A 57,671-nucleotide genomic window follows, 5' to 3' on the forward strand; every position below is an offset into this window, starting at 1 on the left:
TACCCTCGGCCGCTCGACCCAGTAGTCAAATTTGAGGAATGCGTTGTCGCAGTCTCCGCCGCAGTCGCCGTCCCCCTCCCTGGCCACGCCTCTGGCCCCGTCCCCGACTTCGTCTCCGTCTCTGTCCTCGCCGCTCCGCGCCGATGAACTCGCCCGCTGTGCGACCCTCTTCCTGCCCGCCGATCCGCCCCGCGCGGGCCGGATCGCCTTCTGGTCCCCGGACACGGCCCCGGAGACGGGCGCGGTCCCGGACACGGGCGCGGTCCCGGACGGCGTCCACGCCGAACTGACCGTCGTCGACGACGACGTCCGGGAGCGGACCGTCCCCGCGCTCCTGCTCTCCGTACGGGACGCGCTGCCCGTCCTCGCCGGCGCCCGTTTCGACGAGGGTGCTTCGGCGTCGGCGGCCTTCTGGGGCGCGGCCTCGCTCTTCTCGCTCGACCTCGTCGCACGGGGGCTGCTCCTGCCCGGCCTCACCGCCACCGACCTCGACGCGTGGCGGGTCGGTCCGCTCGGCCCCGAGGAGCTGGGCGCGCTGCGCGACCTCGCCGCCTGTATGCCGCCGTCCGCCCACGCCGTACCGCTGACGGCGGCGACCGAGGTGGAGGACGACACACTGCTGCTGCCCGAACCGGAAGAGCTGCTGCGGGCGTTCGCCGACGCCGTCGCCGACACCCTGCCCCGCACCCCGGCCGCCCCGCTGGCCGCCGGCGGGCCCGCCTTCGCGGCCGACGAGCACCAGGAGCCCCAGGCGCTGGCGCACCAGCGGGCCTGGGCGGCGGACGTGGCCGCCGGACACGACGCGGGCGTACGGCTCTCCCTGCGCATCGAGCTGGTCGAACCGGCGGGACCGGCCGAGCTGACCGAGCTGGGCGACCTGACCGAGCTGGGCGACCTGACTGAGGGGGCGGGGGCCCCGGAGGGGCACGGCGCGGGAGCCGGGCCCTCCTTCCGTGCCGTGCTCCAGATGCACGGCGTGGCCGATCCGGCGCTCGTCGCGGACGCGGCCGAGGTGTGGGCCGGCACGACCGCGGCGGGTGCCGCCTTCGGGACCCGGGCCCGGATGGACGCGCTGCTCGCGCTGCGGCGGGCGGCGCGCGCGTGGCCGGCGCTCTCCCCGCTGCTCGCGGCGGCCGTTCCCGACGCCGTCGACCTCCACGACGAGGAGGTGGCCGAGCTCCTCGGCCCGGCCGCCCGCTCCCTCGCCGCCACCGGTGTACGGGTCCACTGGCCGCGCGAGCTCGCCCAACGGCTCTCCACCCGGGCGGTGATCGGGCCGCCCGACGGGGACGACCTCGGGGACGCGAACCGGGACGGGAACCAGGACGGGGACGGCGGCCGGGGCGGAAGCGGCTCCGGAGGCCGGGGCGACGCCCTGCCGTCCTTCCTCTCCGCCGACTCGCTGCTCGCCTTCCACTGGCGTTTCGCGATCGGCGACCAGGAGCTGACGCGTGCCGAGCTCGACCTCCTCGCCGAGGCCGGACGTCCTCTCGTACGGCTGCGCGACCAATGGGTCCTCGTCGACCCCGAGGAGGTACGGCGCGCCCGGGTCCGGCAGGACCGCAAGCTGACCCCGGTCGACGCGCTCGGCGCCGTGCTCACCGGCACCACCGAGGTCGACGGACAGCGGGTCGAGGTCCAGGCGACCGGCTGGATGGAACGGCTGCGGGCCCGGCTCGCCGACCCCGAAGGCGGCGGCGAGCGGGAGATCGCGCAGCCGGCCGCGCTGGCCGCGACCCTGCGCGACTACCAGTTGCGCGGCCTCGGCTGGCTGCACCGGATGACCTCGCTCGGGCTCGGCGGCTGCCTCGCCGACGACATGGGCCTGGGCAAGACCATCACCCTGATCGCGCTGCATCTGCACCGGCAGTCGGACCCGGCGACCGCCGGTCCGACGCTGGTGGTCTGCCCCACCTCGCTGATGGGCAACTGGCAGCGCGAGATCGAGAAGTTCGCGCCCGGCACGCCCGTACGGCGCTTCCACGGCGCGGCGCGGACCCTGGAGGGACTCGCCGACGACGGCTTCGTCCTCACCACGTACGGCACGATGCGGCTCGACGCGCCCCGGCTCGCCGGCCGGCCCTGGGGGCTGGTCGTCGCGGACGAGGCACAGCACGTCAAGAACCCGTACTCGGCGACCGCACGCGCGCTGCGCACGATCGGCGGCAAGGCGCGGGTGGCACTGTCCGGGACGCCCGTCGAGAACAACCTCTCCGAGCTGTGGGCGATCCTCGACTGGACGACGCCGGGCCTGCTCGGTGGGCTCGGCGCGTTCCGCGCGCGGTACGCCTCCGCCGTCGAGGGCGGCGCCGATCCGGGCGCGGCGACGCGACTCGCCGCGCTCGTGAGGCCGTTCATGCTGCGGCGGCGCAAGTCGGACCCGGGCATCGCGCCCGAGCTGCCGCCGAAGACCGAGACCGACCACGCCGTGGCGCTCACGAAGGAGCAGGCGGGCCTGTACGAGGCGGTGGTGCGGGAGACCCTCTCCGCCATCGCCGAGGCGGACGGAATGGAGCGGCGCGGCCTGGTGGTGAAGCTGCTCACCGGGCTCAAGCAGATCTGCAACCACCCCGCCCAGTACCTGAAGGAGGACCGGCCCCGGATCGACGGACGCTCGGGCAAGCTGGAACTGCTCGACGAGCTCCTCGACACCATCCTCGCGGAGGAGGCGAGCGTGCTCGTCTTCACCCAGTACGTGTCCATGGCGCGGCTGTTGGAGGAGCATCTGGCGGCGCGCGGGGTGCCGACCCAGTTCCTGCACGGCGGCACGCCGGTCGCCGAACGGGAGGCGATGGTCACCCGATTCCAGGCCGGTGAGGTGCCGGTCTTCCTGCTGTCCTTGAAGGCGGCCGGGACCGGGCTCAACCTGACCCGGGCGGGGCACGTGGTGCACTACGACCGCTGGTGGAACCCGGCCGTCGAGGCGCAGGCCACGGACCGCGCGTACCGGATCGGGCAGACCCAGCCGGTGCAGGTCCACCGGCTGATCGCCGAGGGCACGATCGAGGACCGGATCGCGGACATGCTGGAGCGCAAGCGGGCGCTCGCGGACTCGGTGCTGGGCTCGGGCGAGGCGGCGCTGACCGAGCTGACCGACGCCGAGCTGGCGGAACTGGTGCGGCTGCGCGGGGAGGACGGACGATGAGGGGAGACGGTGTGGCCGACGGCGGCGGTGTGCGCGGCGGGGACGGTATGCGCAGCGGGGACGGTATGCGCGGCGGGGACGGTATGCGCGGCGGGGACGGTATGCGCGGCGGGGACGAGCGGACCTTCGCGGCGCTGCCGCCGGTACGGGGTGGGGCCTTCGCCCGGACCTGGTGGGGCCGGGCGTGGCTGAAGGCTCTGGAGGACACGGCGCTCGACGCGCAGCAGCTGAAGGCGGGGCGGCGACACGCGCGGGCCGGGGCGGTCGGCGCGGTGTCGGTGCGGCCCGGCCGGGTCACTGCGGTGGTGCAGGACCGGGACGGCACGGCGTACCGCGGTGACGTGCTGTTCCAGGAGCTGTCCGGAGAGGAGTGGGACCGCCTCGTCGACCTCGCGGTGGACAGCGCCGGGCACATCGCGGCCCTCCTGGACCGGGAGATGCCGCCGCACCTGGTCGAGGACGCGGCGGCGGTCGGGCTCGAACTGCTGCCGGGCATCGGCGACCTGGAGCCGGAGTGCGACTGCGAGGCGTGGGACCACTGCCCTCACACGGCGGCCCTGTGCTATCAGGTGGCTCGGCTGCTCGACGAGGACCCGTTCGTGCTGCTGCTTCTCCGGGGGCGGGGCGAGCGTGCGCTGATCGAGGCGCTGCAGGAGCGGAGCGCGGCGCGTGCGACGGCCGAGGAGGAGGCGCGCGGGTCGCGGTCGGGTGGGTCGGGCCGACCGAGCGTGTCGGGTGCGAGCGGTGCAACGGCCGGGACCGGTGTGTCGGGCGTGTCGGCGTACGAGGCCTTCGCGGCGCGGGACATCCTGCCGCCCCTGCCCGCGCCGCCGGTCCCGCCCACCGCCCCGGGCGAGCCGCCGTCCCTCGACACGGAGGTCCCGCCGGAGCCGGGGATCGACCCGGAGGCCCTCGAGTTCCTCGTGGCGGACGCGGCGGCCCGGGCGCGGCGTCTGCTGTCCGGGGCGGCGCCCCTCGGCGCGCCGGCCCTGACGGCGGCTCAGGACGCGGTACGGCTCGCCGCCGGCTCCCCCGCGCCGTGGATCGCGGCGCGCCTCGCCGAGGGCTCGGGCCGCGACCGGCCCGCGCTCGACCGCGCGGTCCGCGCCTGGCGGTTCGGCGGCGCGGCCGGTCTCGCGGTCCTGGAGGAGGAGTGGGTGCCCGGCCCCGAGGCCCTGCGCCGCGCCGAGACCCGACTGGCCGAGTCCTGGGACGACTCCGACCGCCCCGCCCTCCACTCCTCCGGCCCCGCCCGCTGGACGGTCACCGGCACGACCACCCAACTCCGCCTCGGCCCGGACGGCCGCTGGTGGCCCTACCGGAAGGCCCAGGACGGCGCCTGGACCCCGGCGGGCCCACCGGAACAGGACCCCGCGGCGGCACTGTCGGGGGCGGAGGGACCGTAGGGCCGGGGTCGGCTCCGAGACCGGGGGGTGGGCGGCGGATTCAGGTGCGCGGCCGGCGGGCCGGCGGCCCGTCGCCGACGCGGCAAGCCCGGCGCGCGCGGTGAGGGACGACGGCCCGGCCCGAACCGGCCGGGGGGGCGACGGGAACGGATCCGCGCCCTCGACCGCCCGCCTGGCGGCCGCCCGGCCCGAACCGGCCGGGGACGGCGGGCCCACGGACCGTCGCCGACGCGGCAAGCACAGCGTGCACGGCGGCGGGACGACGGCCCGGCCCGAACCGGCCGGGGGAGGGCGGGCCCGCGGCCCGTCGCCGCCTGCGGCAAGCACAGCGTGCGCGGCGGCGCATGGCGGCCCGTCGCCGCCTGCGGCGAGCACGGCCTGCGCGGCGGCGCATGGCGGCCCGGCCCGAACCGGCCGCGGGACAGCGCGAACGGATCCGCGTCCGGCCGCCGGCGGCCCGGCCCGGCCCGGACCCCGGGGCGGGCGGCACGCCGCCCGGCCCTCCCCCGCAGCCCACCACCGGGTCAGCCGCGCCCCGCGGAGAGCTGAAGGGAGTCGGTCAGCCACATGTGCGTCGCACCGATCGTGACCGGGGCGGCGCCGGCCTCGACGACGAGTCGCCAGTAGCGGCGCATGCGCGGGTCGCGGTCGGCGGCCACCCAGGAGAGCAGGCGGCCGCGGAAGCGCGGTGTGTCGCGGGTGCGGCGGGCCGAGGCGTGGGCGGCGACGAAGCGGTCGAGTGCGGGGCCGGCGCGGGGCGGCTCGCCCGCCCGGACCAGTGGCTCGGCCAGGGCACATGCCTCGCCGATCCCGGCCAGCAACTCTCCCTCGTCGGCGATCAGTTCGGCATTGGTCCGCGCCATCGCGAGCAGCAGGCGGGTGAGATCCCGGTCACCGGCCAGGGCGAACAGCTCGGCGAAGGCGACCACCTGCGACGGCGTCGGGTCGGCGGTGGGTTCGGGCACGGCGATCGCCACGAACGCGTCGAACATCTCCGCGGACACGGGGGCGACGATCGTGCGCCGCCAGAAGCCGATCAGCGCCTCGCGGGCGGCGGCCCCGTTCTCCACCGCGGCCAGGAGGCCCAGCCTCGCGGCCCGGTCCGCCGGTGCGGCCTCCTCGACCGCGCGCAGGCAGGCCCGGCGCCAGGCCAGCTCCGCGAGCCGTACGTCGAGCGAGGCCCGTTCGGCCGCGACGACCTCGGCCAGGGAGCGTTCGCCGACGAGCACCTGACGGACGGCGGTCAGGCCGAGCCCGAGCCCGCGCAGTCGTCTGACCAGCTCCAGCCGTTCGACGGCCGCCCGGTCGAACCTGCGGTGTCCGCCGGTGCTGCGCACCGAGTCGACGATGCCCTCGTCGCAGTAGAAGCGAATGGTCCGCACCGGGACGCCGGTCAGCCGCGCGAGCTCACCGATTCCGAACGTCTCGTCGAGCCAGGGCACTTGAACCTCCACCGGGCTGGAGTTCCTACCGTACCGGCGTCACCGTGAGAGGAGCTTTCGAGATGACGTCGACACTGGACACCGCACGGCTCGGGGACGGTCTGCGGGAACAGACCGCGGGTCTCGCCCGCGCCGTCGCCGGCCGGGCGCCGGACACCCCGGTCCCCACCTGCCCCGCGTGGCCGTTGCGGACGCTGGTGGGGCATGTCGGTCAGGAGCACCGCTGGGCGGCCGCGCTCGTGCGCGAGCGGCGCCGACTGGCCGTCCCCGACCCGCGAGAGGCCCGGCCCGGCGGCCCGGACGAGTGGGACGGGTGGCTGCGCGAGGGCGCGGAGGAGTTGATCCGCGCGGTACGGGAGACGGGTCCCGGGACCGGGGTCGAGACCTTCTTCGGGCCTCGGCCGGCGGTCTTCTGGCTGCGCAGGATGCTGAGCGAGACCGGAGTCCACCACTACGACGCGGCCCTCGCGACGGACAGCCCCTTCGACATCGCCGAGGACCTGGCGGCCGAGGGGATCGGCGAGACCCTCGGGCTGCTCGCGGCGCCGGCCCTGCGGGCCGTCAGACCGGAGGTCGCCGAACTGCGCGGCCGCGGGGAGCGGATCGGGTTGCGGCCATCGTCGGCCCGGGCTGGGTGATCACCCGGGCGCCCGAGGGACCGCGGTGGGAGCGCGGGCCGGTCGATGCCGACGTGGTGGTGTCGGGGACGGTGGCCGACCTCATGCTGGTCGTGTCCCGCCGTATGCCGCCGGGCGACGGGCGGGTGGTGGTGACGGGTGACGACGCGCTGCTGCACCACTGGCTGGCGCACACGGCGCTCTGACGTCGAGGTCCGACGGCCCTCGCCGCGGCGGGTGCCCCGGCCGCCGTCTCCCGCCTGTCACCGCAGGGGCGCCGTCAGCTTCCGGCCCGAGTCGGAGGGAGCGGCGAGGCTGCAGGCGACGGTGTCGGCGCCGAGGAGGTAGCTGGTCCGGTAGGGGTACTGGACGAAGGTGGCCCAGCGGGTGCCGAGCGGCTGCTGGGCGGCCTCGGCGCGCAGGGGCGCCCGGCACAGCGCGGCCGCCGCGTCCCGTACGGCGCGGTCGTCGGCGTAGGCACCGGTGAGGCGGAGCCGCGCCACGAGCTCGGCGTCGTGCGGCGTGTCGCAGGCGCGGCGGGCGACGGTGCCGGGCGCGGCGCGGTCGATGTCGAAGCAGTCGCCGACGCGCAGCGCGTCGTAGGCCGTGCGCGGGGCGGAGGTCGCGGCCGGGCGGCCGGTGGTCGGGCGGGGCCGGGGGCTCGCACCGGAGGTGCCGCGTCTGCTGTCGGCGGCCGTGGGCGAGCCCGCGGCGGGCGGGGTCGTACGGACCCGGTCCGTACGCGGCGGATCGGGGCGCTTCGTGGGGGGCGAGGGCAGTGGCGAGGCGCTCTCGCCCTGGGCGGAGGGCCGCTGGCCCGGCGTGCCGTTGACCGTACCGTCCGCCGCGCCGTTCGCCGTGCCTTCCGTACCCCCGCGCCCCGACGGCGTGTCGGTGCCGACCACGATCGGTGCGGACGGCACGGACGGTATGGCGCGCGGGTCGCGGTCGTCCGTGCCGCCACGTGCGGTGACGGCGACGACCAGGACTACGGTCGCGGTGAGGATCGCGGCGAGCGCCGCGACCGGCAGCGCGACGACGCCCGGCCGTCTCGGTGGCCGGGCGTCGCGGGACGGGGATTCCGTCGGCGGGTGGAGCATGCTCATCAGGGTCGCCCGCGCTCGCCCGTGTGGCGAGCGGTACCGGTCGGTTGGGGCCCGCTCGTACAGAACCGTGACAATATCGCGGCTCGCGCGAGACCCTCGGACGGCCGCACGGGCCTACAGGCCCAGCTGGCGCTCGGCCGCGTCGACGGTCTGCGCGAGGAGGACGGCGATGGTCATCGGGCCGACGCCGCCGGGGACGGGGGTGATGAGGGAGGCGCGCTCGGCGGCGCTCTCGAAGTCGACGTCGCCGACGTTGCCGGGGTTGTAGCCGGCGTCGATGACGACGGCGCCGGGCTTGATGTCCTCGCCCTTGATGAAGCGGGGCTTGCCGACGGCCGCGACCAGGACGTCGGCCTCGCGGACGGCGGCGGAGAGGTCGGTGGTGCGGGAGTGGCAGTAGGTGACGGTCGCGTCGCGGCCGAGGAGCAGCAGACCGGCCGGCTTGCCGAGGATGGCGCTGCGGCCGACGACCACGGCCCGCTTGCCGCTGAGCTCGACGTCGTACGCGTCGAGCAGGCGCATGATGCCGCCGGGGGTGCAGGAGACGAAGCCGGGCAGGCCGAAGCCCATGGCGGCGAAGGAGGCCATGGTGACGCCGTCGACGTCCTTCTCCGGCGCGATGGCCTCGAAGGCGGCGCGCTCGTCGATGTGCGGTCCGACCGGGTGCTGGAGCAGGATGCCGTGGACCTCGGGGTCCTGGGACAGCGCGGTGATCGCCGCGACGAGCTCCTCGGTGGTCGTCTCGGCGGGCAGCTCCACGTGCCGGGAGCGGATCCCGGCCTTGGCGCAGCGGTTCTGCTTCATCTTCACGTACGTGACGGAGGCCGGGTCCGCGCCGACGAGGACGGTCGCGAGGCAGGGGGTGGTGCCGGTGCGGCGGGTGATCTCGGCGGCGCGCGCGGCGGTCTCCTCGACCGTGCGGCGGGCGAGCGCGGTGCCGTCCATGAGGCGGGCGGTGCTGGTGGACATGGGCCACTCCTGGGCGTCGTCGAGAACGAGGGATCGCCCAGGCGCACGGCTGCGACACGGCCGCGCGGGGTGCGCGCGTCCGCCGGGCCGCTCCCCGGTGGTGATCCACCTCAAGCGCCAGTCACGGCCCGGGCTCCACTCTACGTGACGGTCCCACGCGAGGAGGGCGCCCGGGTACCGCTCGCGGGTGGCCCGATCAGCGGTGGGTTACTCCCCTTACTCCGCCTGAACCACCCGCGTTGCCGCCTCACCCGCCCACGGCGAGAGTCCATGGTGAAGAAACACCCGCTCTCACCAGGAGGTACGCATGCGCACGCGCATCATCAGCACTGCCGCTCTGGCCCTCGGCCTCGCTCTCGGTGGCGCCGGAACGGCACTCGCCGATCCCGTGCCGGGCGCGGACGCGGTCGGTGCCGCGGTCAACTCCCCCGGCGTCCTCAGTGGAAATGTGATCCAGGTCCCCGTCGACCTGGACGCCAACGTCTGCGGCAACACCATCAACGTCATCGGTCTGCTGAACCCCGCGTATGGGGTCACCTGCGTGAACGCCACGCCGTAGTCGGCGAGCACCGCCCCCGGCGCACCGGGCCCCTCACCCACCGACGGGTGAGGGGTCCGGCGCCTGTGGGCGGGTCCCCCGGCCGGCCGCCCTTCCTTCCTGACGACGGGTGAGGGCGGGTAATTCCGGGCGGGAGGAGAGGCCGACTGTTAAGGTGTCAACGACGTTGACCGTGTATCGAGGAGTCATAGACGTGGTGGGTGACGACGACATCTCCGGGTGAGATCCGGATCTGACGGCCACCGGACGCGCCGAGGAGCGCACCGCCGGAGTGGCCCGTTCGTCGTACCCCTTTTCCGTACGTCTCCCCGGGGCGGAGCTCTGTCCGCTCCCGGCCTTCTCTCGAGGTCACTTCCATGTCCCACGGCACCATCGTCTGCTCCGACCTGTCGTTCGCCTGGCCCGACGACACCCCCGTCTTCCACGAGCTGTCCTTCACCCTGACCGACGGCAGCACGGGTCTGGTCGCCCCCAACGGTTCCGGCAAGAGCACCCTGCTGAAGCTGATCGCGGGCGAACTGCGGCCCGGCGCCGGGTCGGTGTCCGTCAGCGGCACGCTCGGTCATCTGCCGCAGAGCCTGCCCCTGACCGGTGACCTCACCGTCGCGGAGGTGCTCGGCGTGGACGCGGTCATCCGCGCTCTGGACGCCGTCGAGTCGGGTGACGTGAGCGAGGAGCACTTCACCACCATCGGCGACGACTGGGACATCGAGGAGCGCACCCGCGCCCAGCTCGACCGTCTCGGTCTGGCCGGTCTCGCCCTCGACCGCTGCCTGAGCACCCTCAGCGGCGGCCAGGTCGTCTCGCTCGGCCTCGCCGCCCAACTGCTCAGGCGCCCCGATGTCCTGCTGCTCGACGAGCCGACCAACAACCTCGACCGGGACGCGCGGCACAGGCTGTACGACGTGCTGGCGGACTTCCCGGGTCTGCTGCTGGTGGTCGCCCACGACCGTGCCCTGCTCGACCGCATGGACGGCATCGCCGAGCTCGGCACCAGCCGACTGCGCTTCTACGGCGGGAACTTCACCGCCTACGAGGAGGCGGTGCGGGCCGAGCGGGAGGTCGCCGAGAAGAACGTGCGCAACGCGGAGCAGGAGCTGAAGCGGGAGAAGCGGGAACTGCAGCAGGCCCGCGAACGCGCCGAGCGCCGTGCGAGCAACGCCGCCCGCAACCTCAAGAGCGCCGGGCTCCCGCGCATCTTCGCCGGCACCATGAAGCGTGGCGCGCAGGAGTCGGCGGGCCGGGCCGGGCAGATGCACGCGTCGCGGGTCGGCGAGGCGAAGGCGCGTCTCGACGAGGCCGGGCGCGCGCTGCGCGAGGAACAGCGCCTCAGCCTGGACCTGCCCGACACCCAGGTGCCCGCCGGACGCAACCTCTTCCTCGGCGAGGGCATGCAGGTCCGGCACGACGGCGGGGACGTGTTCGCCGAGGGCGGCGTCGACCTCTCCGTACGCGGTCCCGAGCGCATCGCGCTCATCGGGCCCAACGGCGCCGGCAAGACCACGCTCATGCGGCTGATCACGGGTGCGCTCGCCCCCGACGGTGGAGCGATCAAGCGCGGCGAGGGTCGCGTCGCCTATCTCTCCCAGCGGCTCGACCTGCTGGACCTGGACCGCACGGTCGCGGAGAACTTCGCGGCGTTCGCGCCCGAGCGGCCCGAGGCGGAGCGGATGAACCTGCTCGCGCGCTTCCTGTTCCGCGGGTCCCGGGCGCACCTTCCCGTCGGCGTGCTCTCCGGCGGCGAGCGGCTGCGGGCCACCCTCGCCTGCGTCCTGTGCGCTGAACCGGCCCCGCAGCTGCTGCTGCTCGACGAGCCGAGCAACAATCTCGACCTGGTGAGCGTGGGCCAGCTGGAGAGCGCGCTCGACTCCTACCGGGGTGCGTTCCTGGTGGTCAGCCACGACGAGCGGTTCCTCGCCGAGATCGGGGTGAACCGCTGGCTGCGCCTGGCGGACGGCACGCTGGAGGAGACGGGTGGCCCCGGGCTGTAGCCGCCGGTGTGCGCATCGGCCCGCGTCCGAGGCCCTGTGCCCGGCGGGCGTACGACCACGACTCTCGGTGGACGGTTCTCCCCATGTCGCAATCCGCTCTGCTCGCCCGTGATCTCGTCCGTGACCTGGGCGGCCGCCGCGTCCTCGACGGCGTGTCCCTGACCGTGTCTCCCGGCCGGCGCGTCGGTCTGATCGGGGAGAACGGCGCCGGCAAGTCCACCCTGCTGCGGGTGCTCGCCGGGCTTGACGAACCGGACGCCGGAAGCGTCTCGCGTCCGGCCGGCCTCGGCTTCCTGCACCAGGAGATGTCGTTCGCCACCGGGTCCACCCTCGCCGATGTGCTGGACGACGCGCTGCGCGAGGCCCGCGAGGACCTCGCGCGGCTCGAACGGCTCGGTGAGGAGCTGGCCCGCCTCGCGGAGGACGACCCCCGCCACGCCGACCTTTCGGAGGCGTACGGCAGACATCTGGAGGAGGCCCAGGACCGCGAGTCCTGGGACGCCGACCGCCGGGCCGCCCTCGTGCTGGACGGACTGGGCCTTGGCACGCTCGGCCACGACCGCACGCTCGGCTCGCTGTCCGGCGGGCAGCGCGGCAGGCTGGCTCTGGCGGCGCTGCTCGTACGGCGGCCGCCGGCGCTGCTGCTCGACGAGCCGACGAACCACCTCGACGACGGCGCCGCCGTCTTCCTGGAGGAGCAGCTGCGCGGGCTGCCCGGGCCGGTGGTCCTGGCAAGCCATGACCGTGCCTTCCTCGACGCCGTGTGCACGGATCTGATCGACCTCGATCCGGCGGTGGACGGACCCGTGCGATACGGCGGTGGCTACAGCGCCTATGTGAGCGAGAAGCGTGCCGAGCGGGAACGCTGGGAGCGCCGGTACGCGGAGGAGCAGGAGGAACGGGAGGAGTTGAGGCACGCGGCGGGGGTGACGGCGCGCCGGGTCGCGCCGGACCGGGGGCCGCGCGACAACGAGAAGATGGGCTACGGCCACCGGGCGGGCCGTGTCCAGAGCCAGGTCTCCCGTCGGGTGCGCAACGCGAGCCGGCGTCTCGCGGAACTGGAGCGCACCCGGGTCGCCGAGCCGCCTGTGCCGCTGCGGTTCGCGGCGCCGCGGCCGGTCGCGACCTCGGCGGAGGGCCGGGAGCCCTTGGTGTCCCTGAGCGGGGTACGGGTTCCCGGGCGGCTGGCGCTCGGGACGCTGGAGGTGTCGGCGACCGAGCGGCTCCTTGTCACCGGCGGCAACGGGGCGGGAAAGTCGACCCTCCTCGCGGTGCTCGCCGGGCACCTCGCGGCCGAGGGTGAGGTGCGCCGGCGGCCTGGGCTGCGGGTGGGGATGCTCGCGCAGGACACCGTGTTCGAGCGGCCCGACCGCACGGTCCGGGAGACGTACGAGCGGGAGCTGGGGGCGGAGCGGGCCGAGACGGTGCCGCTGGTCCGTCTCGGTCTGCTGGCCGAGGCGGAGCTGGACCGGCCGGTGGGGCAGCTGTCGGTGGGGCAGCGCCGGAGGCTGGCGCTCGCGCTGCTGATGGCACGGCCGCCCGGACTGCTGCTGCTCGACGAGCCGACGAACCACCTCTCGCCACGGCTGTGCGACGAGTTGGAGGGTGCGCTGGGCAGCGGTCCGGGCGCGGTCGTGGTCGCCAGTCACGACCGCTGGCTGCGCCGCCGCTGGGAGGGGCGGGAGCTGCGGTTGACGGCGGAGGCGGGCACGGGCATGGGCATGGGATAGCGCCGAGCCTGGGCCTGGGCCTGGGCCTGGGCCTGGGCCTGGGCCTGGGCCTGGGCCTGGGCCTGGCAGTCTTGCACCGCACGAGAGTCACCTGTCAAGATGGTGATGTGAATCTTGACCATGTCTTCGTGTGCGGGCACCCGGCGCTCGACTTCGCGGCCACGCTGCGCGCCCGGCGTTCGACCCGGTTCGAGATGTTCGTGGCGCCGGACCGGCTCAACGCCTGGTATCTGGAGTCCGGGCTCGTGGACACGATCACGCCCGCCGAGGAGGGTGACGTCCGGGAGGCGATCGCGCTGCGCGAGGCGCTCTACCGACTCGTCACCGACCGCCGCCTCGGAGAGGACTTCGACCGGGAGGCGCTGGCGGTGCTCAACGCCGCCGCCCGTCAGGCCCCGGCGACGCCGCAGCTGACCCGGGCGGGGCGGCACACCGACGCGACGCCCGGTCAGGCATTGGCGACTCTGGCGCGGCTGGGCGTCGAACTGCTCAGCGGCCCCGACGTCCCGCTGCTCAAGGAGTGCGGCAACCCCGAGTGCACGCGCGTCTACATCGACCGCTCGCGGGGCATGCGGCGCCAGTGGTGCGGCATGGAGTCCTGCGGCAACAAGATCAAGGCGGCCGCCTACCGCGCCCGCAAGAGGACGACGTCGGTCGCCGCCGGGAACTGACCCGGCGGCGAACCGCCTACAGCCCCAGCTCCAGGGCGAGGCACGAGCCGAACTTCCATGCCCCTTCGGGGTCGTACGAGGAGGCGGCCGCGTTCGGCGCGCCCTCCGTGACTTCGGTCATGTCCTCGAATCGGATGCGCTCGGGGAGGTTGCCGTAGCGGGCCTGCCGTGCCGCCGCCTCGACCGTGGTGTCCGCCGTTGACGCTCGTACCTTTTCCACGTCCGTTCTCCTTTTCCTCTTCCCAGCGTTTCTTCAGAGACGGTCTGCGTCGACGACGGCCTGCGCGAAGGCGGTCGGCGCCTCCTGCGGGAGGTTGTGGCCGACGTTCTCGACGGTGCGGTGCTCGTACGGGCCCGTGAAGCGGTCGCGGTAGGCGGAGCCGTCACCCGGCGGGGTGAAGGGGTCCAGGGCCGGGTCGAGGGTGATCGTCGGGACGCCGATGGCGGGCCGGGCGGCGAGCAGGGCCTCGTAGCGGTCGTAGCGACGCTCGCCCTCGACGAGGCCGATGCGCCAGCGGTAGTTGAAGAGGACGACGGCCGCGTAGTCGGGGTTCTCGAAGGCCCGGGCGGTACGCCGGAAGGTGGCCTCGTCGAAGTCCCAGGTGGGCGAGACGAGGGTCCACACATAGCGGCAGAGGGCGATGCGCTCGTCGACGTCCTCCATGGCCTTCCTGCCGCGCTCCGTGGCGAAGTACCACTGGTACCACCAGAGGCGCTCGACGGCCGGGGCCGCGGGCTCCCGCTGGGCCTTGCGGTCGGTGATGAGGTAACCGCCGGTCGACACGAGCGCCTTGACCCGCTCGGGCCACAGGGCGGCGATGATGCCGGCGGTGCGCGAGCCCCAGTCGAAGCCGGCGAGCACCGCCTTGTCGATGCCCAGGGCGTCCATCAGGGCGAGGATGTCGAGGGCGACGGCGGACTGTTCGGCGGTGCGCGGGGTGCGGTGCGACAGGAAGCGTGTGCTGCCGTGGCCGCGCAGATACGGGACGATCACGCGGTAGCCCCGGTCGGCGAGGAGCGGGGCGACGTCGACGTAGCTGTGGATGTCGTAGGGCCAGCCGTGCAGGCACAGGACGACCGGGCCGCGGGCGGGCCCGATCTCGGCGTAACCGACATCGAGCACACCGGCCTTGACCTGCCGCAGCCTGCGGAAGCCCTGGTGGGCGCCCGGGGAGACGGTGGGCACCGTGGGGACGGGTGCGCCGCCCCGGGTCCGCGCGGCGGCGTCTTCGCCGACGGCGGACCCGACCGACTGCAGGCCGGTCAGCGAGACGGCGGCCGCGCCGGTGCTCAGGCCGAATGCCTTGGTGAACGTACGCCTGTCGATCACGAGGAACCCCTTCGCTCATGCCTGCGATGACCCACCCGATTCCCCCATGGGGAACTCCCGCTCCCCCTTGACCCCTCGGACACGAGGTCGCGCCGGCGGCCGGAGCATGACTCACCCTCACACGCCATGCGTCACCTGTCAAACCGGTGACGCTCGCGGCATCCCCCCTCCACCCGGGGCCTTGACCGCGCGGTTCGGACTCCTCATGATGTCGTCACCGCCTCAACCGGTGACGACGTGGAGTCGTCCCGAACGGAGGCGATCCGAAGTCTTCGACCCAGATGGGGAGTACGAGCCATGGCAGTCACCTACACCGCTCATGTCGACGTCGACGGAGAGGGCCGCAACGGCGGTCGCGTGCGCTCCTCGGACGGCCTCCTGGAGACCGGGCTCGCCATCCCCAAGGAGTTCGGCGGCACGGGCGACGCGACCAACCCGGAGCAGCTGCTGGCCGCCGGCTGGGCCGCCTGCTTCCTCGGCGCCCTGAGGCGTGCCGCCGCCGTCCGCCGGATCCGGCTCACCAGCACCGCCATCACCGCCGAGATCACCCTCACCCACGGCGACGACGGCGAGTTCTCGCTCTCCGCGGTGCTCAGCCCCGTCCTCGGCGGCGTGGATCAGGCGACGGCCGAGGAGCTCGCGCACGCCGCGCACCGGATCTGCCCGTATTCCAAGGCCACGCGGGACAACATCCCCGTCTCCCTCAACGCCTCGGCGGCCGCCGCCTGACGTCCCGCTCCGCACAAGCGCCTCACGACGAGCGGAAGTCGGCTCCGGGTCGAGCGCCCGCCGGTCAGCCCAGGACCGAGGGCGGCAGGGCGCGGACGGCCTGGAGGGCCGCGTACAGCTCCGCCGTGCCGACCGGGTCGGTGACGTCGCGTCCGGTGATCTGGCGGATGCGGCGGAGCCGCTGGCGCACGGTGTTGGGGTGGCAGTGCAGGGACCGCGCGGCGTCCTCCACGGAACCCGAGGCCGCGTACCAGGCGGTCAGCGTGCCGATCAGCGCGCCGCGCCGGTCGGCCGGCAGGTCGAGGAGCGAGCCGAGGACGGAGCGTGCCATCCGGGCGGCGACGTCCGGGGAGTGGACCACGAGCCCGGCCAGCGGGCCGTCGTCGAAGCCCGTGACCGGCGGGCCGTCCGGATCGGCGGTGGCCAGGGCGAGCCGGGCCAGCCGCAGGCCGGTGGCGCACTCGGAGAGGGCGGAGAAGGCCGGGCTCACCCCGTAACGAAGCGTGGCCGAGCGTCGGAGGACGGACAGCAGCCGTTCCAGGGTGCCCTGGTCGCGGACCGAGACCAGGCCGGTCAGCAGGCCGGCGGTGCGGCTCCAGGCGGAGGCGATGCCGTGGGCGGCGAGCCGGTTGCCGATCTCGGGCGCCGGTCCGGGCGGCGGTTCGGCGACCAGCACCACGAACAGGCCGTCGTACGGCAGGCGCAGGGTGTCCGCCGCCCGCCACCGTGCCTCCGTCGTGCTGGCGGTGCCGTCGAGCAGTGCGGCGAGGGCCGGGGAGCCCTCCGGGTCGCCGGCGGCCCGCCGCGCGTGCTGGTAGGCGGTGGTGATCTCGTTGGCGCCCGTCTCGATGAGCCCGAGCAGGCGGGCCGCGCCGTCGGACAGGGCCTCGAGACCGCCGTGGCCGGCGTTGCGGGCCTCGGCGGTGAGCTCCTCCAGCAGCAGCCGTCCGCCCGCGTGGTAGGCGGCGATCACGGCGGTCAGCGGAACGCCCTGGCCGGCCCTGCGGAGCGCGGTGGAGGTGGCCGGGGCGGCGCCGTGACGGCCGGTCAGGGAGCCAAGGGTGAAGGTCAGATGGGCGCGGCAGGAGCCGCGCAGTTCCTCGACGGGGACCAGCCGTCGGTAGGCGACGGTGCCGGCGGGGGCGAGGATGCGGTCGACGGCGCGTTCGCTCAGTTCGGTCAGCCGCCCGCCGAGGGCGGTGGCCAGTAAGCCGATGCGTCGATCCGTCGGAGGGGTGATGACGGGGCTATCGGACATGGCCGCATCCTAGCCAGCCGTGCGGCATTGCCGAACGACATTTGTCATTGTCGTTGATCACATGAGTGGGTTTCACATCCTGTCCGTCGCTCCATCACCGGGTGCGCACCTCGCGTCGAATCATCGAGGCACGACCTCGTCACCTTCACACACCCCGGGGAACCCATGAGATTCCTGCGCACCGCCCTGCCCGCGGCCGCCGCTCTGCTGGCCGCCCTGACCGTGACCGCGCACCCCGCCGCCGCCGTGGACAGCGGTGACCTCCCGGACGCCTTCTACACCCCGCCGCCCGGTGAACTCACCGCCGGTCCGGGCGAGGTGATCCAGTCGAGAGCCGCCTCGTTCCGGATCGAGCCGACCGGTCTGGTCGACCAGGACGTGCGCTCCTGGCAGGTGCTCTACGGCTCCGCCGACGCCGAGGGCCGCCGGATCGCGGTCTCCGGCACCGTGCTCGTCCCCGAGACTCCGTACGGCGGGCCCGGCCCGCGCCCGGTGGTCGCGCACGCCATCGGCACCCACGGCCTGGGCGACCGGTGCGCCCCCTCACGGGCGCTGGCCGAGGGCACCCAGTACGAGAGCCTCGTGATCGACGCGATGCTCGACCGCGGCTGGGCCGTCGTGGTCACCGACTATCAGGGGCTCGGCACCCCCGGTGGGCACAGTTACGTCAACGGGCGCGCCGAGGGGCAGGCCGTGCTGGACTCGGTGCGGGCCGCCCAGCGGCTGCCCGGGGCGGGGATCGCCGCCGACGCCCCGGTCGTCATCGCCGGTTACTCACAGGGTGGTCAGGCGGCGAGCTGGGCGGCCGAGCTGCAGCCAGCGTACGCACCGGAGCTGGACGTGCGCGGCGCCTCCGTCGGCGCGCCGGCGGCGGACCTGCTGCTGGTCGCGCAGGGCGTCGACGGCAGCCCGGCGTTCGGCTTCGGCCTGACCGCCGCCGTCGGCCTGAAGCACGCGTATCCGGAACTCCCGCTGGAGGAGCTGCTCACCGAGCACGGTCGCGCGCTGCTGGCCGACATCTCCGACGACTGCACCCTGGAGATCGCCGCCAAGTACGGGATGCACAGCTGGGACCGGCTGACGACCGAGGACCCGTTCGCGCGGGCCGACTGGCGTGGCCGGCTCGCCGAGCAGCGGGCCGGGCAGCGCCGTCCGGACGTGCCGGTGCGGCTGTACCACTCGCGCCTGGACGACGTGATCCCGTACCGGGCGGGCACCGAGCTGAAGGACCGGCTGTGCGGCCTGGGCACGTCCGTCGACTGGGACACGTATCTGGTGCCGACCCACATCGCCACCTTCTACGCCGCCGCGCCGGCCACCGTCGACTGGCTGGCGGACCGCATCGCCGGCCGCCCGGTGGAGAACGACTGCTGACATCCGGCGGCGGACGGCCGGCCCGTCCGGCGGCGCGGGAAGGCGCCGCCGGACGGGTCCGTCCTCACTGGCTCACGGCGCCATCTCGTAGGTGCCCGAGAGGGCCTCGACGCGCTGCCAGACGCGCTCCGAACGCGCCTCGTCGACGACGGGGCGCCGGACCGCGCCGAGCGCCCAGAGCTGCTGCTGCTCGGTCGCGGAGTCCTTGCCGTGCAGCTCGACGGCGTGGGCGGAGAAGTCGCGGACGAGGACGGCGAACAGCTCGTCGAGGACGTCCTCGTCGAGGCCGGTCAGCGCCGCCTGCTCCAGGACCAGCTGGCCGTGGACGACGAGCGCGAAGAGCTGGCCGACGGCGAGGAGGAGGTCGAGGTCACGGCTCTGCTCCTCGTCCGGGGCCGCCTTGAGGACGAACTCGCAGAGGGCGTCGGCCTGTTCGCGGAAGCGGGCGACGTTGGGCAGGTGTGCGTACGCGTCGTAGGCGGCTCGCCAGTCGTGGAAGCGCACCGAGCCGAGCCCCCGGGCCGGGCCCTGGCGGAAGAGGAACGTGTCGTCGGCCGCGTCGAGGCGGGTCGGGACGGCCGGGTAGTCGACCGGGTCGAGGAGGTGGTTGCGCATGAACTTGAGGATCAGCGCCAGGTTGACGTGGACCGTGCCCTCCAGCTTCGGCAGACCGCGGATCTCCACGGCCGCCTGGGCGAAGTAGTTGTCCTTCTCGAAACCCTTGGCGGCGATGACGTCCCACATCAGGTCGATGACCTTCTCGCCCTCGGTGGTCACCTTCATCTTCGTCATCGGGTTGAAGAGGAGGTAACGGCGGTCGTCGGGGCCCGCGGTGCGGAAGTAGTCGACGGCACGGTCGCTGAACAGCTTCATGCCGACGAGCCGGACGTACGCGTCGGTCAGCTCGCGCCGCACGTGCGGGAAGGCGGTGACGGGCCGGCCGTAGAGGATCCGGTTCTGCGCGTGGGTGACGGCCTCGTACATCGCGTGCTCGCAGATGCCGATCGAGGCGGTGCACAGGTTGAACTTGCCGACGTTGACGGTGTTGAGGGCGGCGTCGAAGGCGGCGCGGCCGGTGTGCAGGACGTCCTCCGCGGCGACGGGGTAGTCCTCCAGGCGGAACTCGCTGACGTACTTGGAGGAGTCGACGACGTTCTTGACCAGGTGGTAGGCCGGGTGGCGGCTGTCGGCGGCGAAGAAGACGTAGCCGTCGGGGCCCTCGACATCGGTGCGGCGGCCGAAGACGGAGACGAGTCCGGCCGCGTTGCCGTTGCCGATGTAGTACTTGGAACCGGTGGCGCGGAAGCCGCCCTCGCCGTCCGGCTCCAGGAGCATGTCGGTGGAGTAGATGTCGGCGCCGTGCGACTTCTCGGAGAGGCCGAACGCGAACACCTCGCCCTGGGAGAGGAGTTCGGCGGCCCGCGCGCGGGCGGCGGCGTTGTCGCTCTGCCAGACCGGGCCGAGGCCGAGGATGGTGACCTGCCAGGCGTACCAGTAGTCGAGCCCGTAGAAGCCGAGTATCTCGTTGAGGGCGGCGATGCGGGCGGTGTCCCAGCGCTTGTCGCCCTCCTGCTCACCGGCGGCGGAGGACGGCGTCAGGAAGGTCGCGAAGAGTCCTTCCTCGGCCGCGAAGGCCAGGAAGTCGCCGAGCCAGGCGCGGGTCCGGTAGTCCTCGATGATCCGGCGCTTGCCGCGCGCCTCGAACCAGTCGACGGTGGCGCGCAGCAGCCGGCGGGTCTCCGGGTCGAAGTGCGCGGGGTCGTACGTCCGCGGATTGAAGAGCAGCGCGTCGGCCATGGGTGCCGCCTTTCGGCTGAGAGGGGTGGGATGAGGGTGAGTCCGGGCAGGGGTCCCCGGAGTCAGGGACCGGTATCGAACCGGGCGAGGGTGGCGAGGACGTCGTCGAGCCAGGCGATCATCATCCGCTCGTACGCGATGCCGCCGCGCAGCACGACGTGCTGGAGTTCCCGTTCGGCGTCGGGCGGACCGTCCGCGGCGGGCGGGGCGTCCTCGGCGGACGGCGATCCGAAGTCGCGGGCCTCGCCGGCCAGGTAGTGGGCCAGCCGGTCCGCGTGCGTCTGCCGGTGCCGCTCGACCTCGCCGATCAGGGCGGCGGGATCGTCGAAGGCGGCGCCGCGGATCTTCACCGCGAGGTCGTGGCGCACGCTCTCGGGCTCGATCGGCGCGGCCAGCCACGCGGAGAGCGCGGCCCGTCCGGCGGCGGCGACGGAGTACTCCTTCTTGTCCGGGCGCCCGTGCTGCGGGACGTCACGGACGTCGACCCAGCCGTCGCCCTCCATGCGCTTGAGCACGCGGTAGATCTGCTGGTGGGTGGCGGTCCAGAAGTAGCCGATGGACCGCTCGAAGCGCCGGGCCAGCTCGTATCCCGACCCGGGCTTCTCGAGCAGGGACACGAGGATCGCGTGGTCGAGCGCCATGCGCCCGATCTTGCTATGCACCTCGTTGCATAGCAAGGCGGGCCGGGTGAGACGCCGCTCACCCCTCTTCCGCTCAGCCAGCGGAAGACCGGTCCGGTGCCCCGCACGGGCACCGGACCGGTCTGGCCGCGGTCAGCTCCGGGTGGCAGGGGCGAGGACCACGAAGTCCGCCTTCGACGGGTCGAGGCAGACGGCAAGACGGCCGACGTCCTCGGCGTCCTCCGGCCCCATCTGCACGCTGCCGCCGTTCGCGGTGACCTTGGCGACCGCGGCGTCGCAGTCCTCGACGGCGAAGACCGGGTGCCAGTACGGCCGCCCGTTCGCCGGCGCGAGGACGTCCTCGCCGACCTGCATGATGCCGCCGTGCATCCGCTCCTCGGGAAGCCCGGCGGGTGTGATGAGGGAGTACGTGCCCCCGCCGCCCGGCAGCTCCATGTCGCTGAACCGCCAGCCGAGGACGCCGCCGTAGAACTCCTTCGCCGCGGCCGCGTCGCTCGTGTACAGCTCCGTCCACGACAGGGAGCCCGGCTGGTCCACGAGGTCGACGCCCTTGTTCGTCCCCGGCTGCCAGACGGCGAACTGGCCTCCCAGCGGATCGCTGTACTGCGCCATCCGGCCCCAGTCGTCGAGGTCCCTGGGCGCCACCCGCACCGTGCCGCCCGCCCGCTCGACGGCCCGGGTCGTCTCGTCCGCGTCGGTGACGGTGTAGTAGATCATCCAGGCCGGGCGGGCGCCCTCCTCGGTGAGCTTGCCGAGTCCGGCGACGGTCTTGCCGTCCTTCCGGAACATCCCGCCCTCCATGTCCTCCCCCTCCCCCATGGACTCGTAGTCCCACCCCAGCACGGCGCCGTAGAAGGCCGCGGCGGCCGGGACGTCCGGGGCTCCGAGGTCCAGCCAGCAGGGAGAGCCGGCGACGAACTCAGTGGTGATCACGACGATTCCCTTTCTCCGGTCACAGGTGATCTCAGAGTGGCACCGGCCACCGACACTCGCCCGTCGACCGGTCGCGGGTTCACATGCGGATGACCTTGCGACTGACCGGCCTGATGATCTGCACGGAGGACGGCCGGGTGCCGGGGGGCGGCGCCTCGGTCTCGTAGAGGCCCGGCAGCTGGCCGGCGACCGGCCGGCCTCCGACGCTCATGCCGCGCGTCGGGCGGGGGCCCGGCTGGGGGTCGGCGGCGTGGGCGGCGGGGCGCAGTCCGATGCACTTGCCGGCGTCGGTGTAGGTCTGGGCGATCAGGGAGCTCGCGTTGACGGTGGACGGGCTGTGCACGGTGATGCCCTCGACCGTCGCCTGGCCGGCGCTGTCGTTGACGTGGAGCGTGCCCTGGGTGCTGACCATGGCGTTCTGGGCGCCGAGGGTGAGGACGTCCTTGGGCTTGAGGGTGATGTGGTAGACCATCTTCTCCTCGACCGCCTTGGTGAGCGAGGTCCCGGTGGTGACCCGCCAGGCGGCGTTGAACGCGCCGCGCACGCCCACGTGCAGCTCGTCGTGCGCGGTGACGGTGCCGGTGGCCGTCGAGGTCACGTTCGTCTGCGTCTCGGCGGTGTTCGCGACCTGGCCCTGGGTCTGGGTCTGATTGGACGTCTTGTCGCTGAACTCGTCGTTGGGGCCCTTGTCCTTCGGGGACGTGTGGTGGGTGTGCCCGTTCTCCGTCGTCGTGGTCTGGGTCGAGGTGTCGGTGTTGGTGGTGCTCTGGGTGTTCTGCAGGCTCGCGGACTCAGAGAGCTGGGCCTGCCCCTCGCCCCACACCGTCTTGTCGACCACGCCCTCGACGGTCCAGGAGCCGGAGATCTCGCCCTCGATGTTGTCGGTGGTGGAGGAGGTGAGGGTGACCCACCGTTCGATCGTCATGTCCGCGTTGGAGCAGTTGGTGACGGCGCTGCCGACGGCGGTGACCGCGGTGAGGAACTCGGTGGGGCCCTGCAGGATCCTGAAGGTGCAGTCGGCACCCTCGCAGGACTTCAGCACGTCCTTGACGGGGGCGGGCGCTCCGTTGCGGAAGGCCTTGGGCACGGGCATCGCCGTCGGCGTCGGTGCGGCGGTCGCCTGGCCGGTGCAGAGGGCGGCCACGGCCACCGAGAGGGCCATCGCCGGCCGGAGTCGGGTGAGCGTCATGCGGGTTCCTTTCACAGGACGGCGGAGGTCGACGGGGCGGCCGGGGTGGTCGAGGACGCCCGTTCCCGCTCGGCGGGCCGGGTACGGGGCTGGGCGGGAGCCTGCGGCGCGGAGTCACCGGACTTCTTCGGGGTCGTCTTGGTGTCCTCGGCCGGCGTGCGCGTGCCCGGCGGCACGGCGGACGGCGCGTCCACGCCCTTGTTGTCGGGGGTGACCCGCAGCGGGCGCTCCGTCAGGCAGTGGCGCTGCTCGTCCTGGGTCATCGGGCCGGTGCGCTGGAAGAGGCGGTCGGGGACCCGGTTGGAGGGGTAGTCGAGCATCACGTCGAGGGTGTAGCCGGAGCCGCTGAAGGTGCCTTCGATGCGTTCCCGGGAGGGCTGGACCTCGAACCAGCTGGCCTCACCGGGCTGCACGGCCTGCTGCACGTTCTTGGTGGTGGTGCGGGTGGGGGTGAGCGGGTTGGTGGTGTTGACGAGGTTCCGGTTGCCCTCGTGCCGCTGGAAGCCGGCGGCGGCCTGCTTGAACATCTCCGGGTACATCTCCTGGAGGTTGGGGCTGGTCGATCCCTTGTCGTTGGCGCCGCTGTTGTCGAGCCTCTGGTCGACGGAGGCGGCGTTGGCGATGCGGTTCACCTCGGTGGTGACGCTGTCGAAGCCCTCCTCGGTGTAGCTGAGGGTGCGGGTGTCGGTCTTCTGGTTCCTGCTGCAGTTGATGGCCGCGTGGTCCACCACTCGGACCTTGCCGTAGTACTGGTAGGAGTAGCGCGGGTCGATGGTGAACCGGCAGCCGGCGGCCACCTTGCACTTGGCCACGGCGTCCGCGACCGCCACCTCGTCGTGCACGTAGTACGCGTTGACCGGCATGTCCTGCGGTGAGACGAAGTAGTCGACCGGCGCCGCCCGCTCCTGGGCGGAGACGGCCGCGACCATCGGACCGCAGGCGTTGCTCGTCGTGGCGTTGGGGGTGAGGGACTCGAAGGTCAGGAGCGGGTTGTCCTCCGCCGCGGTGAACTCGAAGGTTCTGGGCTCGGACCACTTGCCCTCGCCGGCCGCGTCCTGCTGCTTGGTGTAGCCCGCGGTCTGGAACTCCTCCGTCCGGTGGACCACCCGGGGGTCCTTGACCGGTTGCCCCGTCGGGTCCCGCCGGACCGGCTTGTAGACGGCGACCTTATAGCGCTGCCCGTTCGCGACCTCGGCCGGGGTGCACTTGGCGAACGTGGAGGAGGAGTCGGTGAAGCTCACCCGGACCGTGGCGCCGGCGTTGACGTTCCACAGCCGGGTGCGCAGGATGCCCTGGCCCGTGTTGTCGTTGAGGGACACGGCCTGCTTCTTGTCCGAGCGCCCGGCGAGGGCGGCGGAGACGACGGCGGTCTTGGACCCCGACCAGTCGGTGGGCAGTTTCGCCTCGAAGTCCTTGGCGACGGGCGGCAACGCGAAGTCCCCGTTCTGGACGGGCACGGCCGTCCACTTCGGTGCCTCGGGTGCGGCGTGGCCCTCGACGGCCGCGAAGGGCACGACGAGGAGCCCGCCGAGGACGACGGCTGCGGGCAGGTGAGTCAGGTGAAGGGACGGCACAGGGGTGTCCTTTACGCGTCGGGAAGGCGGGTGAGCGTGGCCTGCGGGGTGTCGACGGGCTGTTCCAGGTCCTGGCCGGGCAGCTCCACCGCGCAGTTGTGGGTCGTGGGCCGGTACTCGTACTGGTCGGGCCGGTCGCGGCCGGTGTGCTGGGCGAAGATCCCGCACATCGGGCCGGCGGCCTGGTGCGGAGAGGCCTGGCGGTCCTTGTTCGCGTGCTTTTCCACCATCGTCGAGGTCGCTCCGAGGTCCTGGCGCGTCGCCTGTCCGGTGGTGGCGTAGGTGTCCAGGCAGCCGGCGGCCTTGGGCGAACAGGCCGCGATCTCGGTCTGGTTCCCGGTGTGCTCCGCGCAGCCGGAGGGAGTGCTCCCGCCCTCGTTGCACGGGTCGGCGTTCTCGAGGGCCGGCTTCTGCAGGCCCGGCTGCGGGGGCATCTCGCCGGCGGGCCGCGTCGGATCCGGCGCGGCCGCCGTGCTCGGCGCGCGGACTCCGGAGACCAGCGCACCGCGCTCTCCGGTCTCCTGGGAGGTGAACCTCAGGACGGGATCGTCCCGGTCGGCGGTGAACCGGTAGGAGTTGCCGGTGCGCCAGGCGACGGAGCCCTGGGCGGCGGCGAGGGTGGTGACCTCCTTCGCCGTCGCCCCGTCGGCCTCGACGCGGTAGCGCCGGGTCGTTCCCGCCGGGTCGTCGACGTGCGGGGCGTCGGACCAGTAGACGGTGACCGCGGACCCCTGCTTCACGCCCGTCAGGGTCTGGGAGAGCGTGCCCGCCGCGTCGGCGTTCAGGTCGAACGCCTGGAGCTCTCCGGGGTGCTTGGCCAGGTTCGCCGCGTAGAGGTCGCCCGTGCCGTTCCAGGACTCCGGGGCCTGTCGTACGGAGGAGCCCGCCGACACGGCGGGGCGGGCCAGGTCACCGTTGGTCACCGCGTTGCGGGAGTCCGCGTCCGCCGTGACGCAGCAGAGCCCGGACCCGGTGAGCGCCAGGATCCCCACCCATAGGGCCCGTGCCGTTCGTCTCTTGTGCATGACTTCTCCTGCCTCTGGTCGTTGTGCAGGGCACATTCTGCGGAGGCCGGCGGGCACGCCGAAGAACCGCGGAGGGCGACCGGGGCGACGGAAACGATTCCGCGGACATTCGTCACATCTGAAGCTCATACGCGCCGCGTCCTGCGCTTTCCTGTTCAGAGGACCAAGCTTCGAATCGTTTCGAAGGTCTCACCACGCCCACGCTCTTGCTTGATCGTTTCCCTCGGGACGATCGACCGACCGCCGGACGGGGCGTCACCACCCCCGCCACGGTCGTCCAGATGTTCACTTCGATGGCGCAGAAGCGCGTGTCCGTCGATCACCGGTTCGGCACATCTTCGTGCGATTGCGCTGATCGCCTGACGTTCAGGGCCCCCGGCCCTCACCCGATCGACCGGTGGAACAGGCAGGGCGCAAACCGCCGGATCACCAACGAGGACGCGACCAGTGGCGGGCCGGACCGAGGCCCCGCCCGGTCGTCGCGCGGACGGGCGTTGCTCGCTCTCCCGGTCGACCGCCCGGCGGGTGAGGAGGTGATCGCGCGGCTCGCGGGCCGCCACGAGGCGAGTGAGGCTGACGGGGCAGCACCGCCTCCCGGCCGACCCAACAGCCCCGCGTCCCAAGGGCCGTGCGCCCCGGGAGGCGATCGCGCAGTCCCGGGAACGTCCCCGCGAACCGAAGGAGCATCATGATCCGTCTGCCGCGCGTCACCCCCGCCCGTGCCGCCGCCGTCATAACGACCGCCGCGGCCCTGACTCTGCCGGCCGCCTTCCATCCGGTCGCCGCCGACGAGGCACGGCCCAACGTGCTCAGCTGGGGCGCCGGCCGCGTCGGCCAGCTCGGCAGCGGAACGAGCAACGACAGCCTCTCCCCCACCGCCGTCCTCAACCTCATGCGCAACGACGTCGCCAAGGTCTCCGCCGGCGGCACGTCCTCGGCGGACGCCTTCGCCGTGGCGCTCACCAAGGGCAACGACGTCCAGTCCTGGGGGTACAACGGCGACGGACAGCTCGGCAACAACGGCCGGGACGACCAGGAGGTCCCCGTCACCGTCCCGCGCCTCAGGGACATCGCCGACGTCGCCGCCGGCGGCGCCCACGCCCTGGCCGTCGACAACGCCGGCCAGGTCTACTCGTGGGGCGCCAACGCGTACGGCCAGCTCGGCAACACCGAGACCGGCGGGAACCGCAACTACCCGGACCGGGTGCAGGGACTTCCCTTCGTCAAGCAGGTGTCCGCCGGATGCGACTTCAGCCTGGCGCTCACCGACAAGGACGAGGTCTGGGCCTGGGGCCGGGGCACCCACGGCCAGCTGGGCAACGGCGGCCGCGCCCTCAGCGCCGTACCCGTGAAGGTCGAGGGCCTGGACGGCATCAAGGAGATCGACGCCGGCTGCCACCACGCCCTCGCCCGTACGGCCGACGGCCACATCAAGTCCTGGGGCTACAACGTCTACGGACAGCTCGGCAACTCCACCACCCAGTCCGCCCTGACCCCGGTCGACGTGCCCTGGCCCCAGGACGCCACCGACATCGAGGCCGGCCTGTTCCACAACTACGCCGTCTCACCCGCCGGCGTGTGGGGCTGGGGGAACAACCAGTACGGCCAGCTCCTGGAGGAGGACGAGTCCTTCGCGGACAACATCTCCCGTACCAACCGCACCGCACCGGTGCTGATCCCCCGCCTGAAGGACAAGGGCGTGAAGTCGATCGCCGCAGGCCCCAACCACGGTGTCGCCCTCACCACCGAGGAGGTCCTCACCTGGGGTCACAACGGTGAAGGACAGCTCGGCAACGGCACCACCGTCGCCCGCTACGAATCCGTGCGGATCATCCGTGACCGCGCCAAGGTCGACGGCGTCGCCGCCTCGCTGGGCGGCAACACCACCTACGCCTACTGACGCGCGGGGGCCGGGCGTGTCCCCGGCCCGGCCCCTCGCCGACACCCAAGGAACGCCATGACCATTCGTCGTAAACCACTGGCGGTCGCGCTGACCGCCGCCGCCCTCGTCACGCTCGCGGTCACCGGGCTCACCCAGGCGGCGGGCCCCGACCTCTCCGTCCGCGCGTGGGGCGTCAACAACGTCGGACAGCTCGGCAACGGAAGCACCCTCCGCCAGCCGACCCCCGCCGGCGTCCTCGGTCTGCACCGCACCGACGTCCGCCAGATCGCCGCCGGCGGCGACGACGCCGAGGGGTTCGCCGTCGCGCTGCTCACCGAAGGCACCGTCCGGAGCTGGGGCAACAACACCCAGGGCCAGCTGGGCAACGGCACCCTCACCGGTCAGCCCTTCCCCGGCAGCGTCGCCGGGCTGTCCGGTGTCACCTCCGTCGCCGCCGGTCTCCGTCACGCCCTGGCCGTCAAGGACGGCCGCGTCTACGCCTGGGGCGACAACCGACTCGGCCAGCTCGGCAACGGCGTCACCGCCGACGACAAGGCCGAGAAGCAGCGGGTCCCCGCCGCCGTGCAGAGCCTGGACGAGATCAGGACCGTGGCGGCCGGCTGCGGCTTCAGCGTGGCACTCGGCGAGGACGGAACCGTCTGGACCTGGGGGGAGAACGTCTACAACCAGCTCGGCACCGCGGACGCGGTCAACCGCAACACCCCGCAGCGCGTCAAGGACCTCGCCGACGTGACGGCCGTCGCGGTCGGCTGTCACCACTCGCTCGCCCTGCTGGGCGACGGCACGGTCAAGGCCTGGGGAGCGAACGGCCAGGGCCAGCTCGGCGACGACTCCACGGCGAACAGGTCCACGCCGGTCGACGTCGCGCACCTGAGGAACGTCACCGGGATCTTCACCGGCTCCAGGTCGAGCTACGCCGTGCAGAGCGACGGCACGGTCAAGGCGTGGGGAGACAACGCCGCCGGCCAGCTCGGCGACGGCAGCGCCATCAACCGTACGACCCCGGTGCGCGTCGACGCGCTGCGCGGCGCCCGCGACATCGCCGGCGGCGTCGACTACACGGTGGCCGCCCTCGACACCGGAGCCGTCGTCGCCCTGGGCAGCAACGCCCAGAGCCAGCTCGGCGACGGCGGCGGGCCCGTCCCCGCTCCCAGCGGCAGCCCCGCCCCCGCCCCCAGCGGCGCTCCCGCCCCCAGCACCAAGCCGGTCACCGCCCTTCCCGCGGGCAGTGGCATCACCCGGCTCTCGGCCGCGATCTCGGGCAGGTTCACCTTCGCGTACTGACCAAGGTCCCTTCCGACTCCCCCTACGAGCAGGAGAATCGTCATGGTCGTCCGCCGCGTCACGCCCCTTCGCCTCCTCGCCGCCTTCACGCTCGCCGCGTCCGCCCTCGTCGGACCGGCCCACGCCGCCGCGGGCCCCGACCCATGGGTGCGCTCCTGGGGAACCAACACCGCGGGTCAGCTCGGCAACGGCAGCACCCTCCGCCAGCCGACGCCCGGTGAGGTCTTCGGCCTGCGCCGCGCCGACGTGCGCAGCATCAGCGCGGGAGGCAACGACGACAACGGTTTCGCCGTCGCCCTGCTCGGCGACGGCACGCTCCGGTCCTGGGGCAGCAACGCCCAGGGCCGGCTCGGCAACAACAGCCTGACCGACCAGCCCTTCCCCGCCGCCGTCGCCGGGCTCTCCGGCGTGGACGCCGTCGACGCCGGGCTCGATCACGTCCTCGCCCTCAAGGAGGGCCGGGTGTACGCCTGGGGCGGCAACGCCCATGGCCAGCTGGGGATCGGCGTGACCGGCGGGACGGACGGAGCCCGCCGCGTCCCCGTCGAGGTGCCGGGCCTGGAGGGGGTCACGGCGATCGGCGCCGGCTGCGAATTCAGCGTCGCCCTCGGCGCCGACGGAACCGTGCGGACCTGGGGCTACAACAACCGGGGCCAGCTGGCGTCCGGTGACAACGAGACGCGGAACACGCCCTTCCCGGTCCCGGGCCTCACGGACGTCACGGCCATCTCGGTCGGCTGTCTTCACGTCCTCGCCCTGACCGACCGCGGCACCGTCAAGGCCTGGGGCTGGGGCAACGAAGGAGCCCTGGGCAACGACAGCACCGCCAACAGCGCCACGCCCGTCGACGTCCTCCACCTCAAGAACGTCACCCACGTCTCCACCGGCGGCTGGACCAGCTACGCCCGGACCGCGGACGGCACCGTGAAGGGCTGGGGCTGGAACGGGAACGGTCAGATCGGCGACGGGACCACCGTCAACCGCACCACTCCCGTCCGGGTGGACGCGCTGCGCGGCGCGCGTGATGTCACCGGCGGCTGGGACTACACCGTCGCCGCGCTCGACTCGGGCGCCGTCGTCTCGCTCGGCAACGACGCCCAGGGCCAGCTCGGCGACGGCGGAGCCGCCGCGGTCGTCGCGGAGCCGGTCACCGCACTGCCCGCCGGAAGTGGCGTGACCCATGTCACCGCGCCTCCCCGAGGCACCTTCGCCTTCGCGTACTGACGGAGGAGAGAGCCCACCCCTCACGCTCCGCGACATGTTGACAGCGATTTGGGCTATTGCGGTGGCATATGCCCGCCCCACTGGAATCGAACGATCACGGTCGGTAACGTCGACGTCGCTCGGGCACGGATGCCCGAGAACCAACGACCGGAAAGGAGAAAGGTCATGGCCGACAAGCCGAACGAGACCCCCGACGAAGAGGTCACCCGCTCCCGCCAGCAGGCCTCCGACAAGGCCAGGGAGGCGTCCGACAGGAAGGCGCGCTCCGCTCGCGAGCGTGGCGAGGACGACGAGGAGCCCCCGCAGTCCCGCGGCGCGATCGCCTCGGACCGCGCACTGAAGACGGACGTGACGGCGGTGGCGTGGTAGTCCACCCCGACGGTCTGCGGCCGGCCGACGCGGCCGGCCGCAGACCGAGCCCGCACGACGCTCCCGCCGTCGCCGACTGCCAGCCGCTCAACGGGTTCGACGTGCTGCGGAAGGTGGTCGAACTGCCGGTCAGCACCTGGCGGTACCGGGCGGACCCGGAGGCGATCCGGCACCTGGGCCCCATGGCCCAGGACTGGTGGGAGGCCTTCGGTCTCGGCGGCGACGACAGGTCCATCAGCACCGTCGACATGAACGGCGTCGCACTCGTCTGCGTCCAGGCGCTGCACCGGCTCCTGGAAGAGAACCGCCAGGAGATCGGCGAGCTGCGGGCCGAGGTCGCCCGCCTCACCGCCGCGGTCCCGTCCGCGCCCGCCGCCCCCGCGGCAACCCCGGCATCCGCAGCCTCCCCTGCCTCCGCGGCCTCCGCGGCACCGTGACCGTACGCCTGCGCCACCTCGACGGCCCGCGCGACGCCCCCCGTCCGACGTCCCGTCCGGCCGCCGACCACGCCACCGCCGTCGCCGTCGCCGGTCACGCTCCGCCTTCGACGACGTCACCACCGAACTCGCCCGGCCGGCCCGGCACATCGCCACCAGCACCGGCTTCGCTCACGTCGCCGTCGACCTGGCGGACCCCCCGGAGTTCGCCGTCGCCAAGGTCCTCTGCCCCACCCTGCGCTTCCACGCGCGCCACGCGATCCCCCGCTGAGCAGCCGAGCTCAGAGAGAGAAAAGAAGGAGAACCATGCCCAAGGGACTGTCCGTCCACCTCGGCATCAACGAGATCGACGAGACCCGCTACGGCACCAAGGCCGAGCTCAAGAACCCCGAGAACGACGCCCTCACCATGGCCGACCTGGCGAAGACCAACGGCTTCACCCCCCTCGCCACCCTGCTCACCAAGGAAGCCACCAGCGAGAACCTCGCGGCCGCGCTGAAGGAAGCCGCCTCCGGGCTCAAGGCGGGCGACATCCTGCTGCTCACCTACGCCGGCCACGGCGCCCAGGTGCCCGACAAGAACGGCGACGAGCCCGACCGGCGCGACGAGACCTGGGTGCTCTACGACCGGCAGTTCATCGACGACGAACTGCACGCCGCCTTCGGCGCCTTCGCCCAGGACGTCCGCATCCTGCTGCTCTCCGACAGCTGCCACAGCGGCACCGTCTCCCGCGACCTGTCCCTGTTCCTCAACGGCGCGGAGCTGGAACGCAGCTTCGACACCAGCGAACCGACCGAGGTCCGCGCCAAGGTCAGGGCGCTGCCGCAGGACGCGCAGTTCCGCAACTACCAGCGCGATCAGCAGCTGTACGACCAGATCCAGCGCGACACCCCTCCGCTGGACCTGGCGGACATCAAGGCCGACGTCCTGCTGATCTCCGGCTGCCAGGACAACCAGGTCTCCAGCGACGGCACCGGCCCCAACGGTCTGTTCACCGAGACGCTGCTCAAGACCTGGAAGAACGGCGCGTTCCAAGGCAGCTACTCGACCCTCCACCGCCAGATCGTCGAGAACATGCCGTTCTACCAGTCGCCCAACATGTTCCAGACCGGCAAGTGCGGCGCGGACTTCCTCTCCCAGACCCCGTTCTCCATCTAGACACCCCCAGGGCGGCGCCTCGGTCCGCGGAACTTTTCTCCAAGACGAGACGGCCCGGGGTCCGTCAGGGTGGGGGCATGCACAACGACGAAGCGGATGAGAGTGGGTGGGAGGTGGCGCGGCCCGGCGGCGCGCCACCCGTCGCCGGTGTCCGGATGGCCGGATTCCGGGACCGCGTCGGCCAGACGCTGGACCTGCGGGTCCTGCCCCAGCCCACCGTGGTCGTCGTCATCGGCCTGGGGAACGACCCGTTCACGGTCGATGACGGCACCGGGCGGCGACCCTCGACGAGCCCGCACCCCACCCCGAGCCTGGTCGCGTCGTTGTCGCCCGGTCCCGCGCGGATCCGCGGCCGGGACGTCGAGTGCATCGAGATGTGCCTGACGCCCGGCGCCGCTTACGCACTGCTGGGTGTGTCGCCGCTCGAACTGGAGGGGACGGTCGTCGGGCTGGAGGACCTGTGGGGGCGGGGGGAGCGGCAGCTCCGCGAACGGCTGGCCGCCGCCACCGCGTGGCAGGAACGTTTCACGCTGGTCGGCGAGTTCCTCGCCCGCCGGGCCGCCCGGGGCCCGGCGATGACACCCGAGGTCGCCGGTGTGTGGGACACGATCGTGGCGAACGGGGGCCGGGTACGGGTCGATGACCTCGCCGCGTCCTGCGGGTGGAGCCGCAAGCGACTGCGGTCCCGGTTCACCGCCCAGATCGGCCTCACCCCCAAGCGTGCCGCCATGCTCGTCCGCTTCGACGAGGCCGCCCGGGCGCTGCGCGCGGGCGGGAACGCCGCGGACGTCGCCCTGGCGCACGGATACGCCGACCAGTCCCACCTCCACCGCGACGTCCGCGCCTTCGCCGGGTGCACGCCCGGTGCCCTGGCCGGCGTCTGACCCGCCCCCACCCGTACATCACCGCCCTTTATCCGTACGAGGAAGGAAGTTCATCCATGAGCACCATGGACATAGCGGCTGACCGAGAGGCCATGGCCGACCGAGGTCTGATCGTTCGGCTCGCCTTCGGCGGCATGGCCGCGCAGACCTTGCGCGCCGCCGTGCGGCTCGGCGTGTTCGACCTGATCGGCGACGACAGGCGGCCCGCCGTCGAGGTGGCCGCCGACGCGGGAGCCGAGCACCAGCCCATGACGAGACTGCTGCGCGCCCTCGCCGCTCTGGGCCTGATGGAGGAGCACGAAACCGACGCGTTCTCGCTGACTCCCGCCGGCGCCCTCCTCGGTTCCGGCCGCCCCGACTCGCTCTCCTCGTTCGTCCGCGTGTTCACCGACCCGACGATCGTGCGGGCCTGGGACGGTCTGGACGACAGCGTCCGCACCGGAGGCATCGCCTTCGACGCCGTCTTCGGCACCGACTTCTTCAGCCATCTCGGCCGACACCCCGAACTGTCCGCCGACTTCAACGCGGCGATGAGCCAGGCCTCCGAGGAGACGGCCGCCGTGCTGCCCCACGCCTACGACTTCGGCCGCTTCACCTCCGTCACCGACGTCGGCGGCGGCGACGGAAGCGTCCTGGCCGGCGTCCTCGCCGCGCATCCGGCGCTCACCGGTGTCCTCCACGACACCGAGGACGGCCTGGCCCAGGCGTCCAGGACGCTGGAACGGCACGGGGTGGCGGACCGCTGCTCCCTGGCCCCCGGCGACTTCTTCCGTTCCGTTCCCGGCGGCTCGGACCTGTACCTGATCAAGAGTGTCCTGCACGACTGGTCGGACGACCAGGCGGTCACGATCCTCGGTCACTGCCGCGCGGTCCTGCCGCCCGGCGGCCGAGTCCTGATCGTGGAGCCGGTGCTTCCCGAGGTCGTCGGCGGCAGCGCCGACGCGCACGCCGCGGACGGCGGGATCACCTACCTCAGCGACCTCAACATGCTGGTGAACCTGGGCGGGAGGGAACGTACCCGCAAGGACTTCGAGGAGGTGTGCCACCGCGCGGGACTGTCCGTCGTGTCGGTGACCCCACTGGTGGAGGTGGCCCCCTACTACCTGATCGAGACCGCGGCCGGCTGAGCCGGGCGCCCGATGCGCGCCCTCAGCGGGGGGTGAGGCTGGAGCGGCGGACGACCAGTTCGGGCTGGAGCACCAGGTGCTCGTGGCGGTGGTGCTCGGCCCGGTCGCCGGTCTCCTCCAGGAGCAGTTCGGCGGCGCGCGCGCCCAGGGTGACGGCCGGCTGGCGCACGGACGTCAGGGGGACGGTGGCCGCCGCCGCGAACTCGATGTCGTCGTAGCCGACGATCGCCATGTCCTCCGGCACCCGCACCCCCGCCGCGTACAGCGCCTGGAGCACGCCGAGGGCCAGCAGGTCGTTGGCGCAGAAGACGGCGGTCGGCCGGGTGGGCAGCCCGAGGAGCCTGGAACCGGCGTCCCGTCCGGAGGCGACGTCGAGACGCTCGACGGACACCTCCTGGAGGGCGGAGGCGGGCAGGCCGGCCTCGGCGAGCGCGAGCAGGGCGCCCTCGCGCCGGTCGCGCACCTGCTGGAGGTGGGAGGGTCCGCTGACGTACGCGAAGGCGCGGTGGCCGGTCGAGGTCAGATGGCGGATCGCCAGGGAGCCGCCGACGACGTCGTCCACGGAGACCGAACAGCCCGCGCCCGTACCGGTGCCCGTGTCGGATCCGGGGCCGCCGCCGAATCCGCCGTCGCCGTCACCGTGTCCGTCGCCGTCGCCGTCTCCGGCGACGCGGTCGACGAGGACGTACGGGATGCCGTGGCGGCGGAACTCGCGCAGGTTCGCCCCGCTCGGGTCGGCGGGCGTGACGAGGACGCCGCGGACCCGCTGCTCGGCGAAGAGCGCGAGGTAGTCGGCCTCCTCGGCGGCCTTCTGGTCGCTGTTGCAGACCATCACGCCCAGGCCGGCCGCCCGCGCGGTGCGCTCGGCTCCCCGGGCGATGTCGACGAAGAACGGGTTGCCCATGTCGAGGACGAGCAGCGCCATGATCCGGCTGCGGCCCGCGCGCAGCTGACGGGCGGACTCGCTGCGCACATAGCCGAGGCGCTCGATGACCCCGCGCACGTGCTGGAGGGTCGCGGGCGAGACCCGGTCCGGCTGGTTGATCACGTTGGAGACGGTGCCGACGGAGACGCCCGCCTCGCGTGCCACGTCCTTGATGCCGACCGTCCGCGCGGTGCCCGCCATCCGTCCCACCTGGTCCGCTCTGCCCGTCCGGTGCGTTCCGTACGGGGTTCCCGCCTCGCGCCTCATCCTATGCGGCCCGCCCGGGGCGCCTGCCCGCCGCCGTCAGGGGAGGTGGAAGACCTCGGTCAGCGGGCGCATGGCGGCGTCCGGCGCCCGGCCGTCGAGCTCCTCGAAGAACGGGGCCATCTCGGCCTGCCAGCGCGCGTTGACCTCGGTGGCCTCCATGGCGGCGCGCGCCGCTTCGAAGTCCTCGGTCTCCAGACAGCCGACGAGAAGGCCGTCGTCCCGCAGGAAGAGGGAGTAGTTCCGCCAGCCGGCCCGCGAGAGGGCGGTGAGCATGTCGGCCCACACATGGCGGTGACGTTCCCGGTATTCCTCGACCCGGTCGGACCGCACCTTCAGCAGGAAGCACACTCGTCGCACGTTCTCCATCGAGCCCCCTCGGCTGAAATGTTTCACTCCCTCGGCTGCCCGAGAGTCCGGACGCTAGGGCTTGGCTGTTTCCAGGGTCAAGAGCCTTGACGCGATCCCCACCGCTGGCTAGCTTTCCCCCGGCGGAATGAATCGATTCATTAAATGGCTCGTGACGAGGTGGACATGCCCGAGATCGCCGCGGTGAAGGCCGCGCTCGCCGCCCAGCGGATCGAAACGCCCTCCTGGGGTTACGGAAACTCCGGCACCCGCTTCAAGGTGTTCGCGCAGCCGGGCGTGCCCCGCGATCCGTACGAGAAGCTGGACGACGCGGCCGAGGTCCACGCGTACACGGGCATCGCGCCCCGGGTCGCGCTGCACATCCCGTGGGACCGGGTCGACGACTACGCGTCCCTCGCCGCGTACGCGAAGGACCGCGGTCTGGAGCTGGGCGCGATCAACGCCAACACCTTCCAGGACGACGCGTACAGGCTGGGCAGCGTCTGCCATCCCGACCCGGCCGTGCGGCGCCGGGCCGTGGACCATCTCCTCGACTGCGTCGACATCATGGACGCCACCGGCTCGACCGACCTGAAGCTGTGGTTCGCCGACGGCACCAACTATCCCGGCCAGGACGACATGGTGGCCCGCCAGGAGCGGCTCGCCGCGTGTCTGGCCGAGGTGTACGCGCGGCTCGGCGGGGGACAGCGGCTGCTCCTGGAGTACAAGCTGTTCGAGCCGTCCTTCTACACCACCGACGTGCCCGACTGGGGCACCGCGTACGCCCACTGCCTCGCGCTCGGCCCGAAGGCCCGGGTGGTCGTGGACACGGGCCACCACGCGCCCGGCACCAACATCGAGTTCATCGTCGCCCTGCTGCTGCGGGAGGGACGGCTCGGCGGCTTCGACTTCAACTCGCGCTTCTACGCGGACGACGACCTGATGGCGGGTGCCGCCGACCCGTTCCAGCTCTTCCGGATCATGTACGAGGTCGTGCGGGGCGGCGGTCTCGCGCCCGGGGCCGGCGTCGCCTTCATGCTCGACCAGTGCCACAACATCGAGGCGAAGGTCCCGGCCGTCATCCGCTCGGTCACCAATGTGCAGGAGGCCACCGCCAAGGCCCTGCTGGTCGACCGGGCCGCGCTCGCCGCCGCCCAGCGCGAGGGGGACGTGCTCGCCGCCCACGCGGTGCTGATGGACGCCTTCGCCACCGACGTACGGCCGCTGCTGCGGGAACTCCGCGAGGAGCGGGGCCTCGACCCCGACCCGGTCGCCGCCTACCTCCGCTCCGGACGGCAGGAACGGATCGCCGCCGAACGGGTCGGCGGCGCGCAGGCCGGCTGGGGCGCGTGACCCACCGCCCCTCCCCTGCCCCGCCTCCGCCCACCCCTCGCTTTTCTTTCCTCTCCGTAAGGAACGCCATGGCCTCCTCCGCCACCCTGCCCGAAGTCGCCGCGCTCCTGGAACGGGCCCACCGCCTCGGCTCCGATCCCCGCACCACCAACTACGCGGGCGGCAACGCCTCCGCCAAGGGCTCCGTCACCGACCCCGTCACCGGCCGCGAGACGCCGCTGATGTGGGTGAAGGGTTCCGGTGGCGACCTGGGCACCCTCACCGAGGAGGGACTCGCGGTGCTGCGGCTCGACCGGCTGCGCGCGCTCGCCGAGGTCTATCCGGGCGTCGACCGCGAGGACGAGATGGTCGCCGCCTTCGACCACTGCCTGTACGGCAAGGGCGGCGCCGCCCCTTCCATCGACACCGCCATGCACGGCCTGGTCGACGCGGCGCACGTCGATCACCTCCACCCGGACGCGGGGATCGCGCTCGCCTGCGCCGCCGACGGGGAGAAGCTGACCGCCGACTGCTTCGGCGACACCGTCGCGTGGGTGCCGTGGCGCCGCCCCGGCTTCCAGCTCGGCCTCGACATCGCCGCCGTGCGGGCGGCGAATCCCCGGGCGATCGGCTGCGTCCTCGGCGGCCACGGCATCACCGCCTGGGGCCGGACGTCCGAGGAATGCGAGCGCCACGCGCTGCACATCATCCGCACCGCCGAGGCCTTCCTCACCGAGCACGGCCGGCCCGAGCCCTTCGGCCCGGTCCTCGACGGCTACGGGCCGCTGCCGGCGGCCGAGCGAAGGGAGCGGGCCGCCGCCCTCGTCCCGTATCTGCGGGCCATGGCCTCCCAGGACCACCCGCAGGTCGGGCACTTCACCGACTCCGACGCCGTCCTCGACTTCCTCTCCCGGGCCGGGCATCCGAGGCTCGCCGCGCTCGGCACCTCCTGCCCCGACCACTTCCTGCGCACCAAGGTGCGCCCCCTGCTCCTCGACCTGCCCGCCGACGCGCCCCTGGACGTCGCCGTCGCCCGGCTGCGGGAGCTGCACGCCGCCTACCGGGAGGAGTACGCGGCCTACTACGCCCGCCACGCGACGCCCGACTCCCCCGCGATGCGGGGCGCGGATCCGGCGATCGTGCTGGTGCCCGGGGTGGGCATGTTCTCCTTCGGCCGGGACAGGCAGACCGCGCGGGTCGCGGGCGAGTTCTACGTCAACGCGATCAACGTCATGCGCGGGGCCGAGGCGGTCTCCTCGTACGCCCCGATCGAGGAGTCCGAGAAGTTCCGCATCGAGTACTGGGAGCTGGAGGAGGCCAAGCTGCGGCGGATGCCGGAGCCGAAGCCCCTCGCGACCCGGATCGCGCTGGTGACGGGCGCGGGCTCCGGCATCGGCCGGGCGATCGCGCACCGGCTGGCCGCCGAGGGGGCCTGCGTCGTCGTCGCCGACCTGGACGGCGGGAAGGCGGCGGCGGTCGCCGAGGAGCTGGGCGGGCCGGACCGGGCGGTGGCGGTCACGGTGGACGTCACCTCGGAGGAGGGGATCGCCGCGGCGTTCCGGGACGCGCTGCTCGCCTTCGGCGGCGTCGACCTGGTCGTCAACAACGCGGGGCTCTCCGTCTCCAAGCCGCTCCTCGACACCACCGCACGGGACTGGGACCTCCAGCACGCCGTCATGGCCCGCGGCTCCTTCCTCGTCTCACGGGAGGCGGCCCGCGTGATGACCGCGCAGGGCCTCGGCGGCGACATCGTGTACATCGTCTCCAAGAACGCGGTCGTCGCCGGCCCGGACAACATCGCCTACTCCGCGGCCAAGGCCGACCAGGCGCACCAGGTCAGGCTGCTCGCGGCCGAGCTGGGCGAGCACGGGATCCGCGTCAACGGTGTGAACCCGGACGGAGTGGTGCGCGGCTCGGGCATCTTCGCGGGCGGCTGGGGTGCGCAGCGGGCCGCCACGTACGGGATCGCGGAGGAGGACCTGGGCGCGTTCTACGCCCAGCGGACCCTGCTCAAGCGGGAGGTGCTGCCGGAGCACGTGGCGAACGCGGTCCTCGCGCTGACCGGCGGGGACCTCTCCCACACCACCGGTCTGCTCGTTCCCGTGGACGCGGGCGTCGCCGCCGCGTTCCTGCGGTGAGCGGAGGGGTGGGCGGACCGGTGGGCGGACGGGTGGGCGGACGGGTGAGCGGACCGGTGGGCACGTTCGCCGCCGCCGATCTCGGCGCCACGAGCGGGCGGGTGATGCTCGGCCGGGTCGGGGCCGACCTGCTCGACCTCGTCGAGGTCCACCGCTTCCCCAACACCCCGGTCCGGCTGCCGGACGGGCTGCGCTGGGACGCCCTCGCCCTCTTCCAGGGCGTCCTGGACGGACTGCGGGAGGCGGGCCGCGCGGGACCGGTGACCTCGGTCGGCGTGGACGGGTGGGCGGTGGACTACGGGCTCCTCGACGCGGACGGGGCGCTGCTCGGCGCCCCGTACCACTACCGTGACGCGCGGACCGACGGTGTGGCGCGGGGGGTGTGGGACCGGGTCGGCGGCCCGGCGGAGCTGTACCGGACCACGGGGCTGCAGCATCTGCCCTTCAACACCGTCTTCCAGCTCGCCTCCGCCGCCGGTTCCGCCCAACTGGCGGCGGCCCGAAGACTGTTGCTGATACCGGATCTGATGGTGCACTGGCTGACCGGTTCGCTCGGCGCCGAGGAGACGAACGCCTCCACGACCGGCCTCTTCGACGCCCGCGGCGGGACCTGGTCGGCGGAGCTGCTCGGGCGGCTCGGGCTCGACCCGGGGCTGCTGCCGCCGCTGCGGGCTCCCGGCGAACCGGCGGGCCGGCTGTTGCCGTACGTCTCCGCGTACACCGGGCTCGACGGGTCGACCCCGGTCACGACGGTCGCCTCGCACGACACGGCGTCGGCGGTCGTGGCCGTGCCCGCCACGGAGCCGGACTTCGCGTACATCTCGTGCGGCACCTGGTCGCTGGCCGGTCTGGAGCTCGCGGCCCCGGTGCTGACGGAGGAGGCCCGGGCCGCGAACTTCAGCAACGAGCGGGGGATCGACGGCACCGTCCGCTTCCTGCGCAACACCATGGGCCTGTGGCTGTGGGAGGAGTGCCGCAGGACCTGGGCGGCGCGGGGCCGGCCCGCCGGGCACGAGGAGCTGCTCGCGGAGGCCGAGCGGGCCGAGCCGTTCGTGGCGGTCGTGGACCCCGACGCCCCGGAGTTCCTGGCGCCCGGCGACATGCCGGAGCGGATCCGAGAATTCTGCCGCCGGACGGGTCAGCCGGTGCCGCGGGAGCGGGGCGCGGTGCTCCGCTGCGTCCTGGAGAGCCTGGCCCTCGCGCACCGCCGCACCCTGCGACGGGCCGCCGAGCTCGCCGGCCGGCGCGTCGGCACGGTCCATCTGGTCGGCGGCGGGGCGCGCAACGGCCTGCTGTGCCGGCTGACGGCGGACGCCACCGGTCTGCCCGTCGTCGCGGGGCCCGTCGAGGCCACCGCGCTCGGTAACGTCCTCGTCCAGGCACGGGCGGCGGGCCTGGTCGGCGATCTGCCGTCGATGCGGGCCCTCGTCGCACGGACCCGGCCGACGCTCCGCTACGCACCGCGGGGCGACGGCGCGGCCTGGGACCGGGCGGCCGCCCGGCTCGAACCGTCTGCGAGGATCCCCTGATGCGTGTCGCTCTCTTCGTCACCTGTCTCAACGACGCCCTGTACCCGGCCACGGGGGTGGCCACCGTCCGGCTCCTCGAACGCCTCGGCGTGGCCGTCGACTTCCCGGCGGGCCAGACCTGTTGTGGGCAGCCGCAGTTCAACACGGGCTACCGGCGCGAGACGGAGCCGCTCGTACGGCGGACCGTGCGCGCCTTCGACGGGTACGAGTACGTCGTCACCCCGTCAGGATCGTGCGCGGCCATGGTGCGAGGGCACTACGGGCGGTTCGGCGCGGAGGCGGCGGAGCTCGGCCCCCGGACGTACGAACTGTCGGAGTTCCTGGTCGACGTGCTGGGGGTGACGGACGTCGGCGCGTACTTCCCGCACCGGGTCACCTACCACCCCTCCTGCCACGGCCTGCGGCTGCTCGGACTCGGGGAACGGCCGCGCCGTCTTCTTCAGGCCGTGAAGGGGCTGGACCTGGTGGAGCTGCCCGGGGCGGAGGAGTGCTGTGGCTTCGGCGGCACCTTCGCGGTGAAGAACCCGGACGTGTCGGTGGCGATGGGCGCCGACAAGGTCCGCAACGCCGTCGCGACCGGCGCCGAGGTGCTGTGCGGGGCCGACAGCTCCTGTCTGATGCACCTCGGCGGCATGCTGAGCAGACAGGCGGAGCCGCTGCGGGCCCTGCACCTGGCGGAGATCCTGGCGAGCACGGAGAACGAGCCCTGGGAAAAGGAGTCGGGACGATGAGCGGGGTCTTCGTCGGAATGCCGGCCTTCCCGGAGGCGGCACGGGCGGCCGTGGGCGACCCGACGCTGCGGGCCAACCTGCGGCACGCGACGCACACGATCCGCGACAAACGGGCCCGGGCCGTCGCCGAGCTCGCCGACTGGGCCGAGCTGCGGGAGGCAGGCCGGCGGATCAAGGACCACACGCTGCGTCACCTCGACCGGTACCTGGTGCGGTTGGAGGAGGCGGTCACGGCGGCGGGCGGGACGGTCCACTGGGCCGCCGACGCCGAGGAGGCCAACCGGATCGTGGCGGACCTGGTGAAGGCGACCGGCGAGAGCGAGGTCGTGAAGGTCAAGTCGATGGCCACCCAGGAGACCGGCCTCAACGAGCACCTGGAGGCCGAGGGCATCCGCGCCTACGAGACCGATCTCGCCGAGCTCATCGTCCAGCTGGGCGACGACCGGCCCTCGCACATCCTCGTACCGGCCATCCACCGCAACCGGGGCGAGATCCGCGACATCTTCCGCTCGGAGATGAACGCATGGGGCCGCCCGGCGCCCGACGACCTCACCGACGAGCCCGCCGAGCTCGCCGAGGCCGCCCGGCTTCACCTGCGGGAGAAATTCCTGCGTGCCAAGGTCGGCATCTCCGGTGCCAACTTCATGGTCGCCGAGACCGGCACCCTGGTGGTCGTCGAGTCGGAGGGCAACGGGCGGATGTGCCTGACCCTGCCCGAGACGCTGATCTCCGTCGTCGGCATCGAGAAGGTCGTGCCGACCTGGCGGGACCTGGAGGTCTTCCTGCAGACCCTGCCCCGCTCCTCCACGGCCGAGCGGATGAACCCGTACACGAGCATGTGGACCGGGACGACCGACGAGGACGGGCCGCGCGCCTTCCACCTCGTCCTGCTCGACAACGGCCGCACCGACGTCCTCGCCGACGACATCGGCCGCCAGGCACTGCGCTGCATCCGCTGCTCCGCCTGCCTCAACGTCTGCCCGGTCTACGAGCGGGCCGGCGGCCACGCCTACGGCTCCGTGTATCCGGGCCCCATCGGCGCGATCCTCACCCCCCAGCTGCGCGGCACCACCAGCGCGATCGACGCGTCCCTGCCCTACGCCTCCTCCCTCTGCGGGGCCTGCTACGAGGTGTGCCCGGTCGCCATCGACATCCCCGAGGTCCTCGTCCACCTGCGCGAACGGGTCGCCGAGCAGGGCGGCCCCGGCCATCGCCTCGAACGGGCCGCCGTCAAGGCCGCCGGATGGGTCCTCGACCGGCCGAAGGTCCTCGCCGCCGGAGAGCGCCTCGCCGCCCGCACCCGCGCCCTGCACCCGAAGAACCCGCCGGGCGCCGGCGCCTGGACCGATCACCGTGACCTGCCCGACGTGCCCGCGGAATCCTTCCGCGACTGGTGGAGGAAGAACCGCACATGACCCAGCCCAGCTCCCGGGACCGTGTCCTCGCCCGCGTCCGCGCCGCCGTCGCCGACGCGCCCCGGGCACCCGAGCCGGAGCGCGCCTATCTGGAGCAGCATGTCCCCGACGACCCGGCGGCCGTGCTCGACCTCCTCCACGATAACCTCGCCGACTACCGCGCCCAGGTGCACCGCACACCGGAGAGCGGACTCGCGGAGCTCATCGCCCGGCTGCTCGACGGCCACGGCGCCCGCACCGTCGCCGTACCCCCCGGGCTGCCCGACGCATGGCTGGCCGCCGCCCGGTGTGTCCGGCGCACCGACGACCCGCGCCTCACCCCGTACGAGCTCGACGCCACCGACGCCGTCGTCACCGGCTGCGCCCTGGCGATCGCCGAGACCGGCACGATCGTCCTCGACGGCGGCCCCGCCCAGGGACGCCGCGCGCTCACCCTCGTACCGGACCTCCACCTCTGTGTCGTACGGGCGCCCGATCAGGTCGTCGCGTCCGTCCCCCGGGCCCTGCGCCGCCTCGACCCGACCCGACCGCTGACCTGGATCTCCGGCCCCTCCGCCACCAGTGACATCGAACTCGACCGGGTGGAGGGCGTCCACGGGCCGCGCACCCTCGACGTGCTCCTCGTGACGAGCGGCTGACCGCGCGCCGGCGACAGGCCGACGCGAGGCCGACGACAACGGAAGGAAGGGATGCGCGCCATGCGTCCGATACGTACCCGCGAACCGCTGCCCGTGGTCCTCGCGGGCGCCCGCGGCCACGGCCGCAGTCATCTGCTCGACATCCACCGGCTCGAAGAGCGTGGGCTGGTCCGGCTCGCCGGCGTCTGCGAACTGCGTCCGCTCGACGCGGCCGAGCTCGAGGGCCTCGGGAACCCCCGGCAGTCCGACGACTTCGAGGCGCTGCTCGCCGCCACCGGCGCCCGGATCGCGGTCCTCAGCACCCCGATCCAGACGCACACCGAACTGGCCCTGGCCGCTGCCCGACACGGCGCCCACATCCTCCTGGAGAAGCCGCCCGCCCCGTCGTACGCGGAATTCCGCCGTATGACCACCGGCGTCGAGGCCGCGGGCAGGGCCTGTCAGATCGGCTTCCAGTCGCTCGGCTCGCACGCCGTGCCCGCGATCCGCCGGATGGTCGAGGACGGCGTCATCGGCGAGCTCGTCGGGGTCGGCGCCGCCGGGGCCTGGGTCCGCGACGAGGCCTACTTCCGGCGTGCCCCCTGGGCGGGCCGTCGCCGGCTGAACGGCGCCGACGTCGTCGACGGGGTGCTCACCAACCCCCTCGCCCACGCGGTCGCGACCGCGCTGGCCCTCGCGGGTGCCCCGCGGGCCGAGGACGTCGCCGAGGTGGAGACGGAGCTCCTGCGCGCCAACGCCGTCGAGTCCGACGACACCTCCGCCGTACGGGTCGTGACCACCGCCGGCCACCGGGTCACCGTGGCGGCGACGCTCTGCGCCGAGCGGTCGGCGGAGCCCTACGTCCTCGTGCACGGCACCCGGGGCCGGATCGCCTTCCGCTACCTCACTGACCGGGTCCTCGTGCACCGGGACGGTCACGACGACCCCGTGGTGACCGGGCACGGGCGCACCGGCCTCCTGGAGAACCTGGTCGCGCACGTCACCGAGGGCGATCCGCTGTGGGTGCCGCCGGAGGCGACCGGCGCCTTCATGCGGGTCGTCGAGGCGGTGCGGACCGCGCCCGAGCCCCGCGCACTGCCCGCCGCGCACTGGCGCACCGAGCCCGGCGAGAGCGCCCCGCGCCGGGTCGTCGCGGGGATCGACGCCCTGGTGGAGGAGAGCGCGGCGTCCCTGCGGCTGTTCTCCGAGCTCGGCGCGCCGTGGGCGAAGCCCCGATGAACACCACCGACGCCACGGGCGGCCCTCGCCGGCGAGGGCTGGACCCCGGTGTTCGCCGTGGCGACCGGGACCATCCGCCGCGACCCGTGGTTCGTCCGCGCGGCGAGGCCCGCCTGACGGCACCCCCCGCCCGCGTTTTCCGCTCGGCGCGTCAGAGAAGCTCACCCCTCAGAGAAGAGAGTGACGATGTCCGTCCGTGACACCGTGGAGCCCCGCCCCCGCGCCCTGTTCATCGCCGGTGACTCCACCGCTTCCCAGAAGTACGCCGACGCCGCCCCGGAGACCGGCTGGGGCATGGCGCTCCCGTTCTTCCTGGACGGCACCACACAGGTCGTCAACCACGCGATCAACGGGCGCAGCACCCGCACCTTCCTCGACGAGGGCCGGTTCGATGCGGTCCTGGCGGCGATCCGTCCCGGCGATCTGCTCCTGGTCCAGTTCGGTCACAACGACCAGTCCGACGACCCGACACGCCACACGGACCCGTGGAGCACGTACCAGGACAACCTGCGGCGGTACGTCGAGGGGGCGAGGGACCGGGGCGCGGTGCCGGTCCTCGCGACCCCGGTGGAGCGGCGGCAGTTCGACGGGTCCGGCACGGCCCTGCGCACGCTCGGGGCGTACCCGGAGGCGATGCGCGAGGTGGCGAAGGAGACGGACGTGCCGCTCCTCGACATCGAGGCCGCGTCGCTGGCGCTGTGGCGGGAGCTCGGCCCCGAGGCCACCAAGGCGTACTTCCACTGGACCGCGACCGCGCGGGACAACACGCACTTCGGACCGCGGGGCGCGATCGCGGTGGCCCGGCTGGTGGCGAGGGCCCTGCTGGGCGCCGGGCTCCTCGCCCCCGCCGGGACGCGCCGGCTGGACGACGAGGTCCCGGTGGACCGCATCACCTGGCCCGCTCCCGTGGAGGTCTGAGGCACGGGCCGCGCCCGCCTCCGTCGAACCGTCTTCCCCCTCCCCCGCCTTCTCTCCCGCACAGGAGGACCATGTCCACCGCACCCTGGTACGAAGACGTCTCCCCCTCTCGCGGCGTCCTCCCGCCCCGGGCCCGGTACGACCGCACCGACGCCGCAGCCCTCTCCCTGGACGGCGACTGGGCCTTCCGCCTCTCCCCCGCCGCCGACACCCACGACACCTCCTTCGCCGCCCCGGACTTCGACACGAGCGCGTGGGACACCGTCACCGTGCCCGGGCACTGGGTCCTCCAGGGCAAGGACGGAGCGTACGGGGGCCCGGCCTACACCAACGTCGCCTATCCCTTCCCCGTGGACCCGCCCCACGTGCCCGCCGAGAACCCCACGGGCGACCATGTGCGCCGCTTCGATCTGCCCGAAGGGTGGCCGGCGGCGGGCGGGGCCGTCCTCCGGTTCGACGGGGTGGAGTCCTGCGCCCGGGTCTGGCTCAACGGCACGGAGCTCGGCGACTTCAAGGGCTCCCGGCTGACCCACGAGTTCGCCGTGGGCCCGCTGCTGCGGGCACGGGACAACGTGCTCGCCGTCCGCGTCCACCAGTGGTCCTCCGGCTCCTACCTGGAGGACCAGGACCAGTGGTGGCTGCCGGGGATCTTCCGGAGCGTCATGCTCCTGCACCGGCCGGACGGCGCGCCCGGCGACTTCTTCGTCCACGCCTCGTACGACCACGCCGACGGCACGGGCAGCCTGCGCGTCGACTGCGACGTGCCCGGCCGGGTGACCGTTCCGGAGCTGGGGCTCGACCTCGCGACCGGCGAGACGGCCGTGCTTCCGGTCGAGCCGTGGAGCGCCGAGGTGCCCCGTCTGTACGAGGGCGAGCTGGCGGCCGGCGGGGAGCGGATCGCGCTGCGGATCGGCTTCCGCTCGGTCTACGTCGAGGACGGGGTCCTGAAGGCCAACGGGCGCCGGATCCTCTTCCGGGGTGTGAACCGGCACGAGTTCCACCCCGAGCGGGGCCGCGCCCTGGACCTCGCGACCATGCGCGCGGACGTGGAGCTGATGAAACGTCACCACATCAACGCCGTCCGCACCTCCCACTATCCGCCGCACCCCGCCTTCCTCGACCTGTGCGACGCCTACGGCCTGTGGGTCATCGACGAAGGCGACCTGGAGACCCACGGTTTCGAGGACGTGGGCTGGCGGGGCAACCCCGTGGACGACGAGCGCTGGACGCCCGCCCTGCTCGACCGGGCGGCCCGGCTCGTCGAACGCGACAAGAACCACCCCTCGGTGATCATGTGGTCGCTGGGCAACGAGTGCGGCACCGGCGCCGGGCTCTCCGCGATGGCGGAGTGGATCCACGCGCGAGACCCGGCGCGGCCCGTGCACTACGAGGGCGACCGTTCCTGCCGGGACACCGACGTCTACTCGCGGATGTACGCGCCGCACGCCGAGGTCGAGGAGATCGGCCGACGCGCCGACGACGGCCCCCCGGAGCGCCGCGCACTGCCCTTCATCCTCTGCGAGTACGCGCACGCCATGGGCAACGGGCCCGGTGGGCTCGCCGAGTACCAGCGGCTCTTCGAGACGTACGAGCGCTGCCAGGGCGGCTTCGTGTGGGAGTGGATCGACCACGGCCTGGCGCATCCCGCCCACGGGTACGGCTACGGCGGCGACTTCGGCGAGGAGCTGCACGACGGCAACTTCGTCTGCGACGGGCTGCTCTTCCCGGACCGCACGCCGTCACCGGGCCTGCTGGAGTACAGGAAGGTCATCGAGCCGGTGCGGATCGTCGCCGGGGAGCGGCCGGGCACGGTCGCGGTGACCAACCGGTACGACGTCGCCGACCTCGGCCATCTCGCCTTCTCCTGGTCCCTGCTCGCGGACGGCGAGAGCATCGCCGAAGGAGACCTGGAGGTGCCCGCGCTCACCCCCGGACAGAGCGCGGACGTCCGGCTGCCGCAGCCGCCGGCGGCTCCGGCGGGCGCGGAGACGGTGTGGACCGTACGGGCGGTGCTGGCCCGCGCCACCGCGTGGGCGCCCGCCGGCCACGAGGTGGCCTGGGGCCAGCTCCCCGCCTCGGCGCCCACGACCGGGCCGCGCCCGACCGGCGCCCGGCCGGCCGTGACGGCGGACCGCGTCCGCCTCGGTCCCGGTGTCTTCGACGCCCGCACCGGTGAACCGCTCTCCATCGGCGGCCTCCCCGTCACGGGACCCCGGCTCGACGTGTGGCGGGCGCCGACGGACAACGACGAGGGCGCGCCCTGGCAGCCCGACGTCCGGTACGGCCCGCTGTGGCGCACGCTCGGCCTGCACCGGATGCGGCACCGCACCGACGAGGTGCGCGTCGAGGACGACGGCCTCGTGGTGCGGTCCCGGGTGGCGCCCGCCGCCCGTGACGTCGGCCTGCGCACCACGTACCGCTGGACGTCGGACGGCACGGCGCTCGGCCTGCGCGTCGAGGTCGAGCCCGAGGGGGCCTGGACGGTGCCGCTGCCCCGGCTCGGCGTCCGGCTCGGCCTGCCTGCCGCCTTCGACCGGGTGGTCTGGTACGGGGGCGGGCCCGGCGAGGCGTACCCGGACACGCGGGCCGCGGCCCGGCTGGGCCGCTGGGAGTCGACGGTGGCCGGGCTGCAGACGCCGTATGTGCGTCCGCAGGAGAACGGGGCGCGGATCGACACCCGGTGGCTGACCCTGTCCGACGGGACCGCCGGGCTACGGGTCGAGGGCACGCCGGCGTTCTGGTTCACGGCCCGCCGCTGGACGACGGAGCAGCTGGACGCGGCCGCCCACCGCGCCGACCTGGTGCCGGGCGACACGCTCTGGCTGCACCTGGACCACGCCCAGCACGGCATCGGCTCGCAGTCCTGCGGCCCCGGCGTGCTGCCCGCACACCGCCTGGAGGCGGTGCCGGCCGTCTTCTCCTTCGCCTTCTCGGAAGTCGCGTAGGGGCCGCGGCCCCGGGGTCAGCGGATGAGCACGTCCGGGACGATCCCCCGGGCCCGCAGTTCCTCGGCGACGAGTGCGGCGAACTCGGTGGCGCCGCGCGCCGAGGTGTGGGTGTTGTCCCGCTTCTCCGCCGTCAGGTAGAGCGCCTTGGACGCCTCGGGGCCCCGTTCCTCGACCCGCGCCTTGGTGAGGGCGGTGAGGTCGATCAGCGGGGTGCCGAGCGCGCCGGCCAGGGACCGGATCTCGGCCGGGTGGTCGACGCCGAGGCCGTTGACGAGCAGGGCGGTGCCGTTGTCCAGGGTGCCGTCGGGGTTGAACCAGCGGCGGACGATCGGGGTGACGAGCACCGGTTCGCCGCCCTTGGCCCGTACCCGCTCGACCATGGCCGTGAGATTGGCCCGGTAGGTGGCCGCGTCCGTCTGCTTGTCGTTGTGGGCGAGCTGGACGAGCACGGCGTCCCCGGGCCGTAGCGCGGCCTCCACCCGGGCGAACAGAGCGGGATTCCCGAGATAGGTGACCGTGCTCTCCCCGGAATCGGCGTGGTTGGCGACCGCGATCCCACGCCGCAGGTGCGCGGGCAGCATCTGCCCCCACCCCGTGTACGGCTCACCCGGCTGGTCGCACACCGTCGAGTCCCCGACCAGGAAGAGCCGGCGGGCAGCGGGCGCCGGGGTGACCCGCAGCGAGGTCACCCGCGGAGCGCCACCTCCGACGACCAGATCGAGGCCGGGACTTCCCGTCGCCCCCGTCGGTTCCCCTTCCGGCTCGCGGACGTCGACGGTGACCGAGCGCCTCAGCCGCTCGCCCGCCCCGGTGGCGGTCTCGGCGAGCAGGGCACGCCGGGTCTCGCCGGTGATCGCGGTCGTCCCGGCGGTCTCGCCGCCGAGGGTCACGGTGACGTCGTACGTACCGGGGCCGACGTCGAAGTGGCAGGCGAGCGAGCCCCCGGCGGCAGGCGCACAGCGGTCGAGCCCCTGGCCGTAGGGCCCGTCGGCGTGAACCGCCGGTGCCATGGCCAGAGCCCCGAGCAGCGTCACGGCCGCGGCGAGCAGCGCGGTCTTCCTCATCGTGGTCCTTTCCTCTCGGTCGCGGGTCACCTGGGGAGGTGGTCGCCGACGAGGGCGAGGTTCTGGATGGCGGCGAGCCCGTACAGGGCGGTGGTGTTGGTGCTGATCCACAGGTGCTCGTAGCCGGGTTCGAGGGCGTCGGGGCCCTCGACGGGCGTCTTGTCCCACACCATGGCGGCGGTGTAGCCGTCGCTCCGCTCGAACTTCGCCCAGGCGCGCCGGGCGAGCTGTGCGTCGTTCAGCTGGGCCGCCGCGTAGGCGTCCTGGCGCGAGTGGCCCTGGAAGAGCAGCAGGGTGCCGAAGTTCTGCCCGTAGCGGGCGGCCTGCTCGGCCTTGGTGGCGTTGAAGTAGCGGCAGTAGTCCAGCCATGCCTCCTTGAAGGCGGGCATGTCGACAAGGTCGATGAGCTCGGCGCACATCTCGACCAGGCCGAACATCGCGGACAGGTGCGAGACCCCGACCGCGGGCTTCTCGGCGACGGCGAACCTGCCGGTGTCCAGGTCGTAGAGGCCGGTGCCCTGGACGAAGCCGTTGGGCTGGGCGGCGATGGTCTCCATGGTGGAGCGCAGCCGCGCCTCGGCCTTGGCGGCCTTGGGTCCGCCGCGTTCCCACTCGGTCAGCCAGGCCGCGGCGAGGCCGCTCCAGTCGGTGCCGAAGCCGATGGACAGGGCGTGCCGGTCCGGGGTGTAGGGCTCGGTGCGGATCTTGCGGATGGGGTCGAGGGCGAGGAAGGTCTCGTCGGAGTCGACGAGGTCGTGCATGAGGTCGCCGACGCGTTCGTCGGCGGTGAGGAAGTAGTAGGGCCGGCGGTACACGGCGGTGGAGATCCGCTGCTGCTTGGCGCTGTCGGCGAAGTGCTGCACACCGTGCCGGGTCCCAAGGCCCGCCCAGGTGCCCAGGTGGTAGACGTCCACCTCCCCGGTGTGCCGGGTCATGGCCTCGGCGAACCGGAAGACGTCCGCGCGGCCGGACCGCAGGTAGGCGTACCAGAGCCACAGGTCGGGCGAGAGCTCCGAGTTGTCCCAGGCGTAGCCGCCGACGTCGTACCGCCACTGGTGCCGGTCCTCGTCGTAGGTGTGCATGATGTCGCCGTAGTCCCAGAAGCCGTACCAGCGGCGCTGCTCTACCTGGTCCTTGTAATAGGCGAAGAGGTAGTCGAGGCGGTCCTCGATCGTCGCCCTGGCCGGCGTCGAGCGGTCGACGGGCGAGAACAGTCCGCCGAAGACACCGGCACGCACCAGGTCCTCCGGGGCGACGGCGAGCTGCGGCGGGGTGCGGACGGCGGCGGCCTGGGCGACGAGGGTGTGGGCGCCGGGGGTGGCGGCGTTGGCCCAAAACATCAGCTCGCTGGTCCGGGCGATGCCGTACGGGGTGCCGAAGCCGGGCTCGTGGTCCTCGTAGGTGATGTTGAGGCCCTCGAGCTGCTCCGGGTAGGTGTCCTGCCCCATGCCGTCGTGGTAGAAGCGCAGGTCCATGGGCTGGGCGTCGGGCGACCAGAGCCAGAGGGTGACCTCGGCCTCGTCGCCGGCGGCGCCCCGGATGTCGAGCTGGGCGGGGTGCTTCTGCCAGAAGTCGCGCAGCCCGAACGAAAGCCCGCCGCTGACCCCACCGACATAGCCGAAGCCGCCCGCTCGCCGCCCTCCGCCGGCCGGGATCCAGCCGTGACCGGGCTTGGTGCGCTTGCGGATCGCGAAGCCGTCCGCGGAGAGCTGGGAGAGGGTGTAGTCGCCCCAGGTGGGGACGTACTGCAGCCGGCTGGTGACGCGCTGGTCCCAGGTGGCGGGGTCGGGCAGCTTCTCGCCCTTGACCTGGGCCTTGCGCACGGCGGCACCCGGGTCGCGGCGCAGCCCGGTGATGCCCTTGACGGCCTCGGTGAGGAACCCGTCGTCCTGTCCCGCCAGACGGATGTGCCGGTCGTGAGCGGCGTCCCTCATGGGGACGCTGAACCGCACCCCGAGCCCCCGGATGAAGTCCTTGTTCTGATCTCCGTCATACACAATCGTATGGACCATCCGGAACGACTCCGCTCCGCCGTGGAAGTACAACCGCACGGAGAACGGCAGCCATCTGCGGCTTCCCTTCCGGTGCTTCCCGTCGATACGCACGACGGCCCGCACCGGCCCGGTCTGTTCGACGACGGCGCCGGAGATCTCGCCGTCGAACCGCTCCCACTTGGCGTTGCCCTGGTCGCCGTCGTCGAGGTCGCTCTGACGGAGCAGGACGAGCCGGCCGTCCGTGGCGATCTTCACGCCGTCCCGGGTGACGGACTCGACGAGCTTCCGCCCGTCCTTCCCGACCACCACCCGCACCACCCCGGTGTCCACCGCGATCGTCCGGTCCGTCTCGGCGACGGAAACAGGCCGCGCGGCGGCAGCTGGCGCCCCCGCCTCCAGCCGGAACCGCTCCCCCCCCCGTTCCGGCCCGACCGCGTGGGCGGTCCACTTCAACGATCCGTCGGGCCAGCGGGCGGTCGTCCAGGTCTGTACGGGGACGGGGGTGCCGTCGGCGGTGGTGAGGGCGAACTCCCGGTCGGCGGGGTGGACGCCCTTGGGCCAGGCGGCGCCGAAGGTCGAGCCTCCGGCGGCTCCGAGGCCGCCGGGCTCCAGCCAGCTCACGGTGGCGGGCCGATCGGGTTCGGCGGCCCGGGCCCGGTCGCGCCCGAGCACCCAGCTGAACTGGGCGGCGGCACCGGCGACGGCGGCGGCCTTCAGGAGGGAGCGGCGGGGTATGGCGGACATGAACGGTCCTTTCGACGGAGGACGAACGGAAGCGGGGGACGGCCCCTGGGCGGCCCACGCGGCAGCACGGACGGGGGGACCAAACCGGGACCGGGGCGCGACGATCCGGCCCTCACGCCGGGAGCGTGCGGAAATGATCAGGCGGCAGCGAGCACGCCACCGCGCCGCTCGACCGCGAGCGTCCCGGCGACGACGAGACCGAGGGCCGGCACCGCCAGCGGCGCCGCGAGCCACCCCGAGACGGCGACGACGGCGAACCCGCAGACGACGAGGAGGGATCCGGCCGGATCCCGCAGGGTCCGGCGGGCGGCGGCCGCGAGCAGCCCGCGCCAGCGGGCTCCGGGCCGCCAGGCGGTACAGGCCCGCAGCAGCCCGACCGCGCCCCCGAGCGCCACCAGGATCCCGAGCGCCCCCACCACCCGACCGCCCGGCACCGGCACCGCCCGGACCAGCGCGAGGTCGACCCACAACAGCGCGAGGACGCCCCAGAACCCGAGCCCCACGCCCCACCCACCCCGCACCGTCGCCGCCCGCAGCTCGGCGGCGAAGGACCGCAGCCCGGTCTCCTCGTCCGCGGTCCACCGTCGCAGGTGCCCCGCACCGGCGACGAGCGCCCCCGGCAGGGTGACGAGCGGGAGCGCGGCGAGGGCCATCCACACCCCGACGAGGAGGCATTCGGCGAAGACCCCGAACCGGGCTGCGTACCGGGCCGGGAAGCCGCCCTTCATCCCTTGAGTCCCGAGGTCGCCATGCCGTCGATGAGGTACCGCTGGAAGGCGAGGAAGAACGCGAGCACCGGCAGCAGCGCCACGAGCGACATCGCGATCATGCCGCCGTAGTTGGCGATGCCGTCCTGGTCGACGAACATTTTCAGCCCGAGCGAAACGGTGTATTTCTCGGGCTCGTTGAGGTAGATCAGCGGGCCGAGGAAATCGTTCCACGCGTTGATGAAGGTGAAGATGGCGCTGGTGATGAGCGCCGGCCGGCACAGCGGCAGGACGATGGACCAGTAGATCCGCAGGTGCCCGCAGCCGTCGAGGCGCGCCGCCTCGTCCAGTTCCCTCGGCAGTCCGCGCATGAACTGGAGCATGAGGAAGACGAAGAAGGCGTCCGTGGCGAGGTACTTGCCGAGCAGCAGCGGCGTGTAGGTGTTGATGAGCTCGAGCTTCTGGAACAGCACGTACTGCGGGATCAGCAGCACGTGGTACGGAAGCAGGAGGGTGCCGATCATCAGCGTGAAGAGCAGCCCCCGGCCCGCGAAGCGGACCTTGGCGAAGGCGTACGCGGCGAGCGAGCTGGAGAGCAGCACCCCGGCCACGGAACCGACCGCGAGCAGCAGCGAATTGGTGAAGAAGGTGGTGATGGGTATGTCGGCGATGCCCTCGGCGAGGCGCCGGTAGTTGTCGGTGAGGGGTTCGGTGGGGAAGAGGTCGAGGCTGCCGACGATCTCGTCGTTGGGTTTGAAGGAGCCGCCGATGACCCAGAGCACCGGGTAGAGGACGACCGCGAGGACGGCGAGGGCACCGAGGTGCCAGACGAGCGACCCGGCCCGTCGGGCGGGAGCGGTGCGCGGGGCCCCTGTTCCTGCGAGGCTCATCGGCCTGCCTCCTCGTAGTGCACCCAGCGCCGCTGGGACCAGAACAGGACGGCGGTGACGAGGCCGACGGCGAGCAGCAGCATCCAGGCCATCGCGGAGGCCAGGCCCATGCGGCTGTTCTCGAAGCCCTGGATGTAGAGGTAGCAGGTGTAGACGAGGGTGCCGTCGGCGGGGCCGCAGGCGTTGCCCTGGCTGCCGATGATGTAGGCGGAGCCGAAGATCTGGAAGGAGTGGATGGTCTCGAGGAGCACGTTGAAGAAGAGCACCGGGGAGATCATGGGCAGGGTGATGCTCCAGAACCGGCGCCAGGGGCCGGCGCCGTCGACCTGTGCCGCCTCGTACAGCTCGCGGGGGACCTGCTTGAGTCCGGCGAGGAAGATGACCATCGGGGCGCCGAACTGCCAGACGGTCAGGGCCACAAGGGCATAGATGATCTTGTCGGGGTCGCCGATCCAGCCGCCGGGGTCGAGTCCGAAGGCCTGCTGCGCGCGGTCGACGGGCGCGCCGTCGGCGAAGAGGGCCCGCCAGACGATGGCGATGGAGACGCTGGCGCCGATGAGCGAGGGCAGGTAGAAGGCGGCGCGGTAGAAGCCCTGGGCGCGCCTGTTCTGGTTGAGGAGCAGGGCGACGCCGAGGGCGGCGGCCAGCTTCAGCGGGGTGCCGATGACGACGTACCAGCTGGTGATCTCGACGGAGGTGCGCCAGCGGGGGTCGCCGAACATCTCGGTGAAGTTGTCGAGACCGATCCACCGCGGGGCGTCGAAGAGGTTGTAGTCGGTGAAGGAGAAGTAGAGGGAGGCCGCCATGGGTCCCGCGGTGAGCAGCAGGAAGCCCGCTATCCAGGGGGACATGAAGAGGTAGCCGGCGAGGTTCTCGCGACCGGCCGCCGCGGGGCGCGGGGCGGGTGTCGGTGCGGGGGTCACGGCGGTGTCCATCAGACCGTGAGGGCCGTCTTCGCCTCGGTGAAGAACTGCTTCACCGCGTCGGCGACGGGCCTCGTGCCCAGGGACATCTCCTCGGCGAGCCGCAGGAACGCGGTCTCGCAGACGTCGGCGCCGGCCGGGTGCGGGGTGATGGGTTCCAGGACACGGGTCTCGACGAGCTGCTTCTCGTACGCGGCGATCTGCCGGCCGACCGGGTCGGTGGGCACGTACGCCTGGTACTGGGCCTCGGTGGCCGGGACACCGCGGTCGTAGCCCATGATCCTGCCGACCTCGGGGTCGTGGACCATGAAGTCGATGAACCGGGCGACTTCCTTGGGGTGCTTGGTGCGCCGGGAGGCGCTGAGCATGAGCGAGCCGAGGTACTGGCCGGTCTTGCGGCCGTCGGTGGTGGGTATGGGGGCGAGGCCGTACCGGCTCTTGCCCTCGGAGGTGTAGCGGACGGTGAAGTTGTCCCAGGTGAACTCGCAGGCGGCGAGTTCGGCGGCGACGGCCGACTTGGGCTTGGCCTGGATGGTCTTCTTCGGGTCGGCGTAGACGCCTGCCCGGACGCGCTGGAAGGCCTTGTTCCACCAGTCGGTGAGGTCGGCCTCGGTGAAGCCGAGTCCGGAGGCGGTGAAGAAGGCCTTGCCGTGCTGGCGGAGGTAGAGGTCGTACAGGTACATGATTCCGTAGGGGCCCGCGTCGCCGGCCCGGCCCTGGCTCTCCTGGATCCTGGCCAGCGCGTCGTGGTACTCGTCCCAGGTCCAGCCGGGCCTGGGGGTGATCCTGGCCTTGGTCAAGACGGCCTGGTCGACGACGAGGGCCATGGAGTTGCTGCCGACGGGGACGCCGAGCAGCTTGCCGTCGATGTCGCCGAACTTCTCCAGGCCGGCGCGGAATCCCTCGAGGCGGAGGTTCCCGGCCCGGACCTGCTCGCGCAGGTCCAGGAGCACGTTCTTCTTGTCGTACTTGCGCAGGAAGCCGATGGCGTTCTGGAAGACGTCCGGCGGGTTCCCGCCCGACGCCTGGGTGTTGAACTTCTTCCAGAAGTCGGCGTAGGGCTGGAAGTCGGTCTTGATCCTGATCTTCGGGTGCTTCTTCTCGAAGAGGGCGATCGACCGGTTGATCCGCTTGGCCCGGTCGTCGGAGCCCCACCAGGCATACCGGAGGGTGACGGTGCCGCCCTCGGAGCCGGAGCCGCCTCCGCAGCCCGCCGCGGTCAGGCCGAGGGCCGCCGCCGAGCCGCCCGTGACCTTCAGCAGACTCCGACGCCCAACAGTGCCATGAGTACGCACAGTTCGTCCTCCCGCGCGTGATTAGAACGTTTCAGGAAAGCGCTTGCTGGGACAAAGTAGGGTCGCCCACCGGTCACGTCAACGCTTGGGACCGATCTTTCGCGGTGTGTGACGGCTCCGCCGCCGCTTCGTTGTGAAAGGATTCAAAAGGGAGGTCGTTCAGGCGAGGCGAAGAACGTTCCACGACATCGGCTCCAGGACCGCCCGCAGCCGTCCGTCCTCGACCGTGGCGCCCTCCACGGCGTGCGGCACGACCCGCTCCGGCTCGTCGAGGGTGTTGCGGGCCTCGGGGTCCGCGTCGGCGAGCGCGGTGTGCTCCACGACCCGGCTCACGTCCAGTCCGCGCAGCACCACTTCCAGCGGCAGCGGCGCGTGCCGGTCGCGGTTCACGGCGAAGACGGTCACGCCCCCGTCCTCGCCGCGCACGGCCGTGGCGTGCAGCAGCGACACGTCCCCGTAGCGGCGGGTGGTGTACGTGGGCGCCTCCACGCGGACGTCGAGCACCGTGCCGCGCCCGTACCGGGATGCCTGGGCGAAGGGGAAGAAGGTGGTCTGGCGCCAGGCCGGGCCGCCGGGCTCGGTCATGATCGGGGCGATCACGTTGACGAGCTGGGCGAGGCAGGCCACGGCGATCCGGTCGGCGTGGCGGAGCAGGGAGATGAGGAGGCTGCCGAGGACGACGGCGTCGGTGACGGTGTAGACGTCCTCCAGGAGCCGGGGCGCCTCCTGCCAGTCCGTGAAGGGGTGCGGGTTGGGCCGGCGCTGGTACCAGACGTTCCACTCGTCGAAGGACAGCGTGAGCCTCTTCGGCGACTTGAGCCGGGCGCCGACGTGGTCGCAGGTGGCGATCACCTCCCGGATGAAGGCCTCCATGTGGACGGCGGAGGCGAGGAAGGAGCCGCGGTCGCCGTCGAGTTCCTCGTAGTAGGCGTGCAGCGAGACGTGGTCGACGACCTCGTACGTCTCCTCCAGGACGGTGGCCTCCCAGGCGGCGAAGGTCGGCAGGTCGCGGGCCGAGCTGCCGCAGACGACGAGTTCGAGGCCGGGGTCGATCTGCCGCAGCGCGCGGGCGGTCTGGGCGGCGAGCCGGCCGTACTCGGCGGCCGTCTTGTGGCCGGTCTGCCAGGTGCCGTCCATCTCGTTGCCGAGGCACCAGAGGCGGATGCCGAAGGGGTCCTTGTCGCCGTGGGCGATCCGGCGGTCGGAGAGCTCGGTGCCGCCGGGGTGGTTGGCGTACTCGACGAGGTCCATGGCCTCCGCGACGCCGCGGGTGCCGAGGTTGAGCGCCATCATCGGCTCGGTTCCCGGACCGGCCTTGCGCAGGAAGGTCATGAACTCGCTCAGTCCGAAGCGATTGCTCTCAATCGACCGCCAGGCGACGTCGAGCCGGCGCGGCCGCCGGTCGACCGGGCCGACGCCGTCCTCCCAGCGGTATCCGGAGACGAAGTTGCCACCGGGGTACCGCACGGCGGTGACGCCGAGCTCGCGGACGAGCTCCAGGACGTCGGTGCGCAGTCCGTCCTCGTCGGCGGCCGGGTGCCCCGGCTCGTGGATGCCGGTGTGGACACAGCGCCCGAGGTGCTCCACGAAGGAGCCGAAGAGGCGGGGATCGACGGGACCGACGGTGAAGTCGGGGTCGAGGGCGAAACGGGCGGTGCGAGTGGCGCGTTCGATGCGCTCAGGGCGCTCAGTGCGGGGCACGCGATTCCCTCTCGTTCGATATTTCGACCAACGGCCGTATGTCCGAACGAAAACGTAGGAGCGGAGTCTCCTCGCGT

General features: G+C 73.0%; 48 protein-coding genes and 1 riboswitch. Of the genes, 27 read left to right on the top strand and 21 right to left on the bottom strand.

From position 1 onward, the window contains the following. Positions 1-43 precede the first annotated feature (43 nt). Positions 44-3,145 (top strand): DEAD/DEAH box helicase, encoded by a 3,102-nt coding sequence (locus ACFY7C_RS01995; RefSeq protein ID WP_389642274.1) that lies wholly within the window; start codon positions 44-46, stop codon positions 3,143-3,145. 65 nt (positions 3,146-3,210) lie between these two features. Further along, on the top strand, positions 3,211-4,551 hold the full coding sequence (locus ACFY7C_RS02000; protein WP_389645878.1) for an SWF or SNF family helicase: 1,341 nt from the start codon (positions 3,211-3,213) through the stop codon (positions 4,549-4,551). A gap of 524 nt (positions 4,552-5,075) precedes the next feature. Here the strand turns inward: ACFY7C_RS02000 and ACFY7C_RS02005 are convergent. Next, positions 5,076-5,993 carry a MerR family transcriptional regulator gene (locus ACFY7C_RS02005; protein ID WP_389642277.1) on the bottom strand — a complete coding sequence of 306 codons (918 nt, stop codon included), beginning with the start codon at positions 5,991-5,993 and terminating at the stop codon, positions 5,076-5,078. Between the two features lie 62 nt (positions 5,994-6,055). On the opposite strand from ACFY7C_RS02005, the gene ACFY7C_RS02010 reads away from it, so the two are divergent. Together ACFY7C_RS02010 and ACFY7C_RS02015 are read left to right on the top strand one after the other, a co-directional pair. After that, positions 6,056-6,631, top strand: coding sequence for a maleylpyruvate isomerase family mycothiol-dependent enzyme (locus tag ACFY7C_RS02010; RefSeq protein WP_389642279.1), 576 nt, complete (start codon positions 6,056-6,058; stop codon positions 6,629-6,631). Next, positions 6,628-6,816 (top strand): hypothetical protein, encoded by a 189-nt coding sequence (locus tag ACFY7C_RS02015; protein WP_389642282.1) that lies wholly within the window; start codon positions 6,628-6,630, stop codon positions 6,814-6,816. Before ACFY7C_RS02010 ends, ACFY7C_RS02015 begins: the two co-directional genes overlap by 4 nt. 57 nt (positions 6,817-6,873) lie before the next feature. Here the strand turns inward: ACFY7C_RS02015 and ACFY7C_RS02020 are convergent, their stop codons facing one another. After that, positions 6,874-7,710, bottom strand: a complete 837-nt coding sequence (locus tag ACFY7C_RS02020) for a hypothetical protein (protein ID WP_389642284.1) — start codon at positions 7,708-7,710, stop codon at positions 6,874-6,876. Between the two features lie 120 nt (positions 7,711-7,830). Next, positions 7,831-8,685, bottom strand: coding sequence for a bifunctional 5,10-methylenetetrahydrofolate dehydrogenase/5,10-methenyltetrahydrofolate cyclohydrolase (locus ACFY7C_RS02025; protein ID WP_389642286.1), 855 nt, complete (start codon positions 8,683-8,685; stop codon positions 7,831-7,833). Positions 8,686-8,713: 28 nt separating this feature from the next. Continuing rightward, positions 8,714-8,820, bottom strand: a riboswitch (ZMP/ZTP riboswitch). A gap of 172 nt (positions 8,821-8,992) precedes the next feature. Here ACFY7C_RS02025 and ACFY7C_RS02030 point away from each other — a divergent pair. The 4 genes from ACFY7C_RS02030 (at position 8,993) to ACFY7C_RS02045 (ending at position 13,636) form a co-directional block, all read left to right on the top strand. Beyond that, entirely contained in the window at positions 8,993-9,244 is a 252-nt protein-coding gene (locus ACFY7C_RS02030; RefSeq protein WP_389642289.1) for a chaplin, read from the top strand. Positions 9,245-9,600: 356 nt separating this feature from the next. Next, positions 9,601-11,235: an ABC-F family ATP-binding cassette domain-containing protein gene (locus tag ACFY7C_RS02035; RefSeq protein ID WP_389642291.1), complete on the top strand. Its 1,635-nt coding sequence runs from the start codon at positions 9,601-9,603 to the stop codon at positions 11,233-11,235. Between the two features lie 83 nt (positions 11,236-11,318). Further along, positions 11,319-12,965, top strand: coding sequence for an ABC-F family ATP-binding cassette domain-containing protein (locus ACFY7C_RS02040; RefSeq protein ID WP_389642294.1), 1,647 nt, complete (start codon positions 11,319-11,321; stop codon positions 12,963-12,965). 107 nt (positions 12,966-13,072) lie between these two features. Further along, positions 13,073-13,636: a CGNR zinc finger domain-containing protein gene (locus tag ACFY7C_RS02045; protein ID WP_389642296.1), complete on the top strand. Its 564-nt coding sequence runs from the start codon at positions 13,073-13,075 to the stop codon at positions 13,634-13,636. A gap of 16 nt (positions 13,637-13,652) precedes the next feature. Here ACFY7C_RS02045 and ACFY7C_RS02050 read toward each other — a convergent pair whose 3' ends face one another. Together ACFY7C_RS02050 and ACFY7C_RS02055 are read right to left on the bottom strand one after the other, a co-directional pair. Next, entirely contained in the window at positions 13,653-13,856 is a 204-nt protein-coding gene (locus tag ACFY7C_RS02050; RefSeq protein ID WP_389642299.1) for a hypothetical protein, read from the bottom strand. Between the two features lie 33 nt (positions 13,857-13,889). Beyond that, positions 13,890-14,966, bottom strand: coding sequence for an alpha/beta fold hydrolase (locus ACFY7C_RS02055; RefSeq protein WP_389642302.1), 1,077 nt, complete (start codon positions 14,964-14,966; stop codon positions 13,890-13,892). 297 nt (positions 14,967-15,263) lie between these two features. On the opposite strand from ACFY7C_RS02055, the gene ACFY7C_RS02060 reads away from it, so the two are divergent. Then, positions 15,264-15,695 carry an Ohr family peroxiredoxin gene (locus ACFY7C_RS02060; protein ID WP_389642304.1) on the top strand — a complete coding sequence of 144 codons (432 nt, stop codon included), beginning with the start codon at positions 15,264-15,266 and terminating at the stop codon, positions 15,693-15,695. Positions 15,696-15,759: 64 nt separating this feature from the next. Here ACFY7C_RS02060 and ACFY7C_RS02065 read toward each other — a convergent pair whose 3' ends face one another. Further along, positions 15,760-16,953: a helix-turn-helix domain-containing protein gene (locus ACFY7C_RS02065; protein WP_389642307.1), complete on the bottom strand. Its 1,194-nt coding sequence runs from the start codon at positions 16,951-16,953 to the stop codon at positions 15,760-15,762. 165 nt (positions 16,954-17,118) lie between these two features. On the opposite strand from ACFY7C_RS02065, the gene ACFY7C_RS02070 reads away from it, so the two are divergent. Then, complete coding sequence (locus ACFY7C_RS02070; RefSeq protein WP_389642310.1) at positions 17,119-18,327, top strand: lipase family protein; 1,209 nt, start codon at positions 17,119-17,121, stop codon at positions 18,325-18,327. Positions 18,328-18,399: 72 nt separating this feature from the next. Here ACFY7C_RS02070 and ACFY7C_RS02075 read toward each other — a convergent pair whose 3' ends face one another. The 6 genes from ACFY7C_RS02075 to ACFY7C_RS02100 form a co-directional block, all read right to left on the bottom strand. Beyond that, entirely contained in the window at positions 18,400-20,124 is a 1,725-nt protein-coding gene (locus ACFY7C_RS02075) for an acyl-CoA dehydrogenase family protein (protein WP_389642313.1), read from the bottom strand. Between the two features lie 62 nt (positions 20,125-20,186). Further along, the gene (locus tag ACFY7C_RS02080; RefSeq protein WP_389642316.1) at positions 20,187-20,765 is read right to left on the bottom strand and encodes a PadR family transcriptional regulator; all 579 of its coding nucleotides are present in this window, start codon (positions 20,763-20,765) and stop codon (positions 20,187-20,189) included. Positions 20,766-20,897: 132 nt separating this feature from the next. Beyond that, a complete protein-coding gene (locus tag ACFY7C_RS02085; protein ID WP_389642319.1) occupies positions 20,898-21,698 on the bottom strand; it encodes a VOC family protein in 801 nt (266 codons plus the stop codon). Positions 21,699-21,777: 79 nt separating this feature from the next. Then, positions 21,778-22,887, bottom strand: a complete 1,110-nt coding sequence (locus tag ACFY7C_RS02090) for a hypothetical protein (RefSeq protein WP_389642322.1) — start codon at positions 22,885-22,887, stop codon at positions 21,778-21,780. An 11-nt stretch (positions 22,888-22,898) separates the two neighbouring features. Continuing rightward, on the bottom strand, positions 22,899-24,461 hold the full coding sequence (locus tag ACFY7C_RS02095) for a hypothetical protein (RefSeq protein WP_389642325.1): 1,563 nt from the start codon (positions 24,459-24,461) through the stop codon (positions 22,899-22,901). An 11-nt stretch (positions 24,462-24,472) separates the two neighbouring features. Next, on the bottom strand, positions 24,473-25,486 hold the full coding sequence (locus ACFY7C_RS02100) for a hypothetical protein (protein ID WP_389642328.1): 1,014 nt from the start codon (positions 25,484-25,486) through the stop codon (positions 24,473-24,475). Positions 25,487-26,174: 688 nt separating this feature from the next. On the opposite strand from ACFY7C_RS02100, the gene ACFY7C_RS02105 reads away from it, so the two are divergent. The 8 genes from ACFY7C_RS02105 to ACFY7C_RS02140 all read left to right on the top strand — a co-directional run bounded on the left by ACFY7C_RS02105 (position 26,175) and on the right by ACFY7C_RS02140 (position 33,872). After that, a complete protein-coding gene (locus ACFY7C_RS02105) occupies positions 26,175-27,386 on the top strand; it encodes an RCC1 domain-containing protein (protein WP_389642331.1) in 1,212 nt (403 codons plus the stop codon). Between the two features lie 57 nt (positions 27,387-27,443). Then, on the top strand, positions 27,444-28,673 hold the full coding sequence (locus ACFY7C_RS02110; RefSeq protein ID WP_389642334.1) for an RCC1 domain-containing protein: 1,230 nt from the start codon (positions 27,444-27,446) through the stop codon (positions 28,671-28,673). Between the two features lie 42 nt (positions 28,674-28,715). Beyond that, complete coding sequence (locus tag ACFY7C_RS02115; RefSeq protein WP_389642337.1) at positions 28,716-29,897, top strand: RCC1 domain-containing protein; 1,182 nt, start codon at positions 28,716-28,718, stop codon at positions 29,895-29,897. A gap of 165 nt (positions 29,898-30,062) precedes the next feature. Continuing rightward, on the top strand, positions 30,063-30,266 hold the full coding sequence (locus ACFY7C_RS02120; protein ID WP_389642340.1) for a hypothetical protein: 204 nt from the start codon (positions 30,063-30,065) through the stop codon (positions 30,264-30,266). Beyond that, entirely contained in the window at positions 30,260-30,703 is a 444-nt protein-coding gene (locus tag ACFY7C_RS02125; RefSeq protein WP_389642342.1) for a tail fiber domain-containing protein, read from the top strand. The genes ACFY7C_RS02120 and ACFY7C_RS02125 overlap by 7 nt, the downstream gene beginning before the upstream one ends. Positions 30,704-31,009: 306 nt before the next feature. Beyond that, the gene (locus tag ACFY7C_RS02130) at positions 31,010-31,861 is read left to right on the top strand and encodes a caspase family protein (RefSeq protein WP_389642345.1); all 852 of its coding nucleotides are present in this window, start codon (positions 31,010-31,012) and stop codon (positions 31,859-31,861) included. Positions 31,862-31,938: 77 nt separating this feature from the next. Next, positions 31,939-32,745, top strand: coding sequence for a helix-turn-helix domain-containing protein (locus tag ACFY7C_RS02135; protein ID WP_389642348.1), 807 nt, complete (start codon positions 31,939-31,941; stop codon positions 32,743-32,745). Positions 32,746-32,801: 56 nt separating this feature from the next. Further along, positions 32,802-33,872, top strand: coding sequence for a methyltransferase (locus ACFY7C_RS02140; protein WP_389642350.1), 1,071 nt, complete (start codon positions 32,802-32,804; stop codon positions 33,870-33,872). Positions 33,873-33,894: 22 nt separating this feature from the next. Here ACFY7C_RS02140 and ACFY7C_RS02145 read toward each other — a convergent pair whose 3' ends face one another. After that, a complete protein-coding gene (locus ACFY7C_RS02145) occupies positions 33,895-34,998 on the bottom strand; it encodes a LacI family DNA-binding transcriptional regulator (RefSeq protein WP_389642353.1) in 1,104 nt (367 codons plus the stop codon). Between the two features lie 102 nt (positions 34,999-35,100). Further along, positions 35,101-35,421, bottom strand: coding sequence for an L-rhamnose mutarotase (locus ACFY7C_RS02150; RefSeq protein ID WP_389645881.1), 321 nt, complete (start codon positions 35,419-35,421; stop codon positions 35,101-35,103). A 174-nt stretch (positions 35,422-35,595) separates the two neighbouring features. On the opposite strand from ACFY7C_RS02150, the gene rhaI reads away from it, so the two are divergent. The 9 genes from rhaI (at position 35,596) to ACFY7C_RS02195 (ending at position 48,273) form a co-directional block, all read left to right on the top strand. Further along, the gene (gene rhaI / locus ACFY7C_RS02155; protein WP_389645884.1) at positions 35,596-36,762 is read left to right on the top strand and encodes an L-rhamnose isomerase; all 1,167 of its coding nucleotides are present in this window, start codon (positions 35,596-35,598) and stop codon (positions 36,760-36,762) included. Between the two features lie 68 nt (positions 36,763-36,830). Then, the gene (locus ACFY7C_RS02160; RefSeq protein ID WP_389642355.1) at positions 36,831-38,879 is read left to right on the top strand and encodes a bifunctional aldolase/short-chain dehydrogenase; all 2,049 of its coding nucleotides are present in this window, start codon (positions 36,831-36,833) and stop codon (positions 38,877-38,879) included. A 44-nt stretch (positions 38,880-38,923) separates the two neighbouring features. After that, on the top strand, positions 38,924-40,408 hold the full coding sequence (locus ACFY7C_RS02165; protein WP_389642358.1) for a rhamnulokinase family protein: 1,485 nt from the start codon (positions 38,924-38,926) through the stop codon (positions 40,406-40,408). Continuing rightward, a complete protein-coding gene (locus tag ACFY7C_RS02170) occupies positions 40,408-41,139 on the top strand; it encodes a (Fe-S)-binding protein (protein ID WP_389642361.1) in 732 nt (243 codons plus the stop codon). Before ACFY7C_RS02165 ends, ACFY7C_RS02170 begins: the two co-directional genes overlap by 1 nt. Continuing rightward, the gene (locus ACFY7C_RS02175; RefSeq protein ID WP_389642364.1) at positions 41,136-42,554 is read left to right on the top strand and encodes a LutB/LldF family L-lactate oxidation iron-sulfur protein; all 1,419 of its coding nucleotides are present in this window, start codon (positions 41,136-41,138) and stop codon (positions 42,552-42,554) included. The genes ACFY7C_RS02170 and ACFY7C_RS02175 overlap by 4 nt, the downstream gene beginning before the upstream one ends. Then, entirely contained in the window at positions 42,551-43,192 is a 642-nt protein-coding gene (locus tag ACFY7C_RS02180) for a lactate utilization protein C (protein ID WP_389642367.1), read from the top strand. The genes ACFY7C_RS02175 and ACFY7C_RS02180 overlap by 4 nt, the downstream gene beginning before the upstream one ends. A gap of 60 nt (positions 43,193-43,252) precedes the next feature. After that, positions 43,253-44,410: a Gfo/Idh/MocA family protein gene (locus ACFY7C_RS02185; RefSeq protein WP_389642370.1), complete on the top strand. Its 1,158-nt coding sequence runs from the start codon at positions 43,253-43,255 to the stop codon at positions 44,408-44,410. Between the two features lie 186 nt (positions 44,411-44,596). Further along, complete coding sequence (locus ACFY7C_RS02190) at positions 44,597-45,328, top strand: rhamnogalacturonan acetylesterase (RefSeq protein ID WP_389642373.1); 732 nt, start codon at positions 44,597-44,599, stop codon at positions 45,326-45,328. Positions 45,329-45,399: 71 nt separating this feature from the next. Beyond that, positions 45,400-48,273 (top strand): glycoside hydrolase family 2 TIM barrel-domain containing protein, encoded by a 2,874-nt coding sequence (locus ACFY7C_RS02195; RefSeq protein ID WP_389642376.1) that lies wholly within the window; start codon positions 45,400-45,402, stop codon positions 48,271-48,273. Positions 48,274-48,290: 17 nt separating this feature from the next. On the opposite strand, the gene ACFY7C_RS02200 is transcribed toward ACFY7C_RS02195, so the two are convergent. The 7 genes from ACFY7C_RS02200 to ACFY7C_RS02230 form a co-directional block, all read right to left on the bottom strand. After that, complete coding sequence (locus ACFY7C_RS02200) at positions 48,291-49,340, bottom strand: rhamnogalacturonan acetylesterase (RefSeq protein ID WP_389642379.1); 1,050 nt, start codon at positions 49,338-49,340, stop codon at positions 48,291-48,293. Between the two features lie 26 nt (positions 49,341-49,366). Beyond that, positions 49,367-52,078 (bottom strand): Tat pathway signal sequence domain protein, encoded by a 2,712-nt coding sequence (locus ACFY7C_RS02205; protein WP_389642382.1) that lies wholly within the window; start codon positions 52,076-52,078, stop codon positions 49,367-49,369. A 137-nt stretch (positions 52,079-52,215) separates the two neighbouring features. Continuing rightward, on the bottom strand, positions 52,216-52,806 hold the full coding sequence (locus ACFY7C_RS02210) for a hypothetical protein (RefSeq protein ID WP_389642384.1): 591 nt from the start codon (positions 52,804-52,806) through the stop codon (positions 52,216-52,218). Further along, entirely contained in the window at positions 52,803-53,675 is an 873-nt protein-coding gene (locus ACFY7C_RS02215; protein WP_389642387.1) for a carbohydrate ABC transporter permease, read from the bottom strand. Before ACFY7C_RS02215 ends, ACFY7C_RS02210 begins: the two co-directional genes overlap by 4 nt. Next, positions 53,672-54,610 (bottom strand): carbohydrate ABC transporter permease, encoded by a 939-nt coding sequence (locus ACFY7C_RS02220; RefSeq protein ID WP_389642390.1) that lies wholly within the window; start codon positions 54,608-54,610, stop codon positions 53,672-53,674. Before ACFY7C_RS02220 ends, ACFY7C_RS02215 begins: the two co-directional genes overlap by 4 nt. After that, complete coding sequence (locus ACFY7C_RS02225; protein WP_389642393.1) at positions 54,610-55,893, bottom strand: ABC transporter substrate-binding protein; 1,284 nt, start codon at positions 55,891-55,893, stop codon at positions 54,610-54,612. Before ACFY7C_RS02225 ends, ACFY7C_RS02220 begins: the two co-directional genes overlap by 1 nt. A gap of 159 nt (positions 55,894-56,052) precedes the next feature. Continuing rightward, complete coding sequence (locus tag ACFY7C_RS02230; RefSeq protein ID WP_389642396.1) at positions 56,053-57,594, bottom strand: alpha-N-arabinofuranosidase; 1,542 nt, start codon at positions 57,592-57,594, stop codon at positions 56,053-56,055. Positions 57,595-57,671 lie beyond the last annotated feature (77 nt).

The sequence above is a fragment of the Streptomyces sp. NPDC012769 genome, from assembly GCF_042901205.1.
Taxonomy (GTDB): Bacteria; Actinomycetota; Actinomycetes; order Streptomycetales; family Streptomycetaceae; genus Streptomyces.

Coding starts and splice junctions, on each gene's coding strand:
- ACFY7C_RS02000 (WP_389645878.1), top strand. CDS start 3,211: ATGCGCGGCGGGGACGGTATGCGCGGCGGGGACGGTATGCGCGGCGGG.
- ACFY7C_RS02010 (WP_389642279.1), top strand. CDS start 6,056: ATGACGTCGACACTGGACACCGCACGGCTCGGGGACGGTCTGCGGGAA.
- ACFY7C_RS02020 (WP_389642284.1), bottom strand. CDS start 7,710: ATGCTCCACCCGCCGACGGAATCCCCGTCCCGCGACGCCCGGCCACCG.
- ACFY7C_RS02025 (WP_389642286.1), bottom strand. CDS start 8,685: ATGTCCACCAGCACCGCCCGCCTCATGGACGGCACCGCGCTCGCCCGC.
- ACFY7C_RS02030 (WP_389642289.1), top strand. CDS start 8,993: ATGCGCACGCGCATCATCAGCACTGCCGCTCTGGCCCTCGGCCTCGCT.
- ACFY7C_RS02035 (WP_389642291.1), top strand. CDS start 9,601: ATGTCCCACGGCACCATCGTCTGCTCCGACCTGTCGTTCGCCTGGCCC.
- ACFY7C_RS02040 (WP_389642294.1), top strand. CDS start 11,319: ATGTCGCAATCCGCTCTGCTCGCCCGTGATCTCGTCCGTGACCTGGGC.
- ACFY7C_RS02060 (WP_389642304.1), top strand. CDS start 15,264: ATGGCAGTCACCTACACCGCTCATGTCGACGTCGACGGAGAGGGCCGC.
- ACFY7C_RS02065 (WP_389642307.1), bottom strand. CDS start 16,953: ATGTCCGATAGCCCCGTCATCACCCCTCCGACGGATCGACGCATCGGC.
- ACFY7C_RS02070 (WP_389642310.1), top strand. CDS start 17,119: ATGAGATTCCTGCGCACCGCCCTGCCCGCGGCCGCCGCTCTGCTGGCC.
- ACFY7C_RS02075 (WP_389642313.1), bottom strand. CDS start 20,124: ATGGCCGACGCGCTGCTCTTCAATCCGCGGACGTACGACCCCGCGCAC.
- ACFY7C_RS02080 (WP_389642316.1), bottom strand. CDS start 20,765: ATGGCGCTCGACCACGCGATCCTCGTGTCCCTGCTCGAGAAGCCCGGG.
- ACFY7C_RS02090 (WP_389642322.1), bottom strand. CDS start 22,887: ATGACGCTCACCCGACTCCGGCCGGCGATGGCCCTCTCGGTGGCCGTG.
- ACFY7C_RS02100 (WP_389642328.1), bottom strand. CDS start 25,486: ATGCACAAGAGACGAACGGCACGGGCCCTATGGGTGGGGATCCTGGCG.
- ACFY7C_RS02105 (WP_389642331.1), top strand. CDS start 26,175: ATGATCCGTCTGCCGCGCGTCACCCCCGCCCGTGCCGCCGCCGTCATA.
- ACFY7C_RS02110 (WP_389642334.1), top strand. CDS start 27,444: ATGACCATTCGTCGTAAACCACTGGCGGTCGCGCTGACCGCCGCCGCC.
- ACFY7C_RS02115 (WP_389642337.1), top strand. CDS start 28,716: ATGGTCGTCCGCCGCGTCACGCCCCTTCGCCTCCTCGCCGCCTTCACG.
- ACFY7C_RS02120 (WP_389642340.1), top strand. CDS start 30,063: ATGGCCGACAAGCCGAACGAGACCCCCGACGAAGAGGTCACCCGCTCC.
- ACFY7C_RS02130 (WP_389642345.1), top strand. CDS start 31,010: ATGCCCAAGGGACTGTCCGTCCACCTCGGCATCAACGAGATCGACGAG.
- ACFY7C_RS02135 (WP_389642348.1), top strand. CDS start 31,939: ATGCACAACGACGAAGCGGATGAGAGTGGGTGGGAGGTGGCGCGGCCC.
- ACFY7C_RS02140 (WP_389642350.1), top strand. CDS start 32,802: ATGAGCACCATGGACATAGCGGCTGACCGAGAGGCCATGGCCGACCGA.
- ACFY7C_RS02145 (WP_389642353.1), bottom strand. CDS start 34,998: ATGGCGGGCACCGCGCGGACGGTCGGCATCAAGGACGTGGCACGCGAG.
- rhaI (WP_389645884.1), top strand. CDS start 35,596: ATGCCCGAGATCGCCGCGGTGAAGGCCGCGCTCGCCGCCCAGCGGATC.
- ACFY7C_RS02160 (WP_389642355.1), top strand. CDS start 36,831: ATGGCCTCCTCCGCCACCCTGCCCGAAGTCGCCGCGCTCCTGGAACGG.
- ACFY7C_RS02170 (WP_389642361.1), top strand. CDS start 40,408: ATGCGTGTCGCTCTCTTCGTCACCTGTCTCAACGACGCCCTGTACCCG.
- ACFY7C_RS02175 (WP_389642364.1), top strand. CDS start 41,136: ATGAGCGGGGTCTTCGTCGGAATGCCGGCCTTCCCGGAGGCGGCACGG.
- ACFY7C_RS02180 (WP_389642367.1), top strand. CDS start 42,551: ATGACCCAGCCCAGCTCCCGGGACCGTGTCCTCGCCCGCGTCCGCGCC.
- ACFY7C_RS02185 (WP_389642370.1), top strand. CDS start 43,253: ATGCGTCCGATACGTACCCGCGAACCGCTGCCCGTGGTCCTCGCGGGC.
- ACFY7C_RS02190 (WP_389642373.1), top strand. CDS start 44,597: ATGTCCGTCCGTGACACCGTGGAGCCCCGCCCCCGCGCCCTGTTCATC.
- ACFY7C_RS02195 (WP_389642376.1), top strand. CDS start 45,400: ATGTCCACCGCACCCTGGTACGAAGACGTCTCCCCCTCTCGCGGCGTC.
- ACFY7C_RS02200 (WP_389642379.1), bottom strand. CDS start 49,340: ATGAGGAAGACCGCGCTGCTCGCCGCGGCCGTGACGCTGCTCGGGGCT.
- ACFY7C_RS02205 (WP_389642382.1), bottom strand. CDS start 52,078: ATGTCCGCCATACCCCGCCGCTCCCTCCTGAAGGCCGCCGCCGTCGCC.
- ACFY7C_RS02210 (WP_389642384.1), bottom strand. CDS start 52,806: ATGAAGGGCGGCTTCCCGGCCCGGTACGCAGCCCGGTTCGGGGTCTTC.
- ACFY7C_RS02215 (WP_389642387.1), bottom strand. CDS start 53,675: ATGAGCCTCGCAGGAACAGGGGCCCCGCGCACCGCTCCCGCCCGACGG.
- ACFY7C_RS02220 (WP_389642390.1), bottom strand. CDS start 54,610: ATGGACACCGCCGTGACCCCCGCACCGACACCCGCCCCGCGCCCCGCG.